Source organism: Streptomyces canus (assembly GCF_030815415.1).
Classification (GTDB): Bacteria; Actinomycetota; Actinomycetes; order Streptomycetales; family Streptomycetaceae; genus Streptomyces; species Streptomyces canus_F.
The window spans coordinates 9,390,613-9,445,504 of sequence record NZ_JAUSWW010000001.1; the positions used below are offsets into that span (position 1 = coordinate 9,390,613).

The window sequence follows — 54,892 nt, forward strand, 5'->3', positions numbered from 1 at the left end:
CGCCAGCCTCATCCCCGCGGTCAACGTCTGGACCGCGGGCGACGAACGGCAGCGCCGCAGGATGGCCGAGGTGCTGCTGTCGGGTGGCCGGGCCGTCTCCGGCTACCACGAGCTGGCGCACGGCAACGACGTCGCGCGGGCCGAGTTCTCGGCGCTGCCGGGCGACGACGGGCGGCTACGGCTCAACGGGCGCAAGGAAGTGATCGCCAATGCCGGGCGCGCCGAGGCCATGGTGCTCTTCGCGCGCACGTCGGCCGCGCCCGGCAGTCGCAGCCACTCCCAGCTGTTCGTGGAGAAGGCGGACCTGCCCGAAGGCGCGCCGGTCCACCTGCCGCGCTTCCGCAGCGCGGGAATGCGCGGGGTCCAGCTCGGCGGACTGGAGTTCCGGGACTGCCCGATCCCGGCGGACGCGGCGCTGGGCGCGCCCGGGCTCGGCATGGAGACGGCGCTGCGCTCCTTCCAGATCACCCGCACCGCGCTGCCCGCGATGACGGTGGGCATCCTGGAGACCGGCCTCGACGTCGCCGCCCGGTTCACCGACGAGCGCGTCTTGTACGGGCGTTCGCTGGCCGGCATGCCGCACATCGGCGCGATCCTCGCCGACGCCTTCACCGACCTGCTGATCTGCGACTGCCTGGCCACCGTGACCGCACGCTCGGTGCATCTGCTCCCCGGCGAGACCAGCCTGTACGCGTCGGCCGCCAAGTACTTCGTGACCACCCTCCTCATGGACGCCATGGACGCGCTCTCGCGGGTGCTGGGCGCCCAGTTCTACATCCGCGACGGCGGCTACGGGATCTTCCAGAAGCACCTGCGCGACCTGGCGCCGGCGGGCTTCGGCCACACCGCGCGCGTGGCCTGCCTCAGCACGGTGCTGCCGCAGCTGCCTCGGCTGGCGCGCAAGGGATGGCTGGACGACACCCAGCCGCCCGCCGACGTCTTCCGCCTCGGCGCGGACCTGCCGCCGCTGTCCTTCGAGCGGCTGTCGATCAGCTCGGGCGGGCGGGACAGCCTCAGCGCCTCGCTCCCGGCGGCCCTCGACTCCTGCGAACCGGACGGCGAGCTGCGCCGGCTGCTTCTCGTCATCGCGGCCGAACAGGCCGACGTACGACGGGAATGCGCCGCACTGGCCCCGGGGGATCTCACCGTCGCCGCCCGGCCCGAGGCGCTGCGGCTGGCGGCGCGCTACGCCGCGGTGCTCGCGGCGGTCGCCTGCGTGAACATCTGGCTCCACAACCGGGAGCGGCACGACGCGTTCCTCAGCGATCCCCGCTGGGCCGTCGCGGCGCTGGGCCGGATCGCCGAACGGATGGGCCGCGACCCCGGGCAGCGGCCCCGCCACGTCACCGAACGGCTGTCGGCGGAGGTCCTGTCCCGGCACCGCGACCGCCGCGGGTTCGGCTTGTCGAACCGGCGCCCGCCCGGACAGCGCCTCCGTTGATGACAGGGCGCCGCCATCGATGACAAGGAGAATCGGATGAACAGCCCCGAATCGGCCACGTCAGCCCCGTCGGCTGCGTCGGACACCGATCTGCGGAGTTGGCTGCGCACGCGGGTCGCGCACTACGTACAACTCGACGTCGCCGACATCGACACCACCGCCACGCTGACGACCTACGGTCTCGACTCGGTCTACGCGCTGACCCTCTGCGGCGACATCGAGGACCACCTCGGGCTGGTCCTGGAGCCGACCGTGGCCTGGGACCACCCGACGATCGACGCCCTGACGCGCCACCTGGAGGAAACGCTCGCCCAGACCTCCCCGGCGGGGGAAAGCGGATGACGTCGCTGGAGGAGGTGGCGGTCCATCTGCCGTCGCGGCGGATACCCATCGACGAGCTGAGCGACGAACTGGGCCTCAGCGCCTCGGAGATGAAGGTCTACCGGCGCTACCACGGCCTGGCGGAGGTCCGCCGCGAGCCCGGCGGCACGCACACCGAACTGCTGCTGGCCGCCGCGGGCAAGCTCGACGCACTGCGCGGCAGAGAGGAGCGCGTGCGGTACGTGGTCCAGGCGCGGACCATGCCGATCGTCGTCCCGCATCCGGTCAACCCCGTCCACGAGGTGCGTGACACGCTCGGGCTCGGGCACGCCACGGCGTTCGCGGTGACCCACCACGCGTGCGCTTCGGGGCTGCTGGCGGTGGACCTGGTCGGCAAGCTGCTGGCGAGCGACGGCGATCCGGACGCGCTGGCGTTGGTCCTCACCGGCGAGAAGACCTTCACCCGGGCCGCACAGATGGTGCCGGGCACGGCCATCAACGGCGAGGGCGCGGCCGCGGTGCTCGTCGGGACCCACGACGACCGGGACCGGATGGTGAGCTACGCCGCCCGAACCCACGGCCGCTTCTACGACTGCCTGTCGCTCACCCACGAACTGTCCGTCGAATACCAGCGGATCTACATCGAGGCGCTGGCCGAGGTCATGCTGGCGGCGGTCGGGAAGGCGGGGCTGGCACTGGACGACCTCACCATGATCTTCCCGCACAACGTCAGCCGGCTGTCGTGGACGCGGCTCGCCAAACATCTCGGTCTCCCGCTGGAGCGCTTCTTCCTGGACAACGTGCCGGTCACCGGACACTGCTTCTCCGCGGATCCCTTCATCAACTACCGGACCGCCCTCGATCTGGGCCGGCTGCGACCGGGGGACCGCTATCTGCTCGCCACGGTCGGTCTCGGCTCGACCTTCTCGGCGATGCTCTTCGAGCACTGAAAGGGGGAGGTGGGCGAGATGACCGGGAACTTCACCGGCCGCCTGAAAGCGGCCCTGACCGGGACCCGTGACGCGGAGCTGGTGTTCCTCGGCAACTTCGAGGTCGAGGACCAGTGGGCCCGCGGCGAGATGGGGCTGCCGAGGCTCGGGTTCGGCTCGGGCAGCGTCATCGTCAACCGGATGGACGAGTTCGCGCTGCTGCTCGCCGGCAAGGGCGACCACGTCGTACTGAAGGACGAACCCGACGCCGACTATCTGAGCCACCTGGAGGAACTCGGGTTCGAGCTGCCGGGGATGCTCGTGGTGGAGCGCCAGGACCCGCGCAGCACCGTCACCCAGGACGCGCTGGAGGACCGGCGGGTCCTGCGCGAGCTGGGCGGGCTCGGTGCTCGCGGCGGTGTCGTCTGCGCGCACGGGGTCAGCGAGTTGGAGGAGCGGCTGGCCGAACGCGCCGGGATCCCGCTGGCCGCCCCGCCGGCGGCGGTCTGCAAGGCGGTCAACAGCAAGATCTACAGTCGGCGGCTGGCCGCCGAACTGGGCATCCGGCAGTCCCGCGGCTGGAGTTGCGCAAGCCTGGCCGAGCTCGACGCGGCCGTCGAGGCCGCCCGCGCGCTGCTCGCCGACGGCCGCCGGGTCGTCCTCAAGGACGCCTTCGGCGTCTCGGGCAAGGGCATCGAGGTGGTCGAGGACGAACGCCGCCTGGACCGGCTGCACCGCATGATCCACAGTCGGGCGCGGAAGGCCGGGCACGAACGGGTCGGCCTGGTCGTGGAGGAGTGGGTGGCCAAGCGTGCCGACCTCAACTACCAGTTCACCGTCGGCCGGGACGGCGGCGTGCACGTCGACTTCGTCAAGGAGGCCTTGACCGAGGGCGGGGTGCACCTGGGGCATCGGATCCCGGCGCGGCTCACCGAGCGCCAGAGGGCCCAACTGACGGAGGTCTCTCACCTGCTGGGCGGGCGGCTGGCCGACGACGGCTACTTCGGGGTCGCCGGCGTCGACGCGATGATCGATCCCGACGGCGGCCTCTACCCGCTCGTCGAGATCAACGCGCGCCACAACATGTCCACGTATCAGGCATCGATCCAGGAAGCCTTCATCGGGACCGAAAGCACGGCGCTGGTGCGCAGATACCCCCTGCGGCTCGGCACACCGCTGCCGTTCGGGTCGCTCCGCCGCGCCATGGCGGACCTGCTGTTCGACCCCACCCGGGGCACCGGGCTGCTGATCAACAACTACGCCACCGTCAACGCGGCCGCGTCGCCCGGAGAGCCGGTCCCGGGGGCGCACTTCGACGGGCGTCTCCACGGGGTCGTCGTCGCCGACTCGGCGGACCGGACGGCGGCACTGGACGACGAGATCGGCCGCAGGCTGGCCGGCGTCGCGGAGAGCACCAGGGGAGAGGGACGAGGATGACACGGGAGTTCCAGGTCCAGGGTGTGCCGGTGTCCGAGCTGGCCCGGCGGTACGACACCCCGCTGTTCGTCTACGACGGGAGCGTGCTGAGGGACCGGTTCCACGGGCTGCGCGACCGGCTGCACCCGGCCATGGAGATCTTCTACTCGCTCAAGGCCAACCCGAACATCTCTGTCTGCGCGCTGCTGCACTCGTTCGGCGCCCGGGCCGAGGTCTCGTCACTGGTGGAACTGACGACCGCGCGCCGCGCCGGTGTGCCGCCGGAACAGGTGATCTTCCTCGGCCCGGGCAAGAGCCGGCAAGAGCTGGCCGCCTGCCTGGACACCGGCATCTACGCCATCGTCTGCGAATCCCTTCCCGAGGTGGCCCTGGTGGACGAGCTGGCCCGGGACCGGGGCGTGCGGGCGCCGGTCGCGCTGCGCGTCAACCCGCGCTTCACAGTCAAGCGTTCGGGGCTGGCGATGGGCGGCAAGCCGCGCCAGTTCGGCATCGACGAGGAGGAGTTGTTCGCCCGGACGAACCTGGTGAAGCAGTTCCCTGACGTCGACCTGATGGGGGTGCAGGTGTACATGGGCACCCGGATCCTCGACGAGAACGTCGTCATCGAGAACACCACCCGCATCCTCGCTCTGGCCGAGCGGCTGTCGGCCGCGTTCCACCTGGACCTGCGGATGGTCGATGTGGGCGGCGGTCTGGGCGTCGCCTATTTCGACGGCGAGAGCGACCTGGACGCCGAGGTGCTGACCGACGGACTCAACCCCGTCATCGAGGACTTCACCGCCCGGCACCCCGGCACCCGGCTGATCATGGAGCTGGGCCGCTATCTCACCGCCGAGGCCGGCACCTACGTGATGAGCGTCCGCTACACCAAGACCTCTATGGGGGAGCGGTTCGCCGTCGCCGACGGCGGCACCCACCACCACATGGCGGCCGTCGGCATCGGCTCGTTCGTCAAGCGCAACTTCCCCATGGCGGTGCTCAACCGGCTCGACGAGCCGCCGACCGAGGTGTGGAACGTCACCGGCCCGCTCTGCACCCCGGGCGACACGATCGGCAAGAAGGTCCCGCTGCCGCCGGTGCGGCCCGGCGACCTGATCGGCGTGCACCGCTCCGGAGCCTACGGACCGACCGCCTCGCCCGGGCTGTTCCTCAGCCATGGCTACCCGGCCGAGGTGCTGGTCCACGAGGGGCGGTGCCATCTGGTCCGGGAACGCGACAGCCCCGACGACCTCCTGGCGCGGCAGCGACTCTACGACCCGACCGTCGACGACGCCGACGTCTCCCCCTGACCTCCCCCAAGAACACGAGACACGAGAGGTGAACGATGGAGCACACCACACCGGACGCCGACACCGCCGACCTGTACGGCCGGGCCGTCGCCACGATCGCCGACTCGCTCGCCAAGGCGATGCAGGTCGACGCCGCCACCATCACCGAGAAAAGCCGGCTGTTCGACGAACTCGGCCTGGACTCCACGACCGTGCTCGGCCTGCTGATGACGATCGAGGAGGAACTCGAAATGGAGTTCGACACCGACGATCTCGAACAGCACCACTTCGAGACCGTGGGCTCGCTGGCCGCCCTCGTGCGGGAGCAGGCCGGCGAGCAGGCCGGGACCTGACGGCCGATGTACCTCACCACGCCTCCCGGCCCGGTCGACGCGCCGGCGCCTGCGCGGCGGGCGACGCTGCGCCTGTCGCGCCTGGTCAGCCGGACCTTCTCCGCGGGCAGGCCCTTCCTGCCCGATCCACTGGAGCCGAGCCTGAGCCGGATGCAGGCCGACCTCGTGCGCCCGTACTCGGTGGAGTTCCGCCCGGAGCTTCTGGAGCGGGGCGAGCGCAACACCTTCATCGAGATGACCCAGGAACTCCTCGCCGGTCTGCCGCCGCTTGAGGAGCCCCTGGATCTGGTGCTCGTCGCCCACACCGCCCCGGACGCCGATCCGCGCCGCTCCACGTCCTGCTATCTGGCCGATGCGCTGCCGGGTGATCCCCTGGCCTTCAACCTCTCGGACCAGGGGACCGCCGCCGGGTTCACGGCCCTGCGTCTGGTCTCGGAGTACGCCGACGCCGACGCGTTCCGGCACGCCCTGGTCGTCCTGCTCGATCAGCGGACCTTCCTGTACGACACCCCGGGGGTGCATGACGTGCCCCGGCAGGACTGCGCGGTGGCGCTGCTCTTCGGCCCCGAGGGCGGCGCGGGCGAACCGGCGACGCGGCAACTCGCCGGCGTCGCGCCGCAAGAGGTCCGCGCGACGCTCGACGTGATGCTGAACGGACCGGACGGCGGCGGTGCGGGCCTGCCCGTCACGCTCATCACCGGTCAGGGCCTCGACGCCGAAGACTTCGGCCCGGGGTTCGACGTGCGTCCCGCGCCGCCGGGCCGTCCGTGCACCGGCCCCTGGTCGACCCTGGCCGACGTGTTCCCCGAGTACGCGGGAGACGGGCCCCGCCGCCTCGTCGTAGCCGAATACGACAGCACGCTGCGGTACCTGTGCGTGAGCACACTGGATCTGGAGGAGGGGACATGACCGGCCGCACGGCCGCTGCCGACGAATGGATCCAGTACCGGCGCACCGCCCGCCACGACGGCCTGGTTGCGGCGCTGTCCCTGCTGTACGAGACCCTGTGCGACGGCGCGCCGCCCCACGGCCCGGGCGGACACGTGGTGGCGCCCGCCGGGTTCGTCGGTGCCGACACCGGGGACGTCATGGCGACCATGACGGTGGAGGACGGCACCATCGTCGCGTCGCGGAGTCGAACCGAACCACCCAGCGTGTCCCAGACTCCGTGGGCGGCATGGGCGTTGGGCATGACCTGTCTGCGCTTCGGCCTCTCGGAGCGGCTGCTCGACGCGGTGCTCGCCCATCTCGGCGGCCGTACCGTCGGCGACGCGAAGCTGCTCCACCAGCAGATGGTCAAGGGCGGGGTCGCGGAGGCGGTGATCGAGCAGTTGGAAATCGAGACCATGCTGGCCGGCGCCACGCCGGGCGACCTCGACGACGGCGTCCTGTCCGGCCTGAACGCCCAGATCACCCGGACCGACCGGATGCTGCTGTTGCTGCTCGGTGCCGTGAGCTTCCTGGCGGACGGACCCGGCCAGGTCGCCCGGGTCTCCGAGCTGATCGCCGACGTCTACTTCGGCCCGGCCCGCGCCGGGGAGCACGGGGGAGCGGCATGATCGAACTGGACGACAGGACCCTGGCGTTCCAGCGCCAGGCCCGCGCGTGGGCGCAGGAACTCAAGCCCCTCGCCCTGGAACTCGACCGGGACCCGGACGCGATCCACCGCCATCTGGACGTAGCGATCGTGTCGTACCTGACCAGGATGACGGTGCCCCCCGAGTACAACCCCGACCCGGTCGTCATCGACGGGCACCGCTTCTACGGCACCGGAACCCTGGAGCGGGTGGTCCTCGCCGAGGAGGCGGCGGTCGGCGACGCCGGTCTGCTGCTGGCGTCGCCGGGGCCGGTGATGTCGGGTGTGCTGGTCGACGCCATGGGCGACGAGCAGCAGAAGAAGTGGTTCTACAGCCGGATCATGGAGAAGCCCACCTGGACCTTCTTCGCGCTGACCGAACCGGACCGCGGCTCGGACGCGGGGGCGATGAGCACCACACTCACACCCGCCGGCGACCACCACTTCGTGCTCCGGGGGGCCAAGCGCTACGTCGGCAACGCGGCCCGCGCCGACCTGGGCATCGTCTTCGCCCGCACCCGTCCGGGGCCGCTCGGCGTGACCGCGGTCCTCATCGAGACCTCGGCCGCCGGGTTCACCGCCGAGCCCCTGGAAACCATCGGGCTGCGCGGCCTGCGCCTCACCGCCGTAACCCTCGACGACGTCCGTGTCCCCGCCGACCAGGTGCTCGGCAGGCATCTGCGGGCCACTCAGCGGGGCATGTGGAGCGCGGTGCAGGGGCTGAACCGCCTGCGCCCCGGAGTCGCCGCGTTCGGCCTGGGCATCGCGCGGGCCGCCTACGAGTACGTCCTGGACAACCGCTGCACTCTGAACACGGCCGAACGTCACCGGCTCGACCGCCTCGCTCTCCGCCTGACGGAGCTGCGGCAGCTGATCTGGCGGTCGGCGATCGCCGTGGACGACAACGAGCCGGCGGCCGGCTACCTGGCGTCCGCGGCGAAGGCACGCGCGTCGCGCCTCGCCGAGGAGGCGACGCTCGAAGCGCTCTCCTGCTTCGGTCCCGGCGCCCGGCTGGACCACCCGCTGCTGGACAAGCTCGCCCGGGACGCCCGCGGCGTGGAGTTCATGGAGGGAACCGGCAACATCCAAAAGCTCAATCTGTTCACCGGTCTGGTTCAGGGAGGTCTCCGCCGTGACTGACGCTGGCCTCCTACCGGCGAGACCGCTCTGACATGGACGAGCCCAGGGTTGATGTCTGGACGGTGCCGCTGGACGGGGCACCGGCCACAGTGGCGGCGCTGTCCCTGATGCTGTCGGGGCGGGAGGCCGAGCGTGCCGGCCGCTGTCGTTTCGAGGCCGACCGCAGGCGTTTCGTCGTCGCGCACGGCGCGTTGCGGCGGATTCTGGCCGGCTACCTCGACGTCCCTCCCGAGGAACTGCGCCTGGAGCGGGGACACCATGGCAAACCACGGCTCGCGGACGGCGCCGAACTGCGGTTCAACCTTTCCCACTGCGGTGAGCTCGCGCTGGTGGCGGTGAGCCGGCACGCCGAGGTCGGGGTCGATGTGGACCGGCTGCGGCCGGGGTTGCCGGTCGAGGCGTTCGCCGAGCGCTTCTTCCCCGCGTCCGACGCCCGTTTCGTGGCGGCGGCCGCGGGCCCCATGGAACGCGGCGAGCGTTTCCTGCGGTTGTGGACCCGCAAGGAGGCCGTGGTCAAGGCCGCCGGCGCGCGTCTCACCCAGGGCCTGGGCCTGCCGGTGCTCACCGATCCCGACACCGATACCGACACCGACGTCGTCCGCGATCCGTCCGGACAGATCCGGGGCGTCTGGTCGGTGCGCGATCTGCCGGTGCCGGACGGCTGTCTGGCGGCCCTGGCCGTCGCGGGGGCGGCGGCCCCCAGGGTCTCGGTCAGACATGCCCATCGGGGCAGCGCGTGGGTGTGACCACTCGAGGTCGGCGTCAATTCGGCCCGGGAGAGGTGAGGTAGGCCTCCCAACGGGCCTCGGGGCACAGGTCGGCGGCGAGCGTGAGCACCCGGCGCGGCTGCGGGCGCAGACCGACGATCCGCAGCAGACCGCCGCGGTCGGTGACGGTCCGGTCGATCGTCCGGACAAGGTGGAGGAGGGCCGAGTCCACGAAACAGACGTCGGCGAGATCGAGGGTGAGCCGACGCACGGAGGGCGGCAGTTGGGCCGCCGCGTCCTCGATGGCGGGCCGCACACGGTCGTCGATGTCGTTGTCCACGGTCAGCGTGGCGGCATGACCGCCGGGACTCAGGGAGATGCGAGTGCCCATTCTTCGGGCCCCCTTTCCGTGGGGGTTGGTAGCCGGGGAGCGGCCGCTGGGCTCCCTCCACCGTGACACGTGCCGCCCCGCACGTCGAACGGCCCGTACGGACGCGGTGCATGACGTGCGCGTTCGGGGGTAATCGCGCATCCGCGGCGCGCATTGCGATCCGCAGGCGAGAAGGTCATCAACCCTGGCCGTTGTACACGCTGTTGTTGGAGGTAAATGTGTCTGTTGCCCAGAACCCCCTGTCCGTCGAGGTCGGCCTGCTCCGTGAGGATGTGGCCCTGATCACGGTGCAGGGCTATTTGGACGTCGACACCGCGACCGAGTTCCAGCACCATCTGGCCAACCAGCTGCATCACGGCCGACGGCATTTCCTGCTCGATCTCTCGCAGGTGCCGTTCATGGACTCGTCCGGTATGAACATCATCCTCCGCGTCTACCAGGAGGCCCGAGAGCTGCCCGGCAGCGTGCACATCATCTCGCCGACGCCAGCGGTACGGCGGATTCTGGATCTGACCGGTGTCAGCATCACGGTTCCGGTGTCGGGGAGCGTCGAGGAGGCGCTCACCCTCGTCGACCAGCCACGTTCGTGACAACAGTTGCAGTTTGACAACAATGAAGCCGAGGCAAGAGAGTGAGCTCGCTCGCGCGGGAGGGGTCGGGGATGGAGTGGCGTCAGGCGCTACGGGCGGCGGACCCGCCGTCCTCGTGGATCTGTGTCGCCGCGGCGGCACAGAACGCCTCGAGCCCCTTCAGCAGTGCGGATCGCTGGGGAGTGGGCATCTGCTCGAGCACGGACTGCAGGGCGCTCTCCCGACGAGCGCGCAGGTCGGTGAGGAAGGCCCGCCCGCGTCGGCTCAGGTACAGCTCCAGCTCCCGCCGGCTCGCGATGGCGGCCCGGCGCTCCACGAACCCCACTGCCTGCAGCCGGTCGCACAGCCGGCTGGTCGACGGAGGCGTGGAGCCCAGCGCGTCCGCGAGGGTGCGCAGGTTGATGCCTTCATTGTGTTCCAGGATGAACAGAACCCGCAGTTGCGAGGCGGAGACCGGCGCCGTCGAGGCCCGGCCCCACAGAACTTCGAGCAGTTCGGCCGCCTCGGAGGTCACGCGCGCGACCTCATGGGGCCGCGGGCGAGGGTGCGAGATCGTCACCCCGCCACCTTCTCAGTCTTACCCCGCCCTGTCAGCCCGGCCCGGCGCACGACGCGCGACAGCGGGCATGGTTCAGAAGGAACGGGTGCAGCCGCCGGCACGGTACAGATGCGGCGGCGCGCCCTCGTACGGAATGGCATGACCGACAACGTGAAGAGATTCATGGCCGCCGAGCGCGCCCTGCGCTCCGCGGCTCCGCACCAGCTGCCGGCGACCGTCCGCGAAGTCCTGTGCGGGCAGTACGGCGCCGAGAGCGTGGACCTGCTCCTGGTCGATTACGGGGCGACCGTGCTGCAGCCCGTGTCCGCGATGGCAGGTCCGTCGCGGACACTGCCGGTGCACGCCAGTGCGGCCGGTCGCTCCTTCGGGGCGCAGGAGCCCGTCGTGGCCCGGGGCGAGGACGGGCGGACGCACGTGCACCTGCCCGTCACCGTACGCGGCGACCGGCTGGGTGTGCTGTCGGTCACCCTGGCGCCCGGCGCGCGGCCCGAGGCGGACCTGGCCGAACTGGCCGCGGTGGCCCAGGTCCTGGGACACGAGGTGGTCGTGGCCGAACGCGACACCGACATCTACCAGCGCGCCCGGCGCAAGGAGCGGCTCACCCTCGCCGCGGAGATGCAGTGGCAGCTGCTCCCGGCCCGGTCCTGTGCGGGACCGCAGTACGCGCTCGGCGCCCAACTGGAGCCCGCCTACGCGGTCTTCGGCGACAACTTCGACTGGTCGGTGTCGGCCGACCATCTGCTGCTCTACGTCACCAACGGCATGGGCGAGGGCATCGAGGCGTCCCTGCTGACCAACCTCGGGATCAACGCCCTGCGCAACGCACGGCGGGCGGGCATCCCCATCGCGGATCAGGCAGCCCTCGCCGACCAGGCCGTCTACGCCCAGTACCGGGGCGAGGCGTATCTGTCCGTCCTGCTCGTGGATCTCGAACTGGACACCGGGCGCGTGCAGATCATCGACGCCGGCTCGCCCCGGATGCTGCGTCTGCGGGACGGGACCGTGACAACCATCGGCCTCGAGGCACAGCTCCCGCTCGGCATGTTCGAGGAGACCGACTACGTGGCGCAGGATTACCAGATGCAACCGGGCGACCGTCTCCTGTTCGTCAGTGACGGAGTGCACACGGTCCCCGCGCCGGGCGGCGAACCGTACGGCGACCACACTCTCGCGCGAGCCATCACGGCCACGCGGCTGCTGCCGGCCGCCGATGTACCGGCCGCGGTGCTGCGGGAACTGCAGGGGTATCGCGACCGTCCGGAGCCGGACGACGACGCGTTGGTGGTCTGTCTCGACTGGTTCGGCCGGCAGCCGACGCCCTAGCGGGCCGACCCCGGACACCTGTCACGGTCCAGGCTCGTTACAGTTGTCGTTCGGCAACAGTACGCGTCACCTGCGGCCCGATTTCGGCCACCGCGGGCCACATGAGCGCACTACTCGGATGAGGTGAGAACAGGTGCCGGAGCACGAAGCGGCAGTACGGCAAGGTTCGTCGGCGCAGTTGGTCGGGGACTTCCTGTACCGCCATCGCGAACGGATCGCCCAGCGCTGGGCCGACGAGCCGCTGTTCCGCAGCGTGTTCACCCTCTCGCGGGACGAGGCCGTGGAGGCGGCCCGGACAGTGATCGAGGCCTTGGCCCAGGTAGCCGAATCGGACCGGGTCTACGACACGGATGCCATCGGATTCGAGGTCGTGCGCGAGCAGTTGGCCCGCATGGCCGCCGCGCGTTCCCGCGCCGGGATCACCATGGCCCAGGTGTCGGGAGAGGTGGACGCCCTGCGTCCGCCCGTCGCGGAGTTCCTCGTCGAGGAGCTCCCGGAGGAGGCCACCGAGCACGTCCGCGAGTGCACGACCGCGCTCACCGTGCTGATGGGGACACTGCGGCTGGTCGTGCTGGACACGGCGCTGTCCGAAGGGCAGGCAGTCATCGAGCGCCAGCAGCTCCAGCTGCTCGAGGTGGCCACCCCCGTGATCAAGCTGTGGGACGGCGTCGTGGGCGTACCGCTCATCGGCACGCTCGACAGCGCGCGCAGCCAGGTCGTCATGGAGACGCTGCTGGAGGCCATCGTCGACCAGCACGCGCGCTTCGCGATCCTCGACATCACCGGCGTCCCCACCGTGGACTCGCTCGTGGCCCAGCACCTCATGAAGACGGTCGCGGCGGCCCGGCTGATGGGCGCGGAGTGCGTCGTGTCGGGCATCCGCCCGGCGATCGCCCAGACCATCGTCCATCTCGGCCTGGACCTCGGCACGGTGATCACCCGCGCCAGCCTGGCGGACGCGCTGGCTTACGCGCTGCACGAGCTGGGCGTCGGTATCGTCGCGCCGACCTCCGGCGGTGCGGGGTCACGATGAGCGACGGGTTCCACCACGGCGTCGCGGCCCATGTACCGGTGCTGCGGCTGGGCGAGGTTCTCCTGGTCACCCTGCAGGGCGACCTGCACGACAGCATGGCGCAGCAGCTCCAGCAGGACATCGCCGCCACCATCGTGGACAGCCGGGTGACCGGGGTGGTCATCGACATCTCGGGCGTGGAAGTCATCGACTCCTTCCTCGGCCGCGTACTCGCCGAGATCGCGGCCAGCGCCTCGCTGCTGGCGGCCCGGACCGTCCTGGCCGGCATGCGGCCCGCGGTGGCGATCACCCTGGTCGAGCTGGGGCTGACGCTGCCCGGACTGCGCACCGCCCTCACCACGGAGGCGGCCCTGGAGCTGCTGGCACGCCGCACTCCCGTCGCCGACCCCGGTGGATCGCCTCGGGAGCATCCTTGATGCCATCCTCCACAGCCGTCGAGGCGAGCCTGCCGATCCGTTCCGATATGGATCTCGCCTGGGTGCGCCAGCATGTGCGGCAGGCCGCCGGCCTCCTGGGCTTCGGTCTGGTCGCGCAGACCAAGCTGGTCACCGCCGCCAGTGAACTGGCCCGCAACACGCTGGTGCACGGCGGGGGCGGCCGGATGGAGTCGGCAGAGGTGACACAGGGCCGGGTACGGGGCCTCCGGCTGGTCTTCGCCGACGAAGGACCCGGCATCGCCGACCTGGAGCGGGCACTCGTCGACGGTTACACCTCGGGCGGCGGCCTGGGCATGGGTCTGGGCGGTGCCCGGCGCCTGGTCCACGAGTTCAGCATCGACACCACACCGGGCGCGGGCACGACGGTCACGGTGGTCTGCTGGGCCTCCGCACCACCCCGTCCCTACGGAGGCAGCTGATGCCGCGCGTCTGGGACGTACCGGTCCACGACTCCACCCGGGTACGGGATGCCAGGGTCGCCGCCGAGCACGCCGCGACCCTGGCCGGACTCGACGAGGCACGGACCGCGGCCGCCGCCCTGGTGGCGACGGAACTGGCGACGAACCTCCTCAAGCACGCCCGGGGAGGCCGTCTGCTGCTCGACGTGGTGCCCGAGCCGGAACCGGCGGACGGCGGCGACCCCACCCGGTTCGTTCAGATCGCGGCGATCGACCACGGCCCCGGCATCCCCGACGTCACCACCGCCCTGAGCGACGGCTTCACGACAGCCCATTCCCTGGGCGCGGGCCTGGGCACCTGCCGACGCGTCGCCAGCGCCTTCGCCGTACACAGCACCCCGGGCCGGGGCACGGTGGCGCTGGCCCGCATCGGTCCCGCCGGGCGGGGCACCGCACCAGGGCCGGGCGGACTGCGGGCGGGCGGCGTCAACCTGCCCTTCGGCGGAGCCGAACACTCCGGAGACGCCTGGGCCCGGGGCAGGGCCGGCGACCGCGTGACGCTGATGCTGGCCGACGGACTGGGCCACGGATCTCAGGCGGCACACGCCTCGACGGCGGCCGTAAAGGCGCTGCGCGGATCGGCCCACCTCGACCCGGCAGAACTCCTGCGCCACCTCGACACCGCTCTGCGCGGCACCCGGGGTGCCGCCGTGGCCGTGGCGCAGGTCGACACCGGCACCGGGATGCTCCGTTTCGCCGGCCTCGGGAACGTGGGGGCCTGGCTGTGGGAGGAGGATGCCTGGCACGCCCTGCTGTCCCGCCCCGGAATCGTCGGTGTCCACCGGCCGCGGACACTGCACCAGGACCTCAGACGCTGGGGAGCCGACCGAGTGCTGCTCCTGCACAGCGACGGCCTGCCCAGCCGTCAGAAGCCGCCGTCCGCACCTGATCTGCTCTTCACCGATCCAGCCGTGATGGCGGCGGTCACCCTGCGCGACAGCGGCAGCGCCGCCCGGCCGGCACGTGACGACACCACCGTGGCGGTCCTGACTCAGGCAGCGGGGGAGGGGCGTTGAAGCACACCTGGCCGATCGACACCGTCACCGACGCGGCCCAGGCGCGCATCGCCACCGCGCGCCTGGCCTCGGCGTACGGACTGTCACCGCTTCAGCGCACCCGTCTCACCGCGGCACTCAGCGCACACCTGCGCCAGTGCCTGGCCAAGGGCGGCTCCTGGCTGCTCACCCTTTACGTCACCGGGACAGCCGCCGAACAGGCGCACCTGCACGTCACGGTCATCGCCGCGGACCCGGCCGCACATCCCCCGTGGCGTACGAGCGTCCCCTGCGCCAGGACGCCGATCGCGGAGGACGGGTCGGTGCCGGACTCCCCGGAGGTCCTGGCCGAGTCGCTGCTGGACGCCGACGAGGACGCGGGCGTCCTGCTGGAAAGACTCGCCGAGCAGGAACAACTGGTGGCCTTCCACCGGGAGGAACTGCATCAGACCAATCAGGGCGTGCTGGCCCTGCACGCGGAACTGGACGCCGCCGGACAGGCACAGAGGGAGGCGTTCGCCGCCGAGCACAGGGCTCGCCGGCAGGCCGAGGACGCCCGCCGGCGCCTCACCTTCCTGGCCGACGCCAGCGCGGCCCTGACCTCCCTCAATCATGACGAGGTCGTCCGTCGGCTCCCGGAGCTGCTCGTACCGGAGTACGCCCGCAGCGTCGACATCTGGCTGTTCGACGGCGACGACGAGCGGCGCCCCGCGACACCCCATCCCGCCGCCGCCGTGACCGCGGCCCGCACCGGACGGCCGCAGTACGCCGCACTCGAACCCGGCGGACTGCCCGGCGTCGACGACCAGCCGGCCTCGGCACTCGACCCCGAACGTCCGCTGCTGTGCGTCCCGTTGCCCACCCGCCGGGCACCGCTGGGAGTGCTGACCCTGGCGCCGCCCGGCGACCGCTGGGACCCCGACGACGCGGTCATGCTCATCGAGTTCGCCCGCCGCGCCAGCATCGCGATCGACAACGCCCGGCGTTTCGAGCGCAACCGCGACATCGCCGAGACGCTCCAGCGGGCCCTGCTCACGGACCTGCCGACCACACCGGCGCTCCGACTCGCCGCCCGCTACCTGCCGGCCACCCACGGGCTGAACATCGGCGGCGACTGGTACGACGCGTTCCGCCAGCCCGACGGCTCACTGGTCGCCGTCATCGGTGACGTCACCGGACACGGACTGCGCGCCGCCGTCATGATGAGCCAACTGCGCACCGCCCTGCGCGCATACGCCGTGGACGGCAGCAGCCCCGGCACCCTGCTGACCCGGCTGCACACCTTCCTGCACCATCTGCAGCCCGACCTGTACGCCACCGCCGTCATAGCCCGCTTCCACCCCGACGAGCCCACCCTGACCTGGGCGGCCGCGGGTCACCCGCCGCCGGTGCTGCGGACTCCCGACGGCCAGGTGCACACGCTGGACGCCAAGCCCGGCGCGATGCTGGGCATCCCACTGAACCAGCAGATCGAAGACCACACCGTCCACCTCCCGCCCGGCTCGACCCTGGCCCTCTACACCGACGGCCTCGTCGAACGCCGCGCCCAGGGAATCGATCCGGGCATCGCCCGCCTCGCGGACGCGCTCGCGGCGTTCGGACCCGCGGAACTGGAAGACCTGGACGGCTCGGCGGACCGCGTCCTGGACCCGCTGCTGAGCGACTCCGAACGCGACGACGACGTGTGCCTGCTGCTGTGCCATGTCGCGCAGCACGCCGCCGTCTGACAGTCATGTCGCAGGTCGCCCCGCCTGATGCCCCTGCCGGTGAGCGAGGATCTCAGCGCAGTCGGCGTACGCGCAGTACCAGGTCGTCGGTGTGGTGCGCGCCGGCGCCGCCGTCGGGTGCTACGCGTGGCCGCTGCTCGTCCACCTCGATTTCCCAGTCGTCGTCGAGGAGATCGGCGACCATCGAGGGCCAGACATAGTCGGCCGGGTCGAAGCCGCCGTCGTCAGCATGCTGGGTGTCCATCCCCGCGTGGTGGACGAGCAGCAGTACGCCGCCGGGTGCGACGGCGGCGAGCAGTGCCCGCTCGGCGGCGGCGTCAGGGGTGCGCAGCAGCGCCGGGTACTGCGCCGAGACCAGATCGAAGGAGGCCGGCGGGAGCGCTGCCTCGGTGAGTGTGGCGTGGACCCAGTGAATGGCGACGCCGGCGTCCCGGGCGTGCCCGGCCGCCCGCTCCAGGGCCACGCCGGAGACCTCGAGCGCGGTCACGTCCCAGCCGCCGCGGGCGAGCCAGACGGCGTCCGCGCCTTCGCCGCAGCCGACGTCGAGCACGCGCCCGGGGGTGAGGTCGGCGACCTCGGCCACGAGCGCACCGTTGGGCCGGCCGCTCCACAACTGTTGTCGCTCGGTGTAACGGTCGTCCCACTCTGCCCGCACTGCGGGGTCTCCGAGATATCCGTCGGTGTGTGGTCCTGCTGCGATGTTGTCGGTCACGAGCCCACGGTCTCCGACCGCGCTCAGGGTTGCCACTCTTGTTGCCGGTCCGGCAAAACGACGTTCAGGATTCCTCCTGTGTGAACGCGTGGCTCCGTTCCACTTTGGCCACATGCAGGCTGTAGCTCTGGTACCACTCGGCGCGCCCGCGCTTTTGCGCCGCGCGATGCTCGGAGTTGGTTCGCCACTGTGTGAGGGCGTCGGCGTCGCGGAAGTACCCGACGGTGATGGACAGGCCGCCAGGGGTGTGTGCCTGGTCCATCCCCAGGTATCCAGGAACTTCCTTGACCAGCTCTTCCATGCGTTCGGCGGTCTCGCTGTAGCCGCTCATGTCCTGGGTTCGCACCGTGGTGAAGACAGCCACGTAGTAAGGGGGTTCGAAGGCCTGGACGGGTAGGACAGGTGCCTCGGAGTCATGGCTCATGACGTCACTGTAGGGCCGGCCTCCGGCCGTCATCAGCTGACAGTCGATCAGCGGATCGCGGTGCGGGAGGAATTGGAGGGGCGAAGGTCACAGAAGCATATCGGGCATTTAGTGCTTCGATCTTCACGGAAGGCTTACAAGTTGGCTAAGTTGGTCACTGTCTGCACGACTCCCTCCGACAGGCAGGCGGTCTTGTGCACTCTCGTACGGAAGGAGTGCCGTTTCCATGGCGCCGGAACGAACCTCGCCCCCCGAAGTGACCCCTTTCTCGGGCCGGGGCGGCTCCCTTCTCCCGGGGGAGGGCGAGGGGCCGAGCCGCGACGAGGTCCGGCGCAAGATCGACAGCTTCTACGACCGGGCGGAGAGCGACACCGGCACCTTCAACGCGACCCGCGCCGCCGCGATCCCGCGCCAGCGGGGTGCGGGCGGCCGTGACCGGTCCCAGGAGGACGTGCAGCCCGCGGTCGGCGCCCTTGCCCGGCAGTGGTTCGACGCCGCCCGCGCCAAGCTGGGTCCGACCGTGCCGGTATCGCAGCCGGAGAGAAGGGCGCCCGCCCGTCCCGACCGCGCGCCCCAGCAGGTGCGGCCCGCACGCCCGACGGAACGTCCCGCGCAACCCCTCGCTCTCGAAGCGCCCAAGTCGCCCACGAGCGCCGCACGGGAGTTGACCGGCGGATCAGCTCGGGAAGCGGCCACAGGATTCCTTCCGGAGCTGCCCGCCCCACCCGTCGAGCCGCCCGCGGCAGTCGAGTCCCGGTGGGACGAGAGCGCCTGGCACACCGGAGCGCAGCCGGTCCTCGGCGGCGACGGGGCAGCGTGGCCGCCGTACCAGCCGGCCCAGGAGCCCGTCCCGGAGCCCACCGCGATCTGGCCCACCGCCCCGGACCCCACTGCGGGTACCTACCAGGCGGAGCTTCCCGCACTCGGTGCGGAGACGTACGGTGCCGGCCCCGCGACCGACGCGACCGCGACGTACGCCATGGCTCTGCCGGCCGACCCCATCCCTGCCTACCCCGCCGGCCCACCGGCCGACGTGATCACCTCGACGTATGGCGCCGGCCTGACGAACGTCTCTGCGCCCGCCGTGGTGGCCCCGGCGGCCCCCATCGAGACGGCTGCCGCACCCGCCTATGCCTACGCCGCAACGCCAGTGGCTGCCGCTCCGCCGGCTCCGGTCACCTACATGGCACCCGAAGCCCCCCCCTGGCTGCCGGTGGACCCGGGCCACAGCACCCAGGCCGAGCGGGTGATCGCCTTCGCCCGGGCGCAGATCGGTCGGCCCTGTGTGTGGGGCGCGGTGGGGCCGGGATCGTACGACGCCCCCGGTCTCACCCAGGCCGCGTGGAAGGCTGCAGGCGTCACGCTGCCCCGGACCGTCCAGGCACAGTGGGGAGTGGGGATGCAGATCTCCCTCGCCGACGTCCGGGTGGGAGACCTGGTCTTCTTCCACGACGACCTCAGCCACGTGGGTATCTGGAGCGGGGACGGCATGATGATTCACGCCCCGGGTCCGGGAGCGACCATCCGTGAGGAGTCGGTCTTCTTCGCCGGCCAGTCCGCGATCAAGGGTGCGGTCCGCCCGGCCTGACGCCCCGCTTCCGCCGGCTGTATCGGTCGTTCGAGTCGTGCTGAGCGGCCACCGCCCAGGCGGTACGCCGTCCCGCTTCCGTGCCCAACACCATCGACCCGTCAGTTCGCCGGTGAGCAGGGCGCCCTCACGCCGCGTCAGGTCCCGGATCGCGGAGGTGTCCGCCGACTCGGCGAACCGGGCGCGTTGAGTGGGTGAAGCTTGGGCCTGCGATCCCAGCGCGGGGCATGGATGAGGCTCGCGGCCTTACCCGGCCGAGTCGACGGACACGACGCGCTGGAGGCGAGCCATGAATCAAACAGACGATCAAGCCGACCCCACGACCCATCAGGTCCCGGTCCTCATTGTCGGCGGTTCCCTCGTCGGCCTGTCGACCTCCCTGTTCCTGGGCCGGTTGGGCGTACGGCACACGCTGGTGGAGCGCCACGCCGGCACTTCCATCCACCCTCGTGGGCGGGGCAACAACGTCCGCACCATGGAGCTGTTCCGGACGGCCGGCATCGAGCCGGGGATCCGGGAGGCAGCCGCCACACTGGACGACAACCACGGGATCCTGCAGGCGCCCACCCTGGTCGGCGACGCGGGCGAGTGGCTCTTCAAGGAGATCGACGCGGGCGGCGCACTGGCCCGCTTCAGCCCCAGCTCGTGGTGCCTGTGCAGTCAGAACGACCTGGAGCCGGTGCTGTTCGAGCACGCCGAACGGCTTGGCGGCGATCTGCGGTACGGGACCGAACTGCTGTCGTTCGACAGTGACCCCTCCGGCGTCACCGCGGTGGTCAAGAGCCGGGACACGGGCGAACACACCACCATCCGTGCGGACTACCTCGTCGCGGCGGACGGTCCCCGCAGCCCCGTCCGCGAGCAACTCGGCATCGCCCAGAGCGGTCCTGGTGACCTGTTCAGCAACGTCAGCATCACCTTCCGGTCCCGCCGCCTCGCCGATGTCGTGGGCGACCGCCGCTTCATCGTCTGCTACCTGACGGACCCGGAAGCCGACGGCGCTCTGCTGCCCGTGGACAACCACGAGAACTGGGTCTTCCACGCTCCCTGGCACCCGGAACGCGGCGAGACCCTGGAGGAGTTCACCGACGAGCGGTGTGCCGAGCACATCAGACGCGCGGTCGGAGTGGCCGACCTCGACGTACAGGTCACCGGCAAGGCTCCCTGGAACGCCGCCCAGCGGGTCGCCCGCAGCTACCGGGCCGGACGGGTCTTCCTGGCCGGTGACTCGGCCCACGAGATGTCCCCCACCGGGGCCTTCGGCTCCAACACCGGCATCCAGGACGCGCACAACCTCGCCTGGAAGCTGGCCGCGGTGCTCGGCGGATGGGCGGGGGAGGGGTTGCTGGACACCTACGACGCCGAGCGGCGCCCGGTGGCCGAGGCGACCAGTGCCCGCGCCGCCGCACGGTCGGTCGAGCACAGCCACCCCGGCTTCGCCCCGCCGCCCGGCATGGGCGGTGGCGGCGGTGGGGGCGGCCCGCAGCGCGGCATCCTCAACGTGGTCCTGGGCTACCGCTATCCGCAGGGCGCCGTCGTCGGCACCGACCCCGCGGCTCCGGTCGTGCCGGAACGCTTCGACCTGTCAGGTGAACCCGGCAGCAGGGCCCCCCACCTGGCGGTACGTCACCAAGGCGAGCGGATCTCCACGCTGGATCTCTACGAACGCTCGTTCGTGCTGCTCAGCGACGCCGATGACCCGAGTGGCTGGCACGAGGCGGCCATTCGGCTCGCCGAAGAGATGTCCGTCCCACTGGCCTCCTACCGGGTGGGCAGCGCTCCCGATGCCGAGCTGACGCCCGAGGGCGACACGGACTGGTCGGCCGTCCATGGAACGGCGCGCGGCGGCGCCGTACTTGTGCGGCCCGACGGGTTCGTGGCCTGGCGGTCCGCAGGGCCGGACCCGGACGCGCAGTCGGCACTGCGCCACGTCCTGACGACGCTGCTGGCAGCGGTCTGACCTCGTAAGACACGGCCGGCCGACCCCTCGACGGGGTCGGCCGGCCGTGTCGCGCGGTCGTGACGTCGTTCCGCCGGGAACCGTGCGGGTTCACCCGTGTGATCGTCCCGAGTTGTGACGGGCGGTCAGCTGACTGACGGTGGATCACGTCGAGGGCGGGTCACATCAGCTGACGAAGTGCCAGCTGTCCGCCCCTTGACGGAGGGAACGTCAGATGCACTCTGCTCGCATGCTCCTGGCCACCGCGGCGGCTTCGACCGTCCTCGTCCTCGGCGCTCCCGGCGCCTACGCGGCCGGGAACGACTGGGAGGACCACACGGACTCCTCCTACAGCAAGGACCACGACAAGGAGTACGACAAGGAGCACGGCAAGGACGCCGGCCATGACTCGCCGCGCGGTGGCATGCACACCGGCGGTGGGGCCCTGACCGCGGCGAACGTGGACGGCTCGGACACCGCCAAGGACCCCAAGTTCGACCCGGAGACCTACAAGGACAAGGAGCATGGCAAGGACTCCGGCAGCGGTAAGCAGGACGCGGGCTCCTGGAGCAAGGAGGACGGCGGCGACTCCTGGAGCAAGGAGGACAGCGACTCCTGGAGCGGCAAGGAGGAGAAGCCCAGCGGCGGAATGCACACCGGAGGCGGCGCGTTGGCCTCGCCTGCCGTGACCGCGGGTGGGCTGGCAGTCCTGGCCGTCGTCGGAACCGGTCTGTACTCGGTGCGCCGCAGGAAGACCGCCGGAAGCGTGGCCTGACCCATGCCGGACGCGATAGCCGCTGTGGCCGCCACGCCCGTGCAGCGTGGCGGCCCCGCCGGCTTTCCCCGTGCCCCGTCCCTCGTCCGATGTGCTGCCGTGCCCTGGTGAGGTGGTGTCCGATGGCAGTCCCCCCGTCCCCCGCAGACAACCCTTCCCGTACCAAGGTGATGGTGATCGGCGCCGTGGCCGCCCTGGTGCTGGCCATCAGCCTGTTCGGCGGCAATGACACCGCGTCCGACACCGCGTCGTCCGACGCCCCCCGCCCGTCGCGGCCCGCTCACACCGCCGCGGCGGCTCCGCCGGCCGCACAGCCCGCGGGGAAGCATCTGCCGCGATCGCGGCCCGTACGCCTGCTCATTCCGAAGATCTCCGTCGACGCCCCCTTCACCGAACTCGCCATCGGCCGCACGGGACAGCTCCAGCCGCCCCCTGCCGACGACACCAACCTCGTCGGCTGGCACGCCGAGGGAGCGTCCCCCGGAGAGGCGGGCACGTCGATCATCGCCGGGCACGTCGACACGGCGACCTCGGCAGCCGTCTTCGCGGACCTCGGCGAACTGGAGAAGGGGGACGTCTTCCGCGTCAGACGAGCCGACGGCCGCACAGCGTCCTTCGTGGTCGACAGCGTGGAGACGTTCGACAAGGAGAACTTCCCCAGCCGGCGCGTGTACGCCGACACGGCCCAGGCACAGGTCCGGCTCATCACCTGCGCGGGTGACTACGACCGCACCGTCAGGGACTACACGGACAACCTGGTGGTCTTCGCGCACCTCGCCTGATCGGGCCCCGTCTTCCCCGACGGCCGGTCACCCGGGCAGTGGCACAGGAGTCGCGCGGCTGTGGGAGCGGGATCAGGATCGAAGAGATCGAGGCACGTCAGCGTCTCATCGACATCGCCGCGATCCGTCCGCTTCCGCCCCCGCGAAGGAGATGTGCGCAGCATGACCACCACGTCCGAACATGTTCCGGAAACTCTCATGCGACAGGCGGCGCAACGCGTCTCCCAGTCCGTGTTCGACGGCTCCCCGCTCCGCGTCGTCCTGCTGGTGGACGTCTACGACGGTGCCCAGCAGCAGTTCCTGGAGGCGTACGAGCAGCTGTGCAACCAAGTCGCCTCCGTCCCCGGGCATGTCAGCGACCAGCTGTGCCAGTCCATCGAGAATCCCTCCCAGTGGCTCATCACGAGTGAGTGGGAAAGCGCCCCGCCCTTCCTCACCTGGGTGAACAGCGAGGAACACGTGCGGATGGTGGAGCCACTGCACAGCTGTGTCCGCGACACCAGGTCCCTTCGCTTCCACATCGTCCGCGAGACCGGCGGTCCGGCGGCGCAGACCGGGTCCGGCACGCGCCGCCTCCAGGTGGCACCGAGGATCGGCGACGGCCTGATCCGGCACGCGCTCACCTTCACGGTCAAGCCCGGCAGCGAGAAGAAGGTGGCCGAGATCCTGTCCGGGTACACGTCACCGGAGCCGCGGGTCGACGACACCACCCAACTGTGCCGCACCTCCCTGTTCATGCACGGCAACCGGGTGGTCCGGGCCATCGAGGTACGGGGCGACCTGCTCGCCGCGCTGCGGCACGTCGCCCGGCAGCCCGAGGTACGGGCCGTCGAGGAGGCCATCAACCCCTATCTGGAGCAGGACAGGGACCTCGACGACCCCGAGTCCGCCCGCGTCTTCTTCACCCGGGCGGCGCTGCCCGCCGTACACCATGTGACGGCAGGCCAGGAGAGCCCGGATGCGGTGCGGCACGCGCTGTACTACCCGGCCCGTGAGGGGTGCGGTATGCGGCTGGCCGAGTTGCTGGCCCGTCAGGACGAGGCGGCGGCGGACGATCCGCACGGACCGGTGCTGCGCAGCACGATCTTCCAGCGCGACGACGTCGTCGTACGGCTGGTCGACGTGCGCGGCGGCCTCGACACCGACCCGAGCCCCGTGCTCGGTCTCACGGATCGCACTCAGGCGGCCGAGCTGACGGAACTGCTCGACGGCGAAGCCTTCGGAGCGGACGGTCCGGCGCTGAAGGACGGCGCCCCCGCTCGCCTCCTCACGGTCTCCCGCATGGAACTCGTCACCGACCGTCGCGCGCCCGACGCCTGACTCGCCGGTACCCGGGCCGTGACGGCCACGCCCCCCTGTCGATGCTGCACATGTTCGGAGGAACGTCGTGAACAACCGCCATCCCGGAATCGTGGATGTCAGCGAGGTCGAGCCCAACACTCGGCGCGGTGGCGACCTGCGTGCCCTGCTCACCCCCACCACCGTCGGCTCGACCAGCGGCTTCATGGGCGTGGCCATCATCCAGCCCGGCGACCGCATCGCCGAGCACTACCACCCGTACTCCGAGGAGTTCATCTACGTCCTGTGCGGGCAGCTGGAGGTGGACCTGGACGGTGAGCCCCACCCGCTCCAGCCCGAGCAGGGGCTGCTGATCCCCACCCACATGCGCCACCGCTTCCGCAACGTCGGCAAGGTGGAGGCCCGCATGGTCTTCCACCTCGGCCCGCTCGCCCCGAGCCCGCCGCTCGGCCATGTCGACACCGAGGACGCCGACGGCGTACCGATCGTGGTGGAGGCGGCCCCCGGGGGTGCGGGACGGCCGGCCGAGCGATCACAGGTCCGTTCATGACGAGGCGCGTGGCGGTCACCGGACTGGGCATCGTCGCTCCGGACGGCATCGGCATACCGGCGTTCTGGGACCTCCTGTCCAACGGGCGTACGGCGACCCGGGGCATCACGTTCTTCGACCCGTCCGGGCTGCGTTCGCGGATCGCCGCCGAGTGCGACTTCGACCCGGCGGCCCACGGGCTGGACGCGGAGCAGATCGCACGGTGCGACCGGTACATCCAGTTCGCCCTGGTCGCCGGGGAGGAGGCCGTACGGGACTCCGGCCTCGACCTCGCGGTGGAGAACCCGTGGCGCGTCGGGGTCTCCCTGGGCACCGCGGTCGGCGGCACCACCCGGCTGGAGCAGGACTACGTACTGGTCAGCGAGAGCGGCAAGCGCTGGGACGTGGACCACCGGAAGTCCGGCCCCCACCTGCACCGGGCGTTCTCGCCCAGCACCCTCGCCTCGGCGGTGGCGGAGCGGTTCGAGGCACGCGGGCCGGTGCAGACCGTGTCCACCGGCTGCACCTCGGGGCTCGACGCGGTCGGGTACGCCTTCCACGCGATAGAGGAGGGCAGGGCCGACGTGTGCATCACCGGCGCCTCGGACTCGCCGATCTCACCGATCACCATGGCCTGCTTCGACGCGATCAAGGCCACCTCCCCGAACAACGACGACCCCGCCCACGCCTCACGGCCCTTCGACGCCGACCGCAACGGGTTCGTCATGGGAGAGGGCGGCGCGGTACTCGTCCTGGAGGAGCTGGAACACGCGCTGGCCCGCGGCGCGCATGTGTACTGCGAGCTCAGCGGCTATGCCACCTTCGGCAACGCCTACCACATGACCGGTCTGACCACCGAGGGCCTGGAGATGGCCCGGGCCATCGAGGACGCCCTCGACCAGGCCCGGCTCGACCCCACGGCGATCGACTACGTCAACGCGCACGGATCGGGCACCCAGCAGAACGACCGGCACGAGACGGCAGCGGTAAAACGCGTCCTGGGCGCGCACGCCTATGACACGCCCATGAGCTCCATCAAGTCCATGGTGGGCCATTCCCTCGGCGCCATCGGCGCGATCGAGGTCGTCGCCTGTGCGCTGGCCCTGACCCACCAGGTCGTCCCGCCCACCGCGAACTACGAGACCCCGGACCCCGAGTGCGACCTGGACTACGTCCCGCGCGTCGCCCGCGAGCGCAGACTGAACAGCGTGCTCTCCGTGGGCAGCGGGTTCGGCGGCTTCCAGTCCGCGGTGATCATGAGCTTGCCGAGGGAGAAGACACGATGAGCGAACCGCATCCTCGGCGCGCGGCCATCACCGGTATCGGACTGGTCGCGCCCAACGGAACCAGCACCGCGACCTTCTGGAAGTCGACCAGGGAGGGCATCAGCGTCCTGGACCGGATCACCCGGGAAGGATGCGGGCACCTGCCGCTGCGGGTGGCCGGTGAGGTCCGGGACTTCGACCCGCCGACCGTGGTCGAGGAGCGCTACCTCGTCCAGACCGACCGGTTCACGCACTTCGCGATGGCCGCGGCCGACCAGGCGCTCGACGACGCCGGCCTCGACCGGACCGAAACGGACGCCGCGCCGTTCTCCGTGGGTGTGGTCACCGCGGCAGGTTCCGGTGGCGGCGAGTTCGGGCAGCGGGAGCTGCAGCAGCTGTGGGACAAGGGCAGTCGCTTCGTCGGGCCGTATCAGTCCATCGCCTGGTTCTACGCCGCGAGCACCGGCCAGATCTCCATCCGCCGCGGCTTCAAGGGCCCTTGCGGTGTGGTCGCCGCCGACGAGGCCGGCGGCCTCGACGCCCTGGCGCATGCGGCGCGGGCCGTGCGGCGCGGCACCGACGTGATCGTGGCCGGTGCGACCGAGGCGCCGCTGGCCCCCTATTCGATGGTCTGCCAGCTCGGCTACGAGGAGCTGAGCGTCGTCGACGACCCGGAGCGCGCCTACCGTCCGTTCACCGCCTCGGCCTGCGGATTCGTGCCCGCCGAAGGCGGCGCCATGCTCGTCGTGGAAGCCGAGACCTCGGCCCGTCGACGGGGTGCGCCCGTGCGAGCCACCCTGGCGGGCCACGCGGCGACGTTCACCGGCGCCTCCCGCTGGGAGCAGTCCCGGGAAGGGCTGGTGCAGGCCATCCGGGGCGCCCTGGCCGAGGCCCACTGCGCCCCCGAGGAGATCGACGTGGTCTTCGCCGATGCCCTCGGCGTACCGGAGGCGGACCGGGCCGAAGCACTCGCGATCGCGGACGCCCTGGGCGCGCACGGCAGACGCGTCCCCGTCACGGCACCGAAGACCGCATACGGCCGGGGTTACTCGGCGGCGCCCGTGCTGGACGTCGCCGCGGCGGTGCTGGCGCTGGAGCACGGTCTGATTCCACCCACCCCCAACGTCTTCGACGCCTGCCACGACCTCGACCTCGTGACCTCCCGCGCCCGCGCCGCCGAACTGCGCACGGCGCTGGTCCTCAGCCGAGGCCTCATGGGGTCGAACTCGGCGCTCGTGCTACGGCTCGGCGCCGGCGACGGCGACGCCTCCTGAGGAGGCATCGCGAGCACCCATCACACAGCACCCGACACGAAGCAGGGAGAGAAACCGCATGAGTGACCGAATCACCGTGGAAGAGCTCGCCGAGCTCATGAAGAAGTCCGCCGGAGTCACCGTCGCCCCGGAGGAACTCCAGCAGCGGTACGACACCGGCTTCGACGCCTTCGGCATCGACTCCCTCGCGCTGCTCGGCATCGTGGGCGAGCTGGAGAACCGGTACGGCACACCCATGCCGCCCGACGCCGAGAAGAGCAAGAACCCCCGGCAGTTCCTCGATCTCGTCAACAGCGCACTTCTGGCGGGTGCCTGACATGGCCGGACACACGCAGAACGAAGTCACCATCGCCGCGCCGCTCGACCTGGTCTGGGACATGACCAACGACGTCGCGAACTGGCCGCAGCTGTTCAGCGAGTACGCCTCCGCCGAGATCCTCTCCCAGGAGGGGAACAGGACCACCTTCCGGCTGACCATGCACCCGGACGACAACGGCAAGGTGTGGAGCTGGGTCTCCGAGCGGGAGCCGGACCGCGACACGCTCAGCGTGCGGGCCCGCCGAGTGGAGACCGGACCCTTCGCCTACATGAACATCGTGTGGGAGTACGAGGAGGTGCGCGAAGGCACCCGCATGGTGTGGACCCAGGACTTCGCGATGAAGCCGGACGCACCGGTCGACGACGACTGGATGACGGACAACATCAACCGCAACTCCAAGGTCCAGATGGCCCTGATCCGGGACCGCATCGAGCAGGCCGCCACGGAACGCCGGCCCGCGCCGATGCTCTCCGACTGACCGGGACGGAGGACAGGACGATGCACCAAACCCTGATCGTCGCCCGCATGGCACCGGAGTCGGCCCTCGACATCGCCAAGGTGTTCGATGAGTCGGACCGGGGGGAACTGCCGCACCTCGTGGGAGTCGCCCGGCGCAGCCTCTTCCAGTTCGACGACGTGTACCTGCACCTCATCGAATCGGAGCGGGACCCCGGCCCCGCCATCGCGAAGGTGGCCGGCCGCCCCGAGTTCCGGGACATCAGTGAACGGCTGTCGGCGTACGTCACCGCGTACGACCCGGCGACCTGGCGTTCACCGAAGGACGCGATGGCGCGCTGCTTCTACACCTGGGAGCGGGACGCCACCTCCTGAACCACCCGCCGAACCGCCGGTCGCCGGGCACGCGAGGATTGCGTGCCCGGCGACCGGCGGTTCGTGCGGGTTCTGCCCAGGGGACGTGGTCACCCGGGGACGGTGCAGTCGAACGCGTGCAGGTAGGGGTTGACCGGGCTGACGTCGTCGATGACCAGGCCCGCCTCCGTCAGCCTGCCCGTCATGCTGGCGGTGGTGTGCTTGGCGCCGCCCACGTTGAGGAGCAGCAGCAGGTCCATGGCGGTGCTGAACCGCATGGAGGGCGTGTCGTCGACGAGGTTCTCGATGACCACGACCCGTGATCCGGGACCGCCCGCCTCGATGACGTTGCGCAGCGTGCGGGTCGTGCTGTCGTCGTCCCACTCCAGGATGTTCTTGATGACGTAGACATCGGCCTGGACCGGGACGGCCGCACGACAGTCACCGGGCACGAGGCGCATTCGGTCCGCGAGTGCGCCTCCCGCCCGCAGCCGTGGGTCGGCGTTGGCCACCACGCGCGGCAGGTCGAGCAGAGTGCCGTGGAGCGAGGGGTACTTCTCCAGCAGACTCGCCACCACATGCCCCTGGCCACCGCCGATGTCGGCGACCGACGTGGCCCCCGACAGATCGAGGAACTGTGCGACATCCCGCGCCGACTGCACGCTGGAGGTCGTCATGGCACGGTTGAAGACGTCGGCCGATTCGGGGGCGTCCTCGTTGAGGTAGGGGAAGAACTCCTTGCCGTACAGATCCTCTACGACGTTGCGGCCGGAGCGCACCGCCTCGTCCAGCCGCGGCCACGCGTCCCAGGTCCACGGCTCGGTGCACCACAGTGCGATGTCGCGCAGGCTGTGCGGATCATCCTCGCGCAGCAGCCGGGACATGTCGGTGTGCGTGAACGTCCCGTCCGGCCGCTCGGCGAAGATGCCGTAGCAGGACAGGGCGCGCAGCAGCCGTCGTAGGGGCTTGGGTTCGGTCTTCACCGCGGCCGCGAGGTCCTCCACGGCCAGCGGGCTGTCACCGAGGGCGTCGGCGACCTTCAGCCGCGCGGCCGCGCGGAGGGCGGCCGCGCACGCCGCCCCGAACACGAGCTCCCTGAGCCGCATGGACGGCGGCGGCGCGGTCTGTCCGTTCTGTGTGGCCGGTGACGTCTTGGTGGTCTGCGCAGTCGTCATGCGCCGCCTTCCTTGTCCGAGTTCATGAGCGACGCCATGTCCGTCAGCACAGTCCCGCGGGCTTGGACGCCCGGCAGGAGTTGCCCTGGAAGGTGTTGCCCTCGCCGGTGTCGGTGTTGACGAGGTCTGCCGGGGCGTTGTCCTTCAGCACGTTGCCGGTGATCCGGTTCCGCTCGCTGGTGGCGCCCACGAAGCTCTTGAACAGGACGATGCCGCCCGACAGCGACGAGGGGCCGGCGTTGTCCGTGACCCGGTTCCGCGTCACCAGGGTGTCCTCGGCGCCGGTCAGCACGATGCCGGAGCCCTGCAGGGCCTCGAGCCGCGGGGTCTTCGGGCAGGACTTGTTGTTTCGCGCGACGCGGTTGTCCCGCACGGTCAGGGCGCCGGCCTTCGGCTTGTTCTCGTCGCCCACGACGAAGATGCCCGCGCAGTTGCCGATGACCTGGTTGTGCGCGACGGTGAGGTTCCGCAGCCGTCGGACGGTGAGACCGACTCGATTGCCTTCCAGGAGGTTGCGTTCGATCACCGTTCCTCCGGTGTCCGCGGCGCCCTCGTCGGCCTTGATCGTGTTCGCGAGGAACAGGCCGGCGTCGCCGTTGTCGCGGGCGGTGTTCTTGCGGAACACACTGCGAACCGAACGCTCCTGGGCGATGCCCCAGACCGCGTTCTTCACCGCGGTCACGTTCTGCACGGTGAGGCCGTCCGTCCTCACCGACAACACCCCGGCCTTGGCGAAGCCCGTCACGGTCAGGGAGGCGACGGTGACGCCCTTGATGTCCTTGTCCTCCTTCCCGACCACGCAGATGCCGTTGCCGCCCTCACCGCAGCTCTCGGTGGCCTTGGTCGTGGCCGGCTTGAGAACGGTGCTGCGGCCCATGCCGCGCAGGGTGAGATCGGGCGTGGTCACCGTGACGCTCTGGCGGTAGGTGCCGGGCGTGAGGAGAACCGTGTCGCCCGGGTGGGCGGCGTCCACCGCCGCCTGGATCGACTCCCCGGGAAAGACCACGCGGGTCGTCTGGTGGTCCGCAGCGGCCGGCGGGGCGGCACCGAGCCCCACCCCGATGACCGCCGTCGCGCACGCCAAGTAGGCGATATGAAGTTTCATCATATTCTGTACGCTATGACCCAATAGTCCGCGAACGGTCTCGATAGTCCATCCGGTGGCGTGTCATGGCGGAGCAGGACCTGCGGATCCCGGGAACGTGCCCGACCGCCTCGCCCTTACGGCGGTCGGGTGAACGGAATCAGCGCCTGCGGCCGCCGCGTGCGGACCACCCGGTGCCGATACCCGCGAGATGCAGGGCCAGAACGGTCAGCCCGAGCAACATCACGTTGGTCGAGCTGAAAGCGTCGTTGGTGGAGATCTCGGCCGCGTTGATCAGGAAAGCGACGAAGAACAGGATTGCGGAAATGATGGCCAGCAAGGTGACCGTCCCTTCGGTCGGGGGCTCATATGCACTTGCCGTCCGGATGCCCCCAAGTCGCGGGAAAACACGACCGATTGTGCCCTGATTAATCTCACCCGGCCGTGGCGCCGGTACGGGGATGGGCGTAGTCGGTCTTGGACCGGCACGCGCCCTGCTGCTGGTGCACCGCGTCCGCGAGGGGTAGCCGGTCGCGGCTGATCTTGCTCTTCTGCGCGTCTTCTTAACCGGTGGCGTCTTGGTGTGCTGGTCTCGTAGCTTGTGTGTTCGTGACTGATGATCCGCAGACGCACCCGAACCAACGTCACCTCGGCCGAGTGTTCAACGACGTGCCGGAGCTCTACGACCGGGTCCGGCCGGGCTACCCCGACGAGTTGTTCGCGGACCTGGCCGCCGTCACCGGCATGGCCGCGAAGTCGAGGGTGCTGGAGGTGGGCTGCGGTACCGGTCAGGCGACGCGTTCACTGGCGGCCCTCGGATACGCGGTGACCGCCGTCGAGCCCGGCGCGGACATGGCCGCGCTCGCCCGTCGGCGGCTCGCGGCATTCCGTGACGTCGAGGTCGAGACATCGACGTTCGAGGCGTGGGACGACCGCGGCCGGCGCTTCGATGCCCTCGTGGCCGCGGCGTCGTGGCACTGGGTCGAGCCGTCGGTCGGCTGGCGGAGAGCGCACGACGTGCTCCACCCCGGAGGCTGGGCTGCGCTGCTCGGCCACGTCGTCGTCCGCAGGCCGGAAGAGCCCGAGGTCTACGCCGAGACCGCCGACCTCCACGAGCGGTTCTGCCCCGGGAACCCCGACTGGGGCCACCCGCCGCTGGAGGACGAGGTGCGCGCCACCGACGAGGGCTGGGGCCTGGTCGACGATCCCGGGGAATTGTTCGGCCCGACGATCGTGCGCTGGTACCCCACCGTTCAGTGGTTCGACGGGGAAGGCTTCGCCGATCACCTCCGCTCGCTGTCGCTGTACCGCAAACTCGATTCCGACGTCCGCGAGCCCCTCCTCGACGCCATCGCCGAGCGCATTCGCACACGACTGGACGACCGGGCGTCACGCCGCTACCTGAGCGTCCTGCGGGTCGGGCGGCGCGCCGAATGAGGTCAGGCCTGTTTTGGGGTTGATCTTCTGAGGTAGTGGTGAGCGTTGCGTTCTGCGGAGGCATGCCACCAACCGGGCGGGGAGAGGCCAGTGACCCTGGCCGTGGGCTGGTCGGGATGCAGCCCGAGCCGTTGGAGCGCATGTGCGTCGACACGGACGGTGAACCAGCCGTGCCAGTGGCCGTCAGGGCCGATGCCGCAGGAGAGGTCCCACTGGACTTCGTCCGCAGTGAACGGCATCCAGTCGATGCCGCGGTTCCGCAGTCAAGCGCGTGCGGCCCCCGCAGGGTGGAGGCGGCCCAGATTTTCGTAGGCCGCGATGGCGACCCAGTCGGTGCTCGGCGAGTCCATGGTGGCCATGATGCAGCGGCGTCGTGCAGGTGTCATCGGCATTTGTTGAGCACGGTGATGTGGGCAGGCCCTGTAGGGGAGCGGTACCCGTGCTCGTGCGCCTGCGCTCGCCCGGGCTGTCACGGCGGGAACCGCTGCGGGTGGAAGTCCGTGAGCAGTGCGTCTCTTTCGCCGGTGAGGATTTCTGAGGCAAGGAGTCTGCCGACGACGGGTCCGAGGGTGATGCCGCTGTGGGTGACGGCCTCGTAGTAGCCCGGCACGGACGGTACCGGTCCTACGGAGGGGAATCCGTCGGCGGGGATGGGCCGGTGGGCCGTCCGTGCCTGGGCGATGGGGGAGTCGCCGAGTTCGGGAACGACGTGCCGGGCCGATTCGTGGAGCAGGCGGGCGAGTTGGCCGGGTTCTTCGCCGGTGTCGATGAGGGCGTCGATCTCCCGGCTGTGGAGGACCACCGAGGCGTCTCCGTCCGGGCGCATCTCGATGTGAGGTGCGTGCATGGCCCGGTGGATCGGGACGGGAGCACAGCTGATCCGGGCGACGACGCCGGGCTCTGCGCGCATCGGCAGGTGCCGTGCGATGAGCCCGGCGATGTGAGAGGCGCTGGGGCCCGCCGCGTTCACGACGACGTCGACGTCGAGAGAGCTCCCGTCGGACAGGGCAACGGTCCGGACGCTTCCGTCGCCGCCGGTGCCGAGGTCACGGACCGCGACGCCGGAGCGGAGCTCGGCGCCGGATGCCACGGCTTCGTGGACCAGGCGGCGGACGAGATGACGGCCGTGCACCCAGCCCTCGTCGGGGTAGAACAGCACCCGAGCCTCACCGGGCACCGTGACGGCGGGTTCGAGGCGGCGGCGCACGTCGGCCCCCGTGTATTCCTCGACCCGGTAGCCCCAACCGGCCAACAACTCGGCCGTTTTGAGGAACCGTGCCTGCGCCGTGGGTTCGCCCGCCCAGCGCAGATGGCCGCTGGGATACCACCACGAGTCCGGTCCGATGACCTTCGCCAGGTCACGGTGGGCCGACATGCCCGCGACGTTCAGGTCGAAGTAGGACCTGCTCACGGTCTTGTTGCTGGCGTTGACCCACGAGAAGGACCAGTTGGTGACACCCTCGCCCGGTCGGCCCGCGTCGATGAACACCACTTGGGCGCCGCGCCGGGACAGGTTCCAGCCCACGCTGGCTCCCAGGACGCCCACGCCGATGACGGCTACACGTTCAGGCTGCTTCACGAACCCGATCCTCACGCTCCCGCTCGGTGTAGTCCGTCGGATTGCCGCATCCCGCGAGCAAGAGGGCCGCCGCCCCGACGGCCGCCGCCGTTCCAAGTCCCCATCGTGGCTTCATCGTTGGCCCCCGAGTCTGCTCCGCAGTCCATCTCGGTCGCTGCTGCACAAAGAACGTAGCCGTCTACGGCCGTCCGGTCACCGTGCCCGTCGACAACGCATCGGACATGGGGAACCGAGAGGATCGGCCGATCGTCCTAGTGGGCGTGCCGCGCGCTCTCACCCCTGGAATCGGCATGCTTGGGGTGCCTGGCATGGACAACGATGTCACCTCTGCGGCTTTTGACCAGAAGCCCGCAGGCTGTGGCGAACGCTCCATTGAAGCCTTGACGTCGTCGGCTCTGCGGGGTGAGTCGGCTGCGACGGACGAGGCGGCGAAGTGGCGACTGTGACCGAAAGACGCTCCCTGCTGCCCCGCGTGGAGACGCCGGGTCGGCGGAAAGCGGAACCGCCTCTAGAATCCTGGCGACCACATCGGGGGAAAGTCGGTATGGAAACAATCATTGTGCAGCCGCCCGGTCCGTCGCGACCGGGCGAAGTCGACGTCGGCGGACCCGAGTTGCTGCGCATGGGGCCGGGCGACGTGGCTGACTTCGGGCGCGGACTGCCGGGCGGCCGGGGAGTCGCCATCGTCCTGCCCGACCCCGGAATCTCCCGGCGGGCGGGGCGCCTGGAGGCGGCCGAGGACTACTGGCGGCTGTCGAACTTCAGCCGTGACACCGCGTATGCGGTCGAGAACCTGGAGGGTGCCGGCGAGTACATCACCGTCGCGCCCGGTCGGCTGGGGGCGCCGGTGCCCTTCGAGTTCTCCCGAGTCGTCCTGCCCGCGATGAGCGGCACCGTCGACTTCAAGGTGTTCGCCCCGCAGCACGCCTATCTGGACAAGCGATCCTCCCCCGGCGCAGGGGAGTTGACCGTGCATCCCTACGCGCTCGACGTGACGGCGAAGTACTTCCTTGTACTCGTGGCCCTGTGCGAGCCGCGCCTGCGCGATCCCTCGGACGGCGCACTGCCGGGCGCGGGGGACATCGCGGAGCGGCTTCGCCCGCTGGAGAGCTGTCGTGGTCTGACCCGTTCCGCGGTGAACTACCACATCGACTATCTGGCCTTCGCCAAACTGCGCCTGGACCTCGGCGAGGAGCCCGGAGCGGACGGCAACGGCCGCACCGGCGCCAAGCGCGCCCGGCTGGCATCCCTCGCCCTGCGCTTCGGCCTCGTGCGCGAGGAACACCTCGCCCTGTTGCCGTCCCGCAGACGGCCCGTCCCGCAGGAGAGCGGCGCATGAGCTCGTCAGGCGCCGAAGAGGGCGCTCTCGAAACGCCGCGCCTGCCGGCGGGGTTCCGTATCGAGGGCTGGGAGTTGGACGCCGTCATCGGGTCGGGTGGCTGGGGGACCGTGTACGAGGCCCGCGCGGTCGCCGACGGCACGATCGTGGCGGTGAAGGTGCTGCCGACCGGCGCCCTGGCACCCGGTCAGCGCGCCGCACTCGGCGAACTGGTCGCGCGCGAGGTGCGGTTCAGCGCCGAGGCGGACCACCCCCACCTCGTGCGGACGCATGCCGTGTGCACCGTGGACGCGCCGGACCTGCCCGCGCTGGACGGTGCCATCGCACTCGTCATGGACCGCGCCGAGGCCAGTGTGCGCCAGGTGCTGGATGCTGCCGTGACGGGCCGTCCGATCCCGGAGGCCGTGCGGGTCCTGCGCGGAGTCGCCGCCGGGCTCGCCCATATGCACGGCGCCGGTTGGGTGCATGGCGACCTCAAGCCCGCCAACGTGCTGCTGGGCGCGGACGGCGCGGTCTGGCTCGCCGACTTCGGTCTGGCCACCGAACTCGAGGGCACCCACGCCTATGTGCCGCCGCTCGGCACCCTCGACCATGTGCCGCCCGAGTGGTGGTCCCAGCGCACCGGGGCGGACGGGACGATGGTGCGGCCGACCGCCGACGTCTGGGCCTTCGGCGTCCTGGCCCACCAGGTGCTCACCGGTGGCCTCCACCCGTTCCCCGGCGCCACCGCTCGCGCCCGCTCGCTCGCTGCGCAGGCCTACGCCCGGGGCACCGCGCCACTGCGTCTGGATGCCGGACTCGAGGAGAACTGGCGCCGACTCATCGAGGACTGCCTGGCACCCGACCACGCGGGCCGAGCGCGCCACACGGCCGCGAGCCTGTCCGCCCGGATCGAGCAGCTGGCGACCCCGCGTGGCCGGCGCCGCCTGCTGCCGGTCGCCGCCGTGGCGCTCGCGGCGGTGTCGGCCGCCGCCATCGGCGGGGCGGCGCTGCTCGGGGGCGGCGGAGGCGCAGGAAACGACGATGACGATCAGGGGCGCCGTACGCCGGCCGTCGTCACCGGTGCGCACAGTCCGGCCGCCGGGGAGATCCCGGAGGACTCCGACGTACCCAAGTCGCTGCGACCGGTCATCGTGAAGGCCGCCCACCGCTGCACCGACGCGGAGGTCACGCCCGCGTTCCTCGCCGCCATGATCAAGGCGGAGAGCGGGTTCGACGTGAACGCGTCCCGCCCGCAGAGCGAGGAGTTCGGCATCGCCATGTGGACGCCGTCGGTGTTCCGGGCCTGGGCGGTCGATGGTGACGGCGACGGAGACAAGGACTACATGTCGCCCCCGGACGCGATCTCCACGATGTCGCTGTACGTGTGCTGGCTCGACCAGCAGTTCAAGGAGGAGAAGATGCCGGCCAAGGATCTTCCCGCGCTGATGGCGGCCGGCTACCGCACCAGTGACCGCACGGTCATCGCGGAGGGCGGCGTTCCCGAACGCGTGCGCCCCCACGTCGAGAAGGTGCTCCGCTACCTCGCCGACTACGAGCGGTGAGGAAGCGGAGCTGTCGCTCAGGGCCGTTCAGCAGTCCTTGACGTCAGGCATCTTGTTGTCGGGCGAGTTGATGTAGATGTTGGAGATCCAGCCGTTGTACTGGGGGAGGTACGCCCACCAGTCATTGCTGTACGGCGGTACGTCGACCTTCTCGCCCCTCGCCTGGCAGCCCACCAACACCTCGACACCTGCGGGGAGTTGGGTGATGGCAGGGTTGCCCGTGTTCGGGTTGGGCCGGACGTTCACATGGTCGCTCCATGTGCCGTACCACCATCCCGCGGGCCGGGTGGCGCCGGGAACGTTCAGGGAGCGGGTCAGCCGCCCGATGTCCGTGTACGCCTTCCCGTACGACGTGCCGACGGGATGCAGCGTGAACACGGCCACGATGGACCGGTCACCGGCGCCCACGGTGCCCGTGCTGTGCAGGGCGGGCCGCGTAAGGTCCACGTCCACGTCGGCGGCGGCCGGAGCCGGGCTCGACGTACCGGTCGCGGTCGCGGTGCTCGCCGTGCCGCAGGTGCCCTTCTCGAAGGAGGTTCCGGACCAGCCCTGCTTCACCGCCCACGGCTTCGAGAACGCCCCGGCGATGCCGAAGTGCTGGTCGAACTTGTCGGAGGCGCAGCGGGTGGACTGACGCAGGTTGTCCATCACGAAGGTGCGTACCGGGGCGGGCGCCGAGTCCAGGAGGTAGCGGTAGATCGTCACCGTGTCGCGGGCGGAGAGCGCGGTGTAGCCCCAGAAGCCCTCCTTCCCGGCGGGCGGCACCGCCGTGTCCTTGAGCTCGAGGTTCTTCACCATGCGGGTGATGATCGCCGTACCGCCGTGGTCCGACCAGTAGTTGTTGGCGGCGCTGTCGTTGCTGCTGCGCAGCATCGGCTCCAGCCATGCCCGGTCGGCGGCGGGCACGGTGTAGTCGGGGTCTCGGTCCCACAGGTAGTCCAGCGCCATCAGCAGCTTGACGATCGAGGCGGACCGGAAGCGGGTGCTCGAGTTGAGCTGCTCGGTGAAGGTGCCGGTCTGCCGGTCGAAGACGGCGACCCCGGCGCTGACACCGGAGGGCACCTCGACGGACGCTGCGGCGGGGCGCACCGGCTGCCCGGCCGGGGCATCCGCGGCGGCGGAGCCTGCCACGCCGCCGATCAGCAGGAGCGCGGCGGCGACAGCGAGAAGAGGGCGCTTCACAGGTAGTGCTCCCCGGGATTGATCGAGTTGGCCGGTGCGAGGGCGAGCGCGGCGGTGCCGTGCAGAAGTCGGCGCATGTGATGCCTTTCGACGTGGACGCCCTTTTTCAGCGTGATGCGGACACTGCCAAGGCGCATGAAAGCCGTCTCTTCCTGTCTGTGGAGGGTGCCCCGCAGCACGGCCGGGGCCTGGAAGACGACTCGAACTCTAGAAAGGGGAGTGGGGGCGGCGGTCCTGACGGATGTCAGGGTGGCGCTCGTCGTGCGCGGGCTCAGCCCGACAGCAGGTGGACGAGTGTCGCACCTGACGTCGTACGACGGGCGACCACATGCTGCCCTCGCCGCTCCCGGCTGAGGAGACCGGCCGCCTCCAGCTGACCGCAGTGGTAGGTCACGGTCGCCGGCGTGCAGTTGAGCGCGGAGGCCAGGGAACCCATGGTGCACGGGCGGGCCAGCTCGCGCAGGATCCCCGCCCGCAGGGAACCCACCACGAGCTTGAGCGGGTCCCTTTGGGCGGTGGCCTCCCGAGCGGTCCACAGCGTGTTCAGGCCGGGCACGGGATAGCCGAACCACACGGCGTCGGAACGGTCGAAGCTGAAGACCGAGGCACCGTTGCCCGACACGATGGGCACCAGCACCACACGGCGGGCACCCCGCTCGAATGTCTCGGGGTGCGGATCGGGCACGTACAGCGTCTGCCCGGAAAAGCGGATCTTGGGCCCGAGCCCGCTCATGACGAGCGGCAGGGCGTTGCTGACGACCGCCACACCCACCCGCTCGGTCTCCCGGGCCAGCAGGGCGCCGGCCCGCGCCCAGACCGGCCCGAAAGCCTCCCACACGGCGCTGAGAATCGCCGCGTACGCGTGGATGAAGGCCTTCGGACGGTCGACGACCGACTGCCACTGCCGAGGGACCGTCCCCCCGAAGTCCGTCTCCAGCTCCCGCAGCAGCAGATGGGGCGAGATCTCGGCCAGACGGTCCAGCTGGACCGAGAGGTCGGTCTCCCACAGGGGTGCCGTGGGGGTGAGGCAGTCGGGGACCATCGAGTACTCGCGGGTGAACAGGGGCCGCAGCACCGCCTCCGCCCCCTCGGGCACCGCCGAGCGCAGCGCGCGCCGCCACGTGGGGTGCACGCCCTGGGTACGTCCGCCCAGCGCGTCCGCGACGAGCGACATCAAGGTGACACCGGGCTGCGCCACGACCGAGACCGGCACTGATTCCAGCGGCCCCAGACACAACTCGGAGAACTGGGCCATGAACACCCCCCCCATTGACGTACCAGCACCCCTTGGGACGCACGGGCTTGAGCAAAGGTTTCGAACAACCCGAGCAAAGACGGGGACCGGGACACGTTTTGAAGCTGCTCGAAATGCTGGGTCGTGCCGCCGGCTTTGAACAGACTGTGTCCGACCACGGGGGACGGTGGCGGCTGACCGACCGCGCACATCGCTGCGCCCCCGCGCAGAACACGCATGAGAAACGGGGCACTTGTCTGTCGCTCGGACGCCGTGCCGGCACGGGGCTGTTCGCCGTGCTGACGGCCTTCGCCGCCCAGCTGACGCGGCAACCCCGCCGTGTGGCAGCAGCGGATCCCGCAGTGCTGATGACCCTGACCTCGACGAGGGGGAACCCATGAACTCCGTACGACGAAAGATCCTCGGTTTCGCGGCCGCCTTCGCGACCGCCGCGACGCTGATGGGCACGGCCACTCCGGCGAACGCCGTGACCTACCCGTGCCAGATGTCCGGCTCGACGATCCCCTGCACCACGGTCACCGGGATCGACCCGGGCTCCTGGCTCCAGGTACGCACCGGCCCGGGCTACCAGTACGGCCCGATCGCCCAGGCGTACAGCCGCCTCTACAACGGCAACCAGGTCGGCCTCACCTGCTGGACCACGGGTGACGGGGCGGCGGACAACCCCAACTACCGCTACTGGATGTGGGTCGAGGTCGGCAACAGCTACGGCGGCTTTGTCAACGACTGGTACCTGGACACCGGCAGCCCGGACGTCTGGAAGCAGCAGATCCGACAGTGCCCCTGATCCGGCGGACCGCTCCCGCCCTCTGCGCCCCACTCTTCGATCCGAGGAACTGACGTGACCTTGAACAACCGCCGGCGCCTGGCCGCGGGCGCCACCCTGATCGCCGCGCTCACCGCCGGTGTCGTCCCCGCCACCACCGCCCACGCCGCGCCCGCCGTTCCCGGCGCCACCAAGGCGACCACGCCCGCACCCGACATGGAAGGGGTGGTCGCCGCGCTGAACGCCGCCATGGTCGAGGGCGCCCCGGGAGCGATGGCCCGGTTCACCGGCCCCGACGGTGTCCAGGCCAGGACCGTGGGAGTGCGTGACCGGGAGTCGGGCGCCGCCATGGACGTCCGCGCCCGTTTCCGTATCGGAAGCGTCAGCAAGACCTTCTCCAGCGTGGTGCTGCTCCAACTCGTCCAGGAGCGGAAGCTGGAGCTCGACGCGCCGGTGAACCGGTACCTTCCCGGACTGCTGCCCGACGACCGGATCACGGTGCGGCACCTCCTGACCCACCGCAGCGGGCTCGCGGACTACACCGACGCGATGTTCGAGCACACCGTGCCCGGCTTCGAGGCCGTACGCAATCGGGTCTTCAGCTACCAGGAACTGGTGGACCTCTCGCTGAGCGAGCCCCGCACCACCGAGCCCGGCGTCGCCTACAAGTACTCGAACACGAACTTCGTGGTAGTAGGCATGCTCATCGAGAAGATCACCGGGAAGCCGGTCGCCAAGGAGTAGCAGCGCCGCATCATCGGGCCGCTCGGGCTGCGCAACACCTCGTACGTGCACCCGGACGTCCGCATCGCGGGGCTCCACGTACGCGGCTATCTGCACCCCGACGAGGCCGGTGCGCCGCTGGTGGATTCCACCGAACAGACGGTCTCCTGGGCGCAGTCGGCCGGGGCGGTCATCTCCAGCCCGGCGGACCTGAACACCTTCGTGACCGCGCTGATGAAGGGCAGGCTGCTGTCGCCGCGCATGCTGGAGGCGATGACCACCGTCACGCCGACCGACACCACCAACACCCGCTTCTACGGCCTCGTTCTGCGCCGCTACGACCTGTCCTGCGGCACGCGGATCTACGGCCACACCGGCACCGTGCAGGGGTTCTACACCTACGCCTTCGCGACCGCCGACGGCCGGCGCAGCCTCTCCGCGATGGCCAACACCTCCAACAAGGGATCCGCCAACACCGCGCTCGGCGGCACCCTCGAGGCCGCGTTCTGCGGCAAGAAGCCGGCCGCGAAGTTCGCGACGTCCCAGTTGCCGGCCGAGTCGGACCTGCCCGAACGCCGCTGAAAGTCGCGGCGTCTCGGTTCTCGATGACGACCGCCGCGCAGCGCGGCCACAGCGGCGCGGCCGGACACCGTAGGGATGTCCTGCCGCGCCGTGCGGTCCGCGTGCCGTCAGCTCGTCGCGCGGACCGCCTCACGGATCAGGTCGGCGACCTCCATGGGCCGCGAGACCGCCACGGCGTGCGAAGCGCCCTCCGACTCGACGATCGTGGCCCCGGCCCGCTTGGCGCCGAAGCGCTCGACCTCGGGATTGATCGCCTGGTCCGCGCCGGCGACCAGCGCCCAGGACGGCTTGGTCTGCCACGCCGCCACGGGCGCGGTCTCCTCGAACGCCCCTGCGGCCAGAGGGCGTTGGGTCGCCGCGAGAACCTTGGTGACCTCCGTGGGCACGTCGGCGGCGAACACCGCCGGGAAGGCGTCCTCGGCGATGGTGACCTCGACGGCCGGGTCGCCGCCCGGCACCGGATACGTCCACTGCTTGAGGTTGCTCACGAGCGGGGAGAGCGGGAAGCGCCCCTGCAACTCGCCGAGGCTCTCGCCCTCTTGGAGGACGTAGGCAGCCACGTAGACCAGGCCGACCACGTTCTCCGCGGCACCGGCCACGGTGATGACCGCGCCGCCGTAGGAGTGGCCGACCAGGACCACCGGGCCGTCGATCTGGGAGGCCAGGGAGGCGATGTAGGCGGCGTCCGACGCGAGGCCGCGCAGCGGGTTGGGGGGCGCGATCACGGGGATGCCGTCGCTCTGGAGCTCTTCTATGACCCCGGCCCAGCTGCCGGCGTCCGCGAAGGCGCCGTGCACGAGCAGAACGGTGGGAGTGGTGGACATGTGGGGATCTCCTTGTCGGATCAGCCGTGCAGCGCGGTGCGCAGGGTGGTGATGGCCTGGTTGATCGCGGCGTGGGCGGCGTGGGTTTCGCGCAGGGCGTTGAGCATGACGAAGTCGTGGATGATGCCCTGGTAGCGGACGGCGGTGACGGGGACGCCGGCGGTGCGGAGTTTGTTGGCGTAGGCCTCGCCCTCGTCGCGCAGGACGTCGGCCTCGCCGGTGATGATGAGGGCCGGGGGCAGGCCGGTGAGCTGCTCGGTGGTGGCGCGCAGCGGGGAGGCGGTGATCTGGGCGCGGTCGGCTTCGTCGGTGGTGTACTGGTCCCAGAACCACTGCATGGCGTCGCGGCGCAGGAAGTAGCCTTCGGCGAACTGGTGGTAGGAGCCGGTGTCGAAGGCGGCGTCGGTGACCGGGTAGAACAGCACCTGCTGGACCAGCGGGACGTCCCCGCGCTGCTTGGCCATCAAGGTGAGCGCGGCACTCATGTTGCCGCCCACGGAGTCCCCGGCGACCGCGATGCGGGTGGCGTCCAGGTTCTTGGAGGCGCCTTCCTGCACGATCCACTGGGCGACGGTGTAGTTCTGTTCGATGGCGAGCGGGTAGCGGGCCTCGGGGGAGAGGTCGTACTCGGGGAAGACGACCGCGGCGTTCGCGCCGGTGGCGAGTTCACGCACCAGGCGGTCGTGGGTGTGGGCGTTGCCGAAGACCCAGCCCGCGCCGTGGATGTAGAGGATCACGGGAAGGGTGCCCTGGGCGCCCGCCGGGCGCACGATGCGGGTGCGGACGCTGCCGCTGGGCCCGCCGGACACGGTGATCCACTCCTCGTCGATCGCGGGCTTGGTGATCTCCCCGGACTGCACCTCGTCGACCGCCTTACGGCCCTCGGCCGGGCCCAGGTCGAAGAGGTACGGCGGGTTCGCGGTCGCCTCCGCGAAGGCGGCTGCCGCCGGCTCCAGCACCGGCTGGACCGGTTCCACGGCGTCAGACATGTCGTTCTCCTCAGGTTCTTGACGAGTGCTGCGGGCGCCTCGATCACGGCGCCGGAATCAGGCGATCGGCGGCGGTTGCGTGCCGGTGCCCCGGTACCAGTGCACCGGTAGCGGTCCAGGACCGCACACCAGGGGAGGCCGTGCGGTCGATCCGCGTCGCCCTCCCCGCGATGCGGCCCTCCGTCGGACCGGCTGCCGGACGTCCGCCCACGTTCCCGGATCGGCACCGCCGGCGATCCGGGCAGTCCTCTGCGAAGCGCCCGATGATCGGATGCTGTCATCCAGGAGACGGCCGGCGCTTCTGTCATGTGACCGGTCGTGCGACGCCGAGCTGGCAAAATGAGACGTTAACGGCGGCGGGTGGGAGCGGTACTTCATGGAATTCGGTGGCTCGGGCGGCCTCGGTGACGTCGAGGCCGGGCAGGAGCACACCCCCTTGCTCCTGGGCCGGGACCGTGAACTGTCGCGGATCACGCGCCTGATCGACGCGCTCGACGGCGACAGTCCTCGCGTGCTCGTGCTCACCGGAGAGCCCGGAGCGGGAAAGAGCACCCTGATGGACCGGGCCGCCGCGCGGGCCACCGAGCGCGGCCTGCGCGTGCTGCGGGTACGGGGCTGCGAGGGGGAACAGGATCTCGGCTTCGCCGGGATGCATCAGCTGCTGTACCCCGTGCTGGGCGGAATCGAGCGGCTTCCCGCCCGCCAGCGCGATGCCCTGCGCCACGCGCTGGCCATGGAGACGGCCGACGCGACGACCGCGTCCGACCCGCTGTCGATCAGGACCGCGGTGCTGACGCTGCTCCTGGAGACGTCGCGACAGCGCCCGCTCCTGATCGCTGTCGACGACGCCCAGTGGCTGGACGTGAGCTCGCTGGATGTACTGGCTTTCGTCGCCCGGCGACTTGACGGGGAACGCGCCGCCCTGCTGCTGGCGGCACGCGACGAAGCCGTGCCGGCCCGCTTCGACCGGGACTTCCCGCATCTGACCGCCGGTCCACTGGACCGGGCCGCCGCCGGGCTGTTGCTGGACGCGCAGCCGACGCCACCGCGCGGCCGAATACGCGCCCGGATCATCGAGCAGGCGGCGGGAAATCCCCTCGCCCTGATCGAGCTCACCCGAGCCTTCGCCCGGGACCCGGGCGGCCGCGACCTCGCCGCCGTCGATTCGCTGCCTCTGACCGCCCGTCTCGAGCGCCTGTTCGCCGCCGACCTGCCCGCACTGCCACCAGCGACCCGACGAGCCCTGCTGCTGGCGGCGGCCGCGGGCACCGCACAACTGACGGACCTCCCGGACGTGGGCGGACCGGAAGTGTGGGAACCCGCCGAGCAGGCGGGGCTGGTGCGTGTCGAGGGCGGCCAGGTACGGCTGCGCCACCCCCTGGTGCGCTCCGCCGTCCACCAGGCGGCCTCCTTCGCCGAACGCCGCGAAGCCCACCTCACCCTCGCCGCCGCCCTCGCCCGCGAACCCGACCGCCGCGCCTGGCACCTCGCCGCGGCCGCCCTCGGCCCGGACGAGGACATCGCCCGCGTGCTGGCCGAGAGCGCGCGACGCTTCCGGCACCGCGGCGGACACGCGGCCGCGGCGACCGCCCTGGAACGCGCCGCGGAGCTCACCCCCGACCCGCCGGAACGCGCCCGCCGCCTGCTCGCCGCAGCCGAGTCGGCCATGTACGCGGGGCATCCGCAGTGGGTGGGGGAGATCGCGGGCCGCGTCACCACGCTGACCGACGATCCCCGACTCCTCGCCGAGGCCTCCCTGCGCGCCGGCTGGTCCCTCGCGGTGACGCTGCGGCACGACGACGCCGTGGCCCATCTGCTCCCGGTGGCCGAATCGATGGCCACCCCGGCACCGGCCCTCGCCCTGAGCGCCCTGGGAACGGCCGCTGCCCCGGCGTACAACTCGGGCGATCCGCGCTACCGGCACGAGATCCAGCGGATCGACGGTCTGATCGCATCGCAGCCGAACGAGAGCGACCGCGTCTGGCCGCGGGCGGCGACCCATCCCTTCACGGACCGGCCCCAGGCACTGAAGAACCTCGCCCACGCGGTCGACACCCTGCCGGACGACTCGGACCGCACGCTGTCCGGACTCGTCACACTCGGCGGCGCGGCCTGGATCCTGGACGAGACCGACGAAGCCGTCCGTCTCCTCGGCCAGGCCATGGACCACCTGCGACAGGCCGCCACCGCGGGCGTCAACTGCACCGTCGCACAGGCTCTGGCGCTCGCGTGCTTCGAGAGCGGAGCATGGGACGCGGCGCTGGGAGCCGCCGAGAACGCCTTCTGGACGGCGACGGAGGCGGGCGCCGACAACGTCAGCGTCGGATCACCACTGCTGCAGGCCACCGTACGAGCCGCCCGCGGCGACCACGACGGTGCACGCGCCCAGGTGCGGGACGCCGTCCGCGACCGGGACCTGCGCAAGGCCCGCAGCCTGTACGTACGTCACCGGCACGCGCTCGCGCTGGCCGCCCTGGCGGAGGGCGACCACGAGACGGCGTACGGCCAACTGCGCCGTACCTTCACCGACGAAGCCCGCCCGGCCCCCGTCCACTACCACGCCTCCTTGTATTACCTCGCCGATCTCGCCGCCGCGGCCGTCCGCGCCGGCCGGACGGACGACGCCCGCACCGTGCTCGACGCGGCGGAACGCGCCCTTGAACGGCCGCGCTCCGCCCGCCTCGCCGCGATCGTGCACCGCGCCCGGGCCCTGCTGAGCGCACCCGAGGCCGCCGAGCCGCACTTCCGCGCGGCGACCGGCGCCGCGGCGGCCGCGAGCTGGCCCTTCGAACACGCCCTGGCCCACCTCGACTTCGCCGAGTGGCTACGCCGCCGCCGACGCACCGCCGAGGCACGTCCCCTGCTGGTCACCGCCCTCGAGACCTTCGAACGACTGGGCGCGCGCCCCTGGACCGAGCGGGCCACGGCGGAACTCCGCGCCGCGGGCGTGACCGCGACGCCGGCCGCCGCACCCGACGTCGTCGCCGACCTGACACCCCAAGAGCTGCAGATCGCCCGGCTGGCGGCCGAGGGCCTCACCAACCGCGAGATCGGTGCGCGGCTCTATCTCTCACCGCGCACCATCGGCTTCCACCTGCACAAGATCTTCCCCAAGCTCGGCATCACCGCCCGCGCCCAACTGCGCGACGTCGACGGGGTGTGAGGCCGAGCGACTACCCCGCCTTCGGTGGTCTCCTCGGCGCGGAGGCGTGCCGGAATCAGGGCAGCCGGAGCCGGCGAGGACGGTCCCAGCCGGACGCGGCGAGGATGACGGCCGCCGCGCCGGTGCCGAGCACGGCGCCCGCGATCACGTCGCCCGGATAGTGCACACCGGTGTGGACACGGGAGTAGCCGACGGCACAGGCGAGCAGACCCAGCGGAAGCGTGGCGGCGGGGAAAGCGGGGCCCACGGCGGCCGCGAAGGCGACCGCCGAGGCGGTGTGGCCGGAGGGGAAAGAGGCGGACGCGGGCATGGGCACGTGCCGTCCGGGAAAGGGCGAGTCCTCGGCCCGATGGGGCCGGGGCCGGCGTACCAGCTGCTTGCCGAGCAGATTCGCCCCGGCCGAGGCGACACCGATGGCCGCGACGCCCAGGGCCGCGGCACGGCGGGGCCGACCGGGGCACAGTGCCAGCAGCCCGGCGACCGCGAACGAGATCTTGGAGTGGTCCGCCGCCGCGGACAGCCGTCGCAGGGCGTGGTCCAGGGTCGGAGTGTCGGTGATCTTCACTGCCTCGTACAGCGCCTGGTCGAGGGCGGCGAGATCACGCAACAGCGCTCGGGGGGCGCCGTCATGGCGCTGCGGGCGGTCAGACATCACTCTGCTCCTGCGTCGTGCGGGTGGATGGGGGAGTTCGGTCGAGGGCGAGGTGGACGATGTGCCGCCAGTCCACGGACGGAGCTGTGTAGGACGCGCCGGGCCGGTGCCGGGGCACCCGGACCCGCAGGACTCCGGGACGGACCGTGCACACGACCGGCGGGGCCAGGGTCAGCGCCTCACCGTCGACGGCCACGGCGATGAGGTCGGCGTCAGCCGTGACGGTCACCTGACGTGCGGTCAGCGAGGTGATGCCGCTGGCCCGTTCGCCCCGCAACGCCAGTTCGGCGGCCTGGGCGGCACCCTCGATCCGGACGGCGAGCACTCCGAGCCGGCCGGCGTCGAGGCGTTCTCTGCGCCCGGCGCCGAGCGGGTCGGCCAGGGCGTAGGGGTTGTTGCTCACCAACAGGGCCTGCGGGACCGGTAGTCGCTCGCCGTCGGCCTGGGCCTCCAGCTTCGCCGCGGCCTCGCCGAGCAGCAGGTCCGGCAGCTGGTCGAGGACGGTGATCGCCTTGGCGTCGCGGTAGTCGGGGCTCTGCACGATCTCGGCGTACGCCCCGAAGGAGACCGTGTTGACGAACGGTAGCCCGGCCACGTCGCCCAGATCCACGCGGAGTTCCACACCGTCGGACAGTGCGTCGAGGCCACCGGCGGGGTCGGCGCGGTCCAGGCCCAGGTCCATCGCGAAGTGGTTGCGGGTCCCGGCGGCCAGGACCATGAACGGTACGTCGTGGGCGGCGGCCACCTCCGCCACCAGGGCCTGCGTGCCGTCGCCACCGGCCACACCGAGCAGATCCGCGCCGTCCGCGACGGCTTGGCGGGCGAGCGCCGCCGGGTCGGGGCGGGTGTCGAGGTCGAGCAGGATCACCCGGGCGCCGAGCGCCTCCGCCCGCTCCACCAGTCCGTGCCGGCCGACCTTCCCGCCTCCGGAACGCGGATTCATGATCAGCACCGGTCGGCCGGGCGGCCGGACGGAACGCGAGCGCATGCCGTGCGGCCTGCGCCGACGGCGCAACGCACTCCTGGCACAGGCCAGCGCCGCCACCCACGCCCCCAGTGCCGCCACCGCGACGAGCCACAGACCTGAGACGGCGTACAGGACGAGCACGCCCACCGGAGCACCCACGGCCAGGAGAGCGCCGCACACACGCGCCAGCCCCCGGTGCGCAAGCGCCCACCACAGACCCGCGCCGGCCACTCCCAGCCCGCCAAGGCCCAGCAGCAGTACCGGCAGTTGGCCCGCGCCCGCCACCACGGACGCGACGGCACCCGCCACACACAGCAGGGCGAGTCTGGCCAGAGCGCGCGCCCGTTTGTCGGAGCCGTCGGGCTCCGTGACGTGCGTCGAGCGGACCGTGTTCATGGCGCTCCAGCGAGTCGGGTGGTCGGAGCCATTCTCTCCTCGCACGGTCCGGATACTGCGTCGTGTCCGCCATGGGCCTCGCCAAGATCGACGGCCCCACGATCTTAGGGGGCATACCCCCTGTTCCGAGCTGGTGCTGCCCCCACCGCGAATCGGCCGCCAGCCCGAGTGACCCCGCTGAGGCGCGTGCATAGCTTCTGACACGACAGAACCGACAGCACCGACAGAGGGGAAGGGGAACCAGCAGTGATCCGGACAGCCCGCGCACCGCGGCCACCGCAAGCACCTCACATACCGCAAGGCGCTTCGGGAACGGCGAGAAGGGCCACCCTGGGCCTGGCCGCCACCACTCTCGCCGTGGCCGCGTTACCCGTGACGGGCCTCCCGGCACAGGCGGCCTCCGACCCCCTCGCCCGCTACCACCACCAGCGCCTCGACTGGAAAAGCTGTGTGCTCGGCCCGGACGACGCGACCGGCAAGGAGCTCGAGCAGGCGGGCGCCCGGTGCACCGACGTGACCGTGCCGTTGGACTACGGTGTCCCCGACGGCCGTACGATCACCGTCGCGATCTCCCGGATCCGCGCCACCGACACCGCCCGCCGCGTCGGCCCGCTGCTGATCAACGGCGGCGGCCCCGGCGGGCAGACGCTCGGCGACCCGCCGTGGGTGAGCAAGGCGATGAAGGACGTCGCGGCACGGTACGACGTGGTGGGCGTGGACCCCCGTTTTGTGGGCCGCAGCACCCCGCTGGACTGCGAGTGGCCGACCGGCTCCGCGTTCCGCAGCGCGGGCGTCGACCGCGCCGGGTTCGACCGCGTGGCGGCCTTCTCCGAGGACCTCGCGCAGCTCTGCCGGCGGCACGAGGGCGCTGTGCTGCCGTTCGTCACCACCCGCAACACCGCGCGCGACATGGACGTCGTCCGCGCCGCGCTCGGCGAGCGGCGGATCTCCTATCTCGGGTACTCGTACGGCAGTTACCTCGGCGAGGTGTACGCCACGATGTTCCCCCGCCGCACCGACCGGGTCGTCCTGGACGGTGTCCTGGACCCGGCCCGGTACGGTCCCCGGCTGCTGAAGGGCACCGAGAAGGCCAACCGCCGCGCGCTGGAGGGCTGGGCCTCGTGGGCCGCCGCCCGGGACACCACGTACGGTCTGGGCCGTACCCGTGGCGCGGTGCTGGCCGCCGTGGACCGTGTCCAGGCCGCCGCGGCCCGCACCCCGCTGCGGCTCGGTGACTACGCGGTGGACGAGCACGTCATGCCCCTTGTCGTCTTCAACGGCCTCTCACAGGACAACGACGCCGCCTACGGGGACTTCGCTCAAGGGATGCGGGACCTGCTGCGCGCGGCGGACCGGCAGCCGGTGACCCCTTCCCCGTGGCTCGCCGAGGTCCTCGGGTTCGAGCTGACCGGCACCGACTCCCACTACGGCAGCGTCCAGTCCGCGATCCTGTGCGGGGACGCCGCGGCCCCGCGGGACCCGGAGGTGTACTGGCGTGACGTCCAGCGGGCCCGCGCGAAGGACCCGCTGCTCGGGGCCGTGACGTACAACCTCAGCCCCTGCACCTTCTGGGACCGGCCCCGCGAGCGTCCGACCAGCATCCGGGACGACCTCCCGGCCCTGCTCGTCAACGCCACCGGCGACCCGCGCACCACCTATGAGGGCGCCACAGCGGTGCGGCGGATGTGGCCCTCCTCGCGCCTGGTCACCCTGCGCGGGGCCGACCAGCACGCGGTGTACGGCGTCCACGGCACCCCGTGCGTCGACGCCACCGTCAACGCCTATCTCGCCACCGGCCGACTCCCGGCCACGGACGTCACCTGCGACGCGCCCGCCCGGTGAGTGCCGGCCCGCGCACGCGGTGACCGGGGTGCGGCCGAAGGTCACGTTCGGCCGCGGGTGGCCGGGCTCACGGGGAGCCCGGCCACCTGTGCTGTGTGCGCGGCGGCTACGGGGCCATCTCGTACGCGCCGGCCAGCGCCTCGACCCGCTGCCAGACTCGCTCCGTGCGTGCCGTGTCGACGACCGGTCGGCGGACCGAGCTCAGGGCCCACTCCTGCTGCTCTTCGGTTGCCGAGTCCTTGCCGTGCAGTTCGACGGCGTGTCCGGAGAAGTCCCGCACGAGGACGGCGAAGAGTTCGTCGAGCACGTCCGCGTCGAGTCCGGTCAGGGCGGCCTGCTCCAGGACGAGCTGGCCGTGCACGACGAGCGCGAAGAGCTGACCGATGGACAGGACGAGGTCGAGGTCGCGGCTCTGCTCGGCGTCGGGTCCCGCCGTGGCGACGAACTCGCAGAGCGCGTCGGCCTGTTCGCGCAGGCGGGCGACGTTGGGCAGATGCGCGTACGCGTCGAAGGCGGGGCGCCAGTCGTGGAAGCGCACCGAACCCAGACCGCGGGCCGGACCTTGCCGGAACAGGAAGTCGTCGTCGGCCGCGTCGAGGCGGGTCGGCACGCTCGAGTACTCGGCCGGGGCGAGGAGGTGGCTGCGCAGGAACTTCAGGATCAGCGCCAGGTTGACGTGGACCGTGCCCTCCAGCTTGGGCAGGCCGCGGATCTCCACGGCCGCCTGGCCGAAGTAGTTGTCCTTCTCGAAGCCCTTGGCGGCGATCACGTCCCACATCAGGTCGATGACCTTCTCGCCCTCCGTGGTCACCTTCATCTTCGTCATCGGGTTGAAGAGCAGGTAGCGGCGGTCGTCGGGGCCGGCGGAGCGGAAGTAGTCGACGGCGCGGTCGCTGAACAGCTTCATGCCGACGAGCCGGACGTACGCGTCGGTCAGCTCGCGGCGCACGTGCGGGAAGGCGGTGACGGGGCGGCCGTAGAGGACGCGGTGGTGGGCGTGGGTGACGGCCTCGTACATCGCGTGTTCGCAGATGCCGATGGAGGCGGTGCACAGGTTGAACTTGCCGACGTTGACCGTGTTGAGTGCGGCGTCGAAGGCGGCGCGGCCGGTGTGCAGGACGTCGTCGGCCGTGACGGGGTAGTCCTCCAGGCGGAACTCGCTGACGAACTTCGACGAGTCGACGACGTTCTTGACCAGGTGGTAGTTCGGGTGACGGCTGTCGGCGGCGAAGAACACGTAGCCGTCGGGGCCCTCGACGTCGGTGCGGCGGCCGAAGACGGAGACGAGTCCGGCGGCGTTGCCGTTGCCGATGTAGTACTTGGAGCCGGTGGCGCGGAAGCCGCCGTCGCCGTCGGGCGCCAGGAGCATGTCGGTGGAGTAGATGTCGGCGCCGTGGGCCTTCTCGGACAGGCCGAACGCGAACACCTCTCCCTGGTCGAGGAGTTCCGCGGCGCGGTCGCGGGCCGCGGTGTTCTCGCTCTGCCAGACCGGGCCGAGGCCGAGGATGGTGACCTGCCAGGCGTACCAGTAGTCCAGGCCGTAGAAGCCGAGGATCTCGTTGAGCGCGGCTATGCGGGCGGTGTCCCACCGCTTGTCCGGGGCTCCCTGCGGTGCGGCGGATGCCGGCGTCAGGAACGTGGCGAACAGGTTCTCCTTCGCGGCGAAGGCGAGGAAGTCCCCGAGCCAGGCGCGGGTCCGGTAGTCCTCGATCAGCTGTCGCTTCCCGCGCTCCTCGAACCAGTCGACGGTGGCACGCAGCAGGCGGCGTGTCTCGGGGTCGAAGTGCGCGGGGTCGTAGGTGCGCGGGTTGAAGAGCAGTTGGTCAGCCATGATGAGGGCCTCTTTCGGCGGGCGGACGGATGGGAATCATGAGGTGGGCGGCTGGAGGGGAGCGGCAGTGCGGGCGGCGGGTGCGGCGACGTCAGTGGTCCGGAGCGAACCGGGTCAGCGTGGTCAGCACGTCCTCCAGCCAGTCGATCATCATGCGCTCGTACGCGATGCCGCCGCGCAGTACGACGTGCTGGAGCTCTCGCTCCGCATCCAGCGGCTCCTGCGGAGCGGCCGCGCTCGCCTCGGGCCCGGTGAAGTCTCGCTCCTCGCCCGCGAGATAGTGCTCCAGCCGGGCTCGGTGCGCCTGCCGGTGCCGCTCCACCTCGTGGATCAGGGCGGCCGGGTCGTCGAAGGCGGCACCCCGGATCTTCACCGCCAGGTCGTGGCGGACACTGTCCGGCTCGATCGGATCGTGCAGCCACGAGGACAGCGCGGCCCGGCCGAGGTCGGCGACGGAGTACTCCTTCTTGTCCGGCCGGCCCTGCTGCGGGACGTCCCGGACGTCGACCCAGCCGTCGTTCTCCATACGCTTGAGGACGCGGTAGATCTGCTGGTGGGTCGCGGTCCAGAAGTAGCCGATGGACCGCTCGAAGCGCCGTGCCAGCTCATAGCCGGACCCCGGTTTCTCCAAGAGCGACACCAAGATCGCGTGTTCGAGCGCCATGACGCCGATCGTGCTATGCAACTCGTTGCATAGCAAGTCTCGCTCCTGCCGATGCGACGCGGCTCACTCTGTGCAGGGACCACGGAATGTCGCGCCGACGGTCGACGGACGAGCCGTTGTTGGCCATTCTTTGGGCTGCGGTCGACGCTTTGGAGGCGGTGATGCGTGTGAACGACGAGACTCGCGGCGTCTCCTCGGCCCGCACCGACACGGCAGCCCACCGTGCCCTCGCGCACGGTCGTGAACTGTTGCGCGACGGACCCGTGGCGGATGCCTGCTCGGCGCTGCTGCGTGCCGCCGCAGGGCTGCGCGAGACGGACCCGCCGCTGGCTCGCCGCGCCCTGCTGGCAGCGGCATCGGCGGCCTGGGCTGCCGGTGACCACGACAGTTACCGACGCGTCTTCACGGTGGGCCCCTGCCCTACCTGCGGAGCCGGCAGCGAGTCCACGCTCTGTGCCGAGGGATGCCCCGAGGCCGCTTGGAGGTCCCACCGCATCGGGATGAGCGCCATGGTGGAAGGGGACTTCCGACGTGCCCACGCGGTCCTGGAGGCGCGGTTGCGGCAGGTCACGACCCGGGCGGAGACGAACGAGCTCCGCGAGGCCGGCGAGGCGGCCCTCCTGCTGGGCCGGCTCCCCACCGCGCGCCGGCTCCTGGGCCTCGCCCTGGCGTCCGCGCGCTCGGCCGGAGCGGAGGCCAGGGTTCCGGGCATCCTGGCGCACCTCGCCTACGCGGAGCTGCGGGAGGGACGCCACCCCCAGGCCAGGGCCCACGCGGAGGAAGGAGTGGCACTCGCGCAGAGACTCGGTCAGCGCAATGTCGCCGCCGACCTGTCGGCCGTGCGTGCGCTCGTGCTGTCGATCGCGGGTGACCTGCCCACGGTCCGTGCGCGGATCGCGGACGTCCTGGCCGTCGCGCAACCCCATGGGCTGGCCCAGGCCGCGTTTCTCGCGGAGTGGGCCCAGGCGCGGGCGGAACTGGGGGCGGGCAAGGTCGAGCGGGCGGCCGCCCGGCTGGCTCCGCTGGTCCGGCCCGGGGCCCGGCAGGGCCACTTCGGGCTGTGGTTCCTTGCCGTGCCGTGCTTCGTCGAAGCCTGTGTCCTGTCCGGCCGGGCCCTCGATGCGACGGAGATGGTCGACCTGTTCGCCGTCTGGGCGGATCTCGGCGCCGACCCACAGGCTCCGGCGCAGTTGGCGCGGTGCCGCGCTCTCGTCGCGCCCGCGGACCGGAGCGAGGAGCTGTACCGCAGCGCGCTCGCTCACCATGAGCAGGCATCCGGCCCGTATGAACACGCGCGCACCCAGCTGGCCTTCGGCATGTGGCTGCGCCGCCGACGCCGGCCCACCGAGGCACGCACGCAGTTGCGTGATGCGCTGATGGGTTTCGAACGCTGCGGTGCGGCGCTGTGGGCCGGGCGGGCCGGCGCGGAGCTGCGGGCGGCGGGCGAGGTGGCCGGGACCGGCGAGGCGGGGGTGTTGTCCTCGCTCACACCGCAGCAGGTACGCATCGCACGGGATGTGGCGCGCGGGTCGACGAACAAGGAGATCGCCGCGGAGCTGTCCATCAGCATCCGGACCGTCGAGTACCACCTGCGCAACGTGTTCACGCAGCTGGGTGTCCGCTCGCGCACCGGCCTCGCGCATCTGATGGCGAACGTCGGCGAGGACCAGGGCCGGGCAGAGCCGGGACCGATCTGATGTCCGTGCGCCGGTGTGACCGGTGATCTCCACGGTGCGACGCGGTGCGGGTGCGTGCCCTGTGGCATGACTGGTGATTCCACTGATGACTGACTTTTGGTCAGCTCCTACGTTGTTCCCCGCCGGATGACTCGTGTCACGTCCTCGGGTACGACGCCCTTCACGCGGCGGACGATGCCTGGCCCGAGGACGCCGGAACCCTCACTCTCGAAGGAGCCGCCATGAGTGACGAGCCAGAGACCTCCCGTTCCGCGCAGACCCCGCACCGCCACCACCGACGCCGCCGTTCCGGGCGCTTCGCCTCCGGCGTCGCCACGGCCGCCGCGCTCATCGGCCTGCTGACCTCGCAGACCGGTGGAGCCCAGGCGGCCGAGAACCCGTACGAGCGGGGCCCCGCACCCACCACGGCGAGCATCGAGGCCGCCCGCGGCCCCTACGCCGTCTCGGAGACCAGCGTGTCGCGACTCGCTGTGAGCGGCTTCGGCGGCGGCACCATCTACTACCCGACAAGCACCGCCGACGGCACGTTCGGAGCGATCGCGGTGTCACCGGGGTACACCGCCTACCAGTCCTCCATCGCCTGGCTCGGCCCGCGACTCGCCTCCCAGGGCTTCGTCGTCTTCACGATCGACACCCTGACCACCTCCGACCAACCGGCCAGCCGCGGCACACAGTTGCTGGCCGCACTGGACTACCTGGTGGACCGCAGCACGGTCCGGGGCCGCGTCGACGCCGGGCGCCTGGGAGTGATGGGCCACTCCATGGGCGGCGGCGGCACCATCGAAGCGGCCAAGTCCCGT

Annotated in this window: 55 protein-coding genes and 1 pseudogene (2 of these 56 running past the window's edge); 37 read left to right on the top strand and 19 right to left on the bottom strand. The window is 71.1% G+C overall.

Going from position 1 to position 54,892, the window contains the following annotated elements:
- The 10 genes in view from QF037_RS43555 to QF037_RS43600 are tightly spaced (at most 36 nt apart) and all read left to right on the top strand, a layout consistent with a single transcriptional unit that may run on beyond the window.
- Nucleotides 1–1,441, top strand: partial view of an acyl-CoA dehydrogenase gene (locus QF037_RS43555; RefSeq protein WP_307035134.1) — the 3' portion only. It extends 266 nt beyond the left edge of the window; only the last 1,441 of its 1,707 coding nucleotides appear in the window; its start codon lies beyond the left edge, outside the window; it ends in the stop codon at nt 1,439–1,441.
- 36 nt (nt 1,442–1,477) lie between these two features.
- On the top strand, nt 1,478–1,783 hold the full coding sequence (locus QF037_RS43560; RefSeq protein WP_307035136.1) for an acyl carrier protein: 306 nt from the start codon (nt 1,478–1,480) through the stop codon (nt 1,781–1,783).
- Nucleotides 1,780–2,712, top strand: coding sequence for a 3-oxoacyl-[acyl-carrier-protein] synthase III C-terminal domain-containing protein (locus QF037_RS43565; RefSeq protein WP_307035138.1), 933 nt, complete (start codon nt 1,780–1,782; stop codon nt 2,710–2,712). Before QF037_RS43560 ends, QF037_RS43565 begins: the two co-directional genes overlap by 4 nt.
- 18 nt (nt 2,713–2,730) lie before the next feature.
- Nucleotides 2,731–4,128 (top strand): preATP grasp domain-containing protein, encoded by a 1,398-nt coding sequence (locus QF037_RS43570; RefSeq protein ID WP_307035140.1) that lies wholly within the window; start codon nt 2,731–2,733, stop codon nt 4,126–4,128.
- Nucleotides 4,125–5,417, top strand: coding sequence for a type III PLP-dependent enzyme (locus QF037_RS43575; protein ID WP_307035142.1), 1,293 nt, complete (start codon nt 4,125–4,127; stop codon nt 5,415–5,417). The genes QF037_RS43570 and QF037_RS43575 overlap by 4 nt, the downstream gene beginning before the upstream one ends.
- A 35-nt stretch (nt 5,418–5,452) precedes the next feature.
- Nucleotides 5,453–5,749, top strand: a complete 297-nt coding sequence (locus QF037_RS43580) for an acyl carrier protein (RefSeq protein ID WP_307035144.1) — start codon at nt 5,453–5,455, stop codon at nt 5,747–5,749.
- Between the two features lie 6 nt (nt 5,750–5,755).
- A complete protein-coding gene (locus QF037_RS43585) occupies nt 5,756–6,658 on the top strand; it encodes a hypothetical protein (RefSeq protein ID WP_307035146.1) in 903 nt (300 codons plus the stop codon).
- The gene (locus QF037_RS43590) at nt 6,655–7,308 is read left to right on the top strand and encodes a hypothetical protein (protein ID WP_307035148.1); all 654 of its coding nucleotides are present in this window, start codon (nt 6,655–6,657) and stop codon (nt 7,306–7,308) included. Before QF037_RS43585 ends, QF037_RS43590 begins: the two co-directional genes overlap by 4 nt.
- Nucleotides 7,305–8,465 (top strand): acyl-CoA dehydrogenase family protein, encoded by a 1,161-nt coding sequence (locus QF037_RS43595; RefSeq protein ID WP_307035150.1) that lies wholly within the window; start codon nt 7,305–7,307, stop codon nt 8,463–8,465. The genes QF037_RS43590 and QF037_RS43595 overlap by 4 nt, the downstream gene beginning before the upstream one ends.
- Before the next feature lie 32 nt (nt 8,466–8,497).
- A complete protein-coding gene (locus QF037_RS43600) occupies nt 8,498–9,211 on the top strand; it encodes a 4'-phosphopantetheinyl transferase family protein (protein WP_307035152.1) in 714 nt (237 codons plus the stop codon).
- 16 nt (nt 9,212–9,227) lie between these two features.
- Here QF037_RS43600 and QF037_RS43605 read toward each other — a convergent pair whose 3' ends face one another.
- A complete protein-coding gene (locus tag QF037_RS43605) occupies nt 9,228–9,563 on the bottom strand; it encodes an STAS domain-containing protein (protein ID WP_307035154.1) in 336 nt (111 codons plus the stop codon).
- 218 nt (nt 9,564–9,781) lie between these two features.
- Here QF037_RS43605 and QF037_RS43610 point away from each other — a divergent pair, with 218 nt between their 5' ends.
- Entirely contained in the window at nt 9,782–10,153 is a 372-nt protein-coding gene (locus QF037_RS43610) for an STAS domain-containing protein (protein WP_307035156.1), read from the top strand.
- An 82-nt stretch (nt 10,154–10,235) separates the two neighbouring features.
- On the opposite strand, the gene QF037_RS43615 is transcribed toward QF037_RS43610, so the two are convergent.
- Nucleotides 10,236–10,667, bottom strand: coding sequence for a MarR family winged helix-turn-helix transcriptional regulator (locus QF037_RS43615; RefSeq protein ID WP_307035157.1), 432 nt, complete (start codon nt 10,665–10,667; stop codon nt 10,236–10,238).
- A gap of 183 nt (nt 10,668–10,850) precedes the next feature.
- Between QF037_RS43615 and QF037_RS43620 the strand changes: the two genes are divergently transcribed.
- From QF037_RS43620 to QF037_RS43645, 6 genes are all read left to right on the top strand, one after another.
- On the top strand, nt 10,851–12,035 hold the full coding sequence (locus QF037_RS43620; RefSeq protein ID WP_307035159.1) for a PP2C family protein-serine/threonine phosphatase: 1,185 nt from the start codon (nt 10,851–10,853) through the stop codon (nt 12,033–12,035).
- Nucleotides 12,036–12,168: 133 nt separating this feature from the next.
- On the top strand, nt 12,169–13,068 hold the full coding sequence (locus QF037_RS43625) for an STAS domain-containing protein (protein WP_307035160.1): 900 nt from the start codon (nt 12,169–12,171) through the stop codon (nt 13,066–13,068).
- The gene (locus QF037_RS43630; protein WP_307035162.1) at nt 13,065–13,484 is read left to right on the top strand and encodes an STAS domain-containing protein; all 420 of its coding nucleotides are present in this window, start codon (nt 13,065–13,067) and stop codon (nt 13,482–13,484) included. Before QF037_RS43625 ends, QF037_RS43630 begins: the two co-directional genes overlap by 4 nt.
- Nucleotides 13,484–13,924: an anti-sigma regulatory factor gene (locus QF037_RS43635; protein WP_307035164.1), complete on the top strand. Its 441-nt coding sequence runs from the start codon at nt 13,484–13,486 to the stop codon at nt 13,922–13,924. The genes QF037_RS43630 and QF037_RS43635 overlap by 1 nt, the downstream gene beginning before the upstream one ends.
- Nucleotides 13,924–14,979, top strand: coding sequence for a SpoIIE family protein phosphatase (locus QF037_RS43640; protein WP_307035165.1), 1,056 nt, complete (start codon nt 13,924–13,926; stop codon nt 14,977–14,979). The genes QF037_RS43635 and QF037_RS43640 overlap by 1 nt, the downstream gene beginning before the upstream one ends.
- The gene (locus tag QF037_RS43645) at nt 14,976–16,685 is read left to right on the top strand and encodes a PP2C family protein-serine/threonine phosphatase (RefSeq protein ID WP_307035167.1); all 1,710 of its coding nucleotides are present in this window, start codon (nt 14,976–14,978) and stop codon (nt 16,683–16,685) included. The genes QF037_RS43640 and QF037_RS43645 overlap by 4 nt, the downstream gene beginning before the upstream one ends.
- A 52-nt stretch (nt 16,686–16,737) precedes the next feature.
- Here QF037_RS43645 and QF037_RS43650 read toward each other — a convergent pair whose 3' ends face one another.
- Nucleotides 16,738–17,397, bottom strand: a complete 660-nt coding sequence (locus QF037_RS43650; RefSeq protein WP_307035169.1) for a class I SAM-dependent methyltransferase — start codon at nt 17,395–17,397, stop codon at nt 16,738–16,740.
- A 64-nt stretch (nt 17,398–17,461) separates the two neighbouring features.
- Nucleotides 17,462–17,821: an antibiotic biosynthesis monooxygenase family protein gene (locus QF037_RS43655; protein WP_307035172.1), complete on the bottom strand. Its 360-nt coding sequence runs from the start codon at nt 17,819–17,821 to the stop codon at nt 17,462–17,464.
- Nucleotides 17,822–18,047: 226 nt separating this feature from the next.
- On the opposite strand from QF037_RS43655, the gene QF037_RS43660 reads away from it, so the two are divergent.
- The 11 genes from QF037_RS43660 (at nt 18,048) to QF037_RS43710 (ending at nt 28,422) form a co-directional block, all read left to right on the top strand.
- A complete protein-coding gene (locus QF037_RS43660) occupies nt 18,048–19,409 on the top strand; it encodes a C40 family peptidase (RefSeq protein WP_307035174.1) in 1,362 nt (453 codons plus the stop codon).
- Between the two features lie 289 nt (nt 19,410–19,698).
- A complete protein-coding gene (locus QF037_RS43665) occupies nt 19,699–21,369 on the top strand; it encodes an FAD-dependent oxidoreductase (protein ID WP_307035176.1) in 1,671 nt (556 codons plus the stop codon).
- Between the two features lie 214 nt (nt 21,370–21,583).
- Nucleotides 21,584–22,123, top strand: coding sequence for an HIG1 domain-containing protein (locus QF037_RS43670; RefSeq protein WP_307035178.1), 540 nt, complete (start codon nt 21,584–21,586; stop codon nt 22,121–22,123).
- 122 nt (nt 22,124–22,245) lie between these two features.
- A complete protein-coding gene (locus QF037_RS43675; RefSeq protein WP_307035180.1) occupies nt 22,246–22,905 on the top strand; it encodes a class F sortase in 660 nt (219 codons plus the stop codon).
- Between the two features lie 162 nt (nt 22,906–23,067).
- Nucleotides 23,068–24,225, top strand: a complete 1,158-nt coding sequence (locus QF037_RS43680; protein ID WP_307035182.1) for a SchA/CurD-like domain-containing protein — start codon at nt 23,068–23,070, stop codon at nt 24,223–24,225.
- 67 nt (nt 24,226–24,292) lie between these two features.
- Nucleotides 24,293–24,754, top strand: coding sequence for a cupin domain-containing protein (locus QF037_RS43685; RefSeq protein WP_307035184.1), 462 nt, complete (start codon nt 24,293–24,295; stop codon nt 24,752–24,754).
- Nucleotides 24,751–26,019, top strand: a complete 1,269-nt coding sequence (locus QF037_RS43690; protein WP_307035186.1) for a beta-ketoacyl-[acyl-carrier-protein] synthase family protein — start codon at nt 24,751–24,753, stop codon at nt 26,017–26,019. The genes QF037_RS43685 and QF037_RS43690 overlap by 4 nt, the downstream gene beginning before the upstream one ends.
- Nucleotides 26,016–27,272, top strand: a complete 1,257-nt coding sequence (locus QF037_RS43695) for a ketosynthase chain-length factor (RefSeq protein WP_307035188.1) — start codon at nt 26,016–26,018, stop codon at nt 27,270–27,272. The genes QF037_RS43690 and QF037_RS43695 overlap by 4 nt, the downstream gene beginning before the upstream one ends.
- Nucleotides 27,273–27,330: 58 nt before the next feature.
- Nucleotides 27,331–27,588: an acyl carrier protein gene (locus QF037_RS43700; protein ID WP_266830871.1), complete on the top strand. Its 258-nt coding sequence runs from the start codon at nt 27,331–27,333 to the stop codon at nt 27,586–27,588.
- Nucleotide 27,589: 1 nt separating this feature from the next.
- Nucleotides 27,590–28,069 carry an SRPBCC family protein gene (locus QF037_RS43705; protein WP_307035190.1) on the top strand — a complete coding sequence of 160 codons (480 nt, stop codon included), beginning with the start codon at nt 27,590–27,592 and terminating at the stop codon, nt 28,067–28,069.
- 20 nt (nt 28,070–28,089) lie between these two features.
- Nucleotides 28,090–28,422, top strand: a complete 333-nt coding sequence (locus QF037_RS43710) for a TcmI family type II polyketide cyclase (protein WP_307035192.1) — start codon at nt 28,090–28,092, stop codon at nt 28,420–28,422.
- Nucleotides 28,423–28,511: 89 nt separating this feature from the next.
- Here the strand turns inward: QF037_RS43710 and QF037_RS43715 are convergent, their stop codons facing one another.
- From QF037_RS43715 to QF037_RS43725, 3 genes are all read right to left on the bottom strand, one after another.
- Complete coding sequence (locus QF037_RS43715; protein ID WP_307035194.1) at nt 28,512–29,576, bottom strand: methyltransferase; 1,065 nt, start codon at nt 29,574–29,576, stop codon at nt 28,512–28,514.
- Between the two features lie 43 nt (nt 29,577–29,619).
- Entirely contained in the window at nt 29,620–30,684 is a 1,065-nt protein-coding gene (locus tag QF037_RS43720; protein WP_307035196.1) for a right-handed parallel beta-helix repeat-containing protein, read from the bottom strand.
- A 136-nt stretch (nt 30,685–30,820) separates the two neighbouring features.
- The gene (locus QF037_RS43725) at nt 30,821–31,000 is read right to left on the bottom strand and encodes a hypothetical protein (protein ID WP_307035198.1); all 180 of its coding nucleotides are present in this window, start codon (nt 30,998–31,000) and stop codon (nt 30,821–30,823) included.
- A 269-nt stretch (nt 31,001–31,269) separates the two neighbouring features.
- Between QF037_RS43725 and QF037_RS43730 the strand changes: the two genes are divergently transcribed.
- Nucleotides 31,270–32,097 (top strand): class I SAM-dependent methyltransferase, encoded by an 828-nt coding sequence (locus QF037_RS43730; RefSeq protein WP_307035200.1) that lies wholly within the window; start codon nt 31,270–31,272, stop codon nt 32,095–32,097.
- Nucleotides 32,098–32,099: 2 nt separating this feature from the next.
- Here the strand turns inward: QF037_RS43730 and QF037_RS43735 are convergent, their stop codons facing one another.
- The 3 genes from QF037_RS43735 to QF037_RS43745 all read right to left on the bottom strand — a co-directional run bounded on the left by QF037_RS43735 (nt 32,100) and on the right by QF037_RS43745 (nt 33,676).
- A complete protein-coding gene (locus QF037_RS43735) occupies nt 32,100–32,336 on the bottom strand; it encodes a hypothetical protein (protein ID WP_307035202.1) in 237 nt (78 codons plus the stop codon).
- 24 nt (nt 32,337–32,360) lie between these two features.
- Nucleotides 32,361–32,483: a hypothetical protein gene (locus tag QF037_RS43740; protein WP_307035204.1), complete on the bottom strand. Its 123-nt coding sequence runs from the start codon at nt 32,481–32,483 to the stop codon at nt 32,361–32,363.
- Nucleotides 32,484–32,566: 83 nt separating this feature from the next.
- Complete coding sequence (locus tag QF037_RS43745) at nt 32,567–33,676, bottom strand: NAD(P)/FAD-dependent oxidoreductase (protein WP_307035206.1); 1,110 nt, start codon at nt 33,674–33,676, stop codon at nt 32,567–32,569.
- A gap of 544 nt (nt 33,677–34,220) precedes the next feature.
- Here QF037_RS43745 and QF037_RS43750 point away from each other — a divergent pair.
- Together QF037_RS43750 and QF037_RS43755 are read left to right on the top strand one after the other, a co-directional pair.
- The gene (locus QF037_RS43750; protein ID WP_307035208.1) at nt 34,221–35,015 is read left to right on the top strand and encodes a serine/threonine protein kinase; all 795 of its coding nucleotides are present in this window, start codon (nt 34,221–34,223) and stop codon (nt 35,013–35,015) included.
- Complete coding sequence (locus tag QF037_RS43755; RefSeq protein ID WP_307035210.1) at nt 35,012–36,559, top strand: serine/threonine-protein kinase; 1,548 nt, start codon at nt 35,012–35,014, stop codon at nt 36,557–36,559. Before QF037_RS43750 ends, QF037_RS43755 begins: the two co-directional genes overlap by 4 nt.
- 27 nt (nt 36,560–36,586) lie before the next feature.
- On the opposite strand, the gene QF037_RS43760 is transcribed toward QF037_RS43755, so the two are convergent.
- The 3 genes from QF037_RS43760 to QF037_RS43770 form a co-directional block, all read right to left on the bottom strand.
- Nucleotides 36,587–37,741: a hypothetical protein gene (locus QF037_RS43760; protein WP_307035212.1), complete on the bottom strand. Its 1,155-nt coding sequence runs from the start codon at nt 37,739–37,741 to the stop codon at nt 36,587–36,589.
- Complete coding sequence (locus QF037_RS43765; protein ID WP_307035214.1) at nt 37,738–37,878, bottom strand: hypothetical protein; 141 nt, start codon at nt 37,876–37,878, stop codon at nt 37,738–37,740. The genes QF037_RS43760 and QF037_RS43765 overlap by 4 nt, the downstream gene beginning before the upstream one ends.
- A gap of 134 nt (nt 37,879–38,012) precedes the next feature.
- Nucleotides 38,013–38,996, bottom strand: a complete 984-nt coding sequence (locus QF037_RS43770; RefSeq protein WP_307035216.1) for an ArsR/SmtB family transcription factor — start codon at nt 38,994–38,996, stop codon at nt 38,013–38,015.
- A gap of 376 nt (nt 38,997–39,372) precedes the next feature.
- On the opposite strand from QF037_RS43770, the gene QF037_RS43775 reads away from it, so the two are divergent.
- A complete protein-coding gene (locus QF037_RS43775) occupies nt 39,373–39,783 on the top strand; it encodes a hypothetical protein (RefSeq protein WP_307035218.1) in 411 nt (136 codons plus the stop codon).
- A 195-nt stretch (nt 39,784–39,978) separates the two neighbouring features.
- Nucleotides 39,979–41,067: pseudogene (locus tag QF037_RS43780) on the top strand (serine hydrolase domain-containing protein).
- Between the two features lie 107 nt (nt 41,068–41,174).
- Here the strand turns inward: QF037_RS43780 and QF037_RS43785 are convergent.
- Entirely contained in the window at nt 41,175–41,891 is a 717-nt protein-coding gene (locus QF037_RS43785; RefSeq protein ID WP_307035220.1) for an alpha/beta fold hydrolase, read from the bottom strand.
- Between the two features lie 20 nt (nt 41,892–41,911).
- Entirely contained in the window at nt 41,912–42,880 is a 969-nt protein-coding gene (locus tag QF037_RS43790) for an alpha/beta hydrolase (RefSeq protein ID WP_307035222.1), read from the bottom strand.
- Between the two features lie 376 nt (nt 42,881–43,256).
- Here QF037_RS43790 and QF037_RS43795 point away from each other — a divergent pair, with 376 nt between their 5' ends.
- Nucleotides 43,257–46,043 (top strand): ATP-binding protein, encoded by a 2,787-nt coding sequence (locus tag QF037_RS43795; protein WP_307035224.1) that lies wholly within the window; start codon nt 43,257–43,259, stop codon nt 46,041–46,043.
- Between the two features lie 55 nt (nt 46,044–46,098).
- On the opposite strand, the gene QF037_RS43800 is transcribed toward QF037_RS43795, so the two are convergent.
- Nucleotides 46,099–46,695 carry a phosphatase PAP2 family protein gene (locus QF037_RS43800; RefSeq protein ID WP_307035226.1) on the bottom strand — a complete coding sequence of 199 codons (597 nt, stop codon included), beginning with the start codon at nt 46,693–46,695 and terminating at the stop codon, nt 46,099–46,101.
- Nucleotides 46,688–48,058 carry a diacylglycerol/lipid kinase family protein gene (locus QF037_RS43805; protein WP_307037677.1) on the bottom strand — a complete coding sequence of 457 codons (1,371 nt, stop codon included), beginning with the start codon at nt 48,056–48,058 and terminating at the stop codon, nt 46,688–46,690. The genes QF037_RS43800 and QF037_RS43805 overlap by 8 nt, the downstream gene beginning before the upstream one ends.
- A 357-nt stretch (nt 48,059–48,415) precedes the next feature.
- On the opposite strand from QF037_RS43805, the gene QF037_RS43810 reads away from it, so the two are divergent.
- Complete coding sequence (locus tag QF037_RS43810) at nt 48,416–49,900, top strand: alpha/beta hydrolase (protein ID WP_307035229.1); 1,485 nt, start codon at nt 48,416–48,418, stop codon at nt 49,898–49,900.
- Nucleotides 49,901–50,006: 106 nt separating this feature from the next.
- Here the strand turns inward: QF037_RS43810 and QF037_RS43815 are convergent, their stop codons facing one another.
- Together QF037_RS43815 and QF037_RS43820 are read right to left on the bottom strand one after the other, a co-directional pair.
- The gene (locus tag QF037_RS43815) at nt 50,007–51,731 is read right to left on the bottom strand and encodes an acyl-CoA dehydrogenase family protein (RefSeq protein WP_307035231.1); all 1,725 of its coding nucleotides are present in this window, start codon (nt 51,729–51,731) and stop codon (nt 50,007–50,009) included.
- Nucleotides 51,732–51,822: 91 nt separating this feature from the next.
- Nucleotides 51,823–52,395 carry a PadR family transcriptional regulator gene (locus QF037_RS43820; protein WP_307035233.1) on the bottom strand — a complete coding sequence of 191 codons (573 nt, stop codon included), beginning with the start codon at nt 52,393–52,395 and terminating at the stop codon, nt 51,823–51,825.
- A 167-nt stretch (nt 52,396–52,562) separates the two neighbouring features.
- On the opposite strand from QF037_RS43820, the gene QF037_RS43825 reads away from it, so the two are divergent.
- Together QF037_RS43825 and bdeA are read left to right on the top strand one after the other, a co-directional pair.
- Complete coding sequence (locus QF037_RS43825; protein ID WP_307035235.1) at nt 52,563–54,092, top strand: LuxR family transcriptional regulator; 1,530 nt, start codon at nt 52,563–52,565, stop codon at nt 54,090–54,092.
- Between the two features lie 221 nt (nt 54,093–54,313).
- On the top strand, nt 54,314–54,892 hold the 5' portion of the coding sequence (bdeA, locus tag QF037_RS43830; RefSeq protein ID WP_307035238.1) for a bis(hydroxyethyl) terephthalate hydrolase. 357 nt of this gene lie beyond the right edge of the window; only the first 579 of its 936 coding nucleotides appear in the window; its start codon is at nt 54,314–54,316; its stop codon lies off the right edge, out of view.

Excerpts from the sequence above, each read along its gene's own strand:
- QF037_RS43560 (WP_307035136.1), top strand. The coding sequence starts at position 1,478 with ATGAACAGCCCCGAATCGGCCACGTCAGCCCCGTCGGCTGCGTCGGAC.
- QF037_RS43565 (WP_307035138.1), top strand. The coding sequence starts at position 1,780 with ATGACGTCGCTGGAGGAGGTGGCGGTCCATCTGCCGTCGCGGCGGATA.
- QF037_RS43570 (WP_307035140.1), top strand. The coding sequence starts at position 2,731 with ATGACCGGGAACTTCACCGGCCGCCTGAAAGCGGCCCTGACCGGGACC.
- QF037_RS43575 (WP_307035142.1), top strand. The coding sequence starts at position 4,125 with ATGACACGGGAGTTCCAGGTCCAGGGTGTGCCGGTGTCCGAGCTGGCC.
- QF037_RS43580 (WP_307035144.1), top strand. The coding sequence starts at position 5,453 with ATGGAGCACACCACACCGGACGCCGACACCGCCGACCTGTACGGCCGG.
- QF037_RS43585 (WP_307035146.1), top strand. The coding sequence starts at position 5,756 with ATGTACCTCACCACGCCTCCCGGCCCGGTCGACGCGCCGGCGCCTGCG.
- QF037_RS43590 (WP_307035148.1), top strand. The coding sequence starts at position 6,655 with ATGACCGGCCGCACGGCCGCTGCCGACGAATGGATCCAGTACCGGCGC.
- QF037_RS43595 (WP_307035150.1), top strand. The coding sequence starts at position 7,305 with ATGATCGAACTGGACGACAGGACCCTGGCGTTCCAGCGCCAGGCCCGC.
- QF037_RS43600 (WP_307035152.1), top strand. The coding sequence starts at position 8,498 with ATGGACGAGCCCAGGGTTGATGTCTGGACGGTGCCGCTGGACGGGGCA.
- QF037_RS43605 (WP_307035154.1), bottom strand. The coding sequence starts at position 9,563 with ATGGGCACTCGCATCTCCCTGAGTCCCGGCGGTCATGCCGCCACGCTG.
- QF037_RS43620 (WP_307035159.1), top strand. The coding sequence starts at position 10,851 with ATGACCGACAACGTGAAGAGATTCATGGCCGCCGAGCGCGCCCTGCGC.
- QF037_RS43630 (WP_307035162.1), top strand. The coding sequence starts at position 13,065 with ATGAGCGACGGGTTCCACCACGGCGTCGCGGCCCATGTACCGGTGCTG.
- QF037_RS43635 (WP_307035164.1), top strand. The coding sequence starts at position 13,484 with ATGCCATCCTCCACAGCCGTCGAGGCGAGCCTGCCGATCCGTTCCGAT.
- QF037_RS43640 (WP_307035165.1), top strand. The coding sequence starts at position 13,924 with ATGCCGCGCGTCTGGGACGTACCGGTCCACGACTCCACCCGGGTACGG.
- QF037_RS43655 (WP_307035172.1), bottom strand. The coding sequence starts at position 17,821 with ATGAGCCATGACTCCGAGGCACCTGTCCTACCCGTCCAGGCCTTCGAA.
- QF037_RS43660 (WP_307035174.1), top strand. The coding sequence starts at position 18,048 with ATGGCGCCGGAACGAACCTCGCCCCCCGAAGTGACCCCTTTCTCGGGC.
- QF037_RS43665 (WP_307035176.1), top strand. The coding sequence starts at position 19,699 with ATGAATCAAACAGACGATCAAGCCGACCCCACGACCCATCAGGTCCCG.
- QF037_RS43670 (WP_307035178.1), top strand. The coding sequence starts at position 21,584 with ATGCACTCTGCTCGCATGCTCCTGGCCACCGCGGCGGCTTCGACCGTC.
- QF037_RS43675 (WP_307035180.1), top strand. The coding sequence starts at position 22,246 with ATGGCAGTCCCCCCGTCCCCCGCAGACAACCCTTCCCGTACCAAGGTG.
- QF037_RS43680 (WP_307035182.1), top strand. The coding sequence starts at position 23,068 with ATGACCACCACGTCCGAACATGTTCCGGAAACTCTCATGCGACAGGCG.
- QF037_RS43690 (WP_307035186.1), top strand. The coding sequence starts at position 24,751 with ATGACGAGGCGCGTGGCGGTCACCGGACTGGGCATCGTCGCTCCGGAC.
- QF037_RS43695 (WP_307035188.1), top strand. The coding sequence starts at position 26,016 with ATGAGCGAACCGCATCCTCGGCGCGCGGCCATCACCGGTATCGGACTG.
- QF037_RS43700 (WP_266830871.1), top strand. The coding sequence starts at position 27,331 with ATGAGTGACCGAATCACCGTGGAAGAGCTCGCCGAGCTCATGAAGAAG.
- QF037_RS43705 (WP_307035190.1), top strand. The coding sequence starts at position 27,590 with ATGGCCGGACACACGCAGAACGAAGTCACCATCGCCGCGCCGCTCGAC.
- QF037_RS43710 (WP_307035192.1), top strand. The coding sequence starts at position 28,090 with ATGCACCAAACCCTGATCGTCGCCCGCATGGCACCGGAGTCGGCCCTC.
- QF037_RS43715 (WP_307035194.1), bottom strand. The coding sequence starts at position 29,576 with ATGACGACTGCGCAGACCACCAAGACGTCACCGGCCACACAGAACGGA.
- QF037_RS43720 (WP_307035196.1), bottom strand. The coding sequence starts at position 30,684 with ATGATGAAACTTCATATCGCCTACTTGGCGTGCGCGACGGCGGTCATC.
- QF037_RS43735 (WP_307035202.1), bottom strand. The coding sequence starts at position 32,336 with ATGCCGTTCACTGCGGACGAAGTCCAGTGGGACCTCTCCTGCGGCATC.
- QF037_RS43740 (WP_307035204.1), bottom strand. The coding sequence starts at position 32,483 with ATGACACCTGCACGACGCCGCTGCATCATGGCCACCATGGACTCGCCG.
- QF037_RS43750 (WP_307035208.1), top strand. The coding sequence starts at position 34,221 with ATGGAAACAATCATTGTGCAGCCGCCCGGTCCGTCGCGACCGGGCGAA.
- QF037_RS43755 (WP_307035210.1), top strand. The coding sequence starts at position 35,012 with ATGAGCTCGTCAGGCGCCGAAGAGGGCGCTCTCGAAACGCCGCGCCTG.
- QF037_RS43765 (WP_307035214.1), bottom strand. The coding sequence starts at position 37,878 with ATGCGCCTTGGCAGTGTCCGCATCACGCTGAAAAAGGGCGTCCACGTC.
- QF037_RS43770 (WP_307035216.1), bottom strand. The coding sequence starts at position 38,996 with ATGGCCCAGTTCTCCGAGTTGTGTCTGGGGCCGCTGGAATCAGTGCCG.
- QF037_RS43775 (WP_307035218.1), top strand. The coding sequence starts at position 39,373 with ATGAACTCCGTACGACGAAAGATCCTCGGTTTCGCGGCCGCCTTCGCG.
- QF037_RS43785 (WP_307035220.1), bottom strand. The coding sequence starts at position 41,891 with ATGTCCACCACTCCCACCGTTCTGCTCGTGCACGGCGCCTTCGCGGAC.
- QF037_RS43790 (WP_307035222.1), bottom strand. The coding sequence starts at position 42,880 with ATGTCTGACGCCGTGGAACCGGTCCAGCCGGTGCTGGAGCCGGCGGCA.
- QF037_RS43795 (WP_307035224.1), top strand. The coding sequence starts at position 43,257 with ATGGAATTCGGTGGCTCGGGCGGCCTCGGTGACGTCGAGGCCGGGCAG.
- QF037_RS43800 (WP_307035226.1), bottom strand. The coding sequence starts at position 46,695 with ATGTCTGACCGCCCGCAGCGCCATGACGGCGCCCCCCGAGCGCTGTTG.
- QF037_RS43805 (WP_307037677.1), bottom strand. The coding sequence starts at position 48,058 with ATGAACACGGTCCGCTCGACGCACGTCACGGAGCCCGACGGCTCCGAC.
- QF037_RS43815 (WP_307035231.1), bottom strand. The coding sequence starts at position 51,731 with ATGGCTGACCAACTGCTCTTCAACCCGCGCACCTACGACCCCGCGCAC.
- QF037_RS43820 (WP_307035233.1), bottom strand. The coding sequence starts at position 52,395 with ATGGCGCTCGAACACGCGATCTTGGTGTCGCTCTTGGAGAAACCGGGG.